A 45276-nucleotide genomic window follows, 5' to 3' on the forward strand; every position below is an offset into this window, starting at 1 on the left:
TCCTGCCCGCCCGCGAACCCGCACCGGTACACGCCGTTGTTGACCTCGGTGTAGACGCGGCGGTTCACCGAATCTATCTCCGCGCGAAGGTCTTCCGGATACAGCCGCGGTGCGCCGGGCCGGTGGTACTCCGCCCACTCGGTGGAGAAGTCGAGGGTCATCTGCGCGTAGTCGTTGGTGACGACCGCGCCGGTGCGCTCGTCCACGATGGCGGGCACGGTGATGCCGCGCGGATAGTCGGGGAACCGTTTGAAGTAGGCGTCCTGCAGGAAGTGGATACCCAGCACGGGATCCACCTCGCCCGGATCCAGATCGAAGGTCCAGCTGCGCTTGTCGTGGGTGGGCCCGCACAGTCCCAGCGATAGCACCGATTCCAGCCCGAGCAGCCGCCGCACGATCAGCGTGCGATTGGCCCATGGACAAGCCCGCGCCGCCACCAGCCGATAACGGCCGGGCTCGACCGGATACCCGTCCCTTCCGTCGGCGGTGATCCGCGTCTCGATGTAGTTCGTATCCCGCTTGAATTCGCCCGGTTCGACGTAGGTCCCCGGCTCGGATTTCGAGGTCACTGTGTCCATTTTGCCCCTCCGCTTCGCTCCGGGGCGGGTTCGCGGGCCCGCGGTCTCGATTCTTCCCTCCTACGCTCCTCCAAGGCGCAGGTCTATGGAGCCGTTCGCTCCCCCGCTCCGTCAGTCCAGAATCGAGACGGCCCGCGAACCATTGGCTGATCTAGTTGCCGGCGTCACCGATGTCGTGCTCACTCTTTTGTAAAAGTAAGCGGCCGCATACATTCAGGGTCATGACTGACTCGAAGCCCACCCGCCTGGAGCGCATCGTCACCGTCGGCGGCGCGGACGCGGCGATCCTCACCATCGACAATCCGCCGCTGAACCTCTTCGACAAGGCCCTGATGGACACGCTGGCCGCGGATCTCGAGGAGCTGTCGGCGAATCCGCCCCGCGCGCTGCTGATCCGCGCCGACGGCAAGCTGGTCTCTGGCGGCGTCGACGTGCACGTCTTCGACGGCCTGTCGGAGCAGGAGGGCGCGCAGCTGTGGCGGACCCTGTTCGCGCGCATCATCCACCCGCTCGAGGCGCTGCCCTGCCCGGTCATCTTCGCCGCGCACTCGCTGACCCTGACCGCGGCTTTCGAGATGTCGCTGGCCTGCGACATCATCCTGGCCGCGCCCAAGGCCAAGTTCGGTCTGGTGGAGACGGTGGTCGGCCTGACCCCGTCGATGGGGGGCCCGCAGCGGCTGGCCGAGCGCGCCGGTTCCGGCCGCGCCCGCGAGTTCGTCATGACCGGTGACACCTACGACGCCGCCACCATGGCCGAGTGGGGTGTGGTCAATGCGGTGCACGAGGATGTCGACACCGCGGCCCGGGCGCTGCTGGCCCGGCTGGCCGAGGGCCCGACCCGCGCGCACGCCGCCACCAAGGCGATCATCGAGGCCTGGCGCTCCGGCGGTGTGGCGCACGCGGATTCGGTGACTCCGGAGGTGTCCGGGCAACTTTTCGGCACCGCGGATCTGCGCGGTGCGGTGCGCAGCTTCCTGGAGGTCGGTCCAGGAAAGGCCACGTACGCAGGCCGGTAGGCATCGACCGGCCGTGCCGCGGCCGATCGACTGTGCGCGTCCGGGCGTGTCGGCTGCCGCCCGGGCGTGTCAAGCCCGCTACCTGCACTGGTGTGGGATTGGGGGTGACACGAGACCGCCCGGCGGGAATCCCGGTGCGACTGTTGCGAAGACACCGCAAATTCGATGCTTCCGCAGGCTCGGTTGGGGGAATGCGGGGTTGACCGGGCGGCGATCTGTTTCTGTGGGGTCAAAGCCTGACATCCGTTTGCCGACAATCCGCCCATCGTTGTGATCTGCATCATATAGTCACTCATGCCTGCAGGGCTTCGAGGTACCCGGAGGGACGACGATGTCGCAGTTACTCGTGGAATATCCGCAGACGCGAACCGGCTGGTGTGACAATCCGCTTGCCCGCGCCGCCGACGGCATCCTGCGCTACGGCAACCTCACGCCCGCGCTCACCGAACTCCTCGACATCCAGGTCCACACCTTCGCCGCCCGCGAGGCCGTGGTCGAGATCGGCGGACCCCGGCTCACCTACCGCGAACTCTGGTACTCGGCCTCCCGCATCGCCGGCGGCCTGCAGGAGCACGGCATCGGCTACGGCGACCGGGTCGCGGTCCGCATGCCGGTCGGCGCCCGCTGGGTGCAGGCGTTCCTGGGCGCGCTGCTCTCCGGGGCGGTGCCGGTACTGGTCCACGACGGGCTGCCGGATGCCGTGGCGGACCGCGTGATTCATGACGCCTGCGCCGACTTCGTGCTCGACGGCGGCGGCCGCGCGGCAGGCTTCCGCGACGCGCTGCCCGACGGTGCGGCCTTCATCGACGACGGCGCGTCCCTCGGCGAACTGGCACTTCTCAGCTACACCAGCCCCTGCTCCCAGGCGGGCCCGCGCGGGGTGGAACTGACCAACGAGAACCTGCTCTCCGCGGTCCGTTCCGTGGTCGGCGCGCTGGATCTGCCCACCGACGGCCTGCGCAATCTGGTGCTGCTGCCGCTCGCGCACGCCAGCGGCTGCGTCGACCAGTTGCTGCCCACCTTCGCCGTCGGCGGCACCGTGGTGCTCACGCCCGACCGGTCCGCGGTGCCGGAAGCCCTTGTCGCCGAACGCATCGACATGGTCGCGGCGACCCCGCGCATCTTCGCCGGCCTGCTGCCCGGACTGGCCGGGCTGCGGGTGGAGCGGGTGCGGCAGATCTGCAGTGCCGGGCATCGCGCCGAACTGGCCGCGGCCGATCCCACCACCTCCGAATCCGTCGCCAACTCCCTGCGCGCGGTCTTCCCGGAGGCCCGTCAGTGGTCGGTGTGGGGCGCGACCGAGACCTCCGGCATCGGGCTGGCCCGGGACGACACCGCCCCGGGCCGGGACGCGCTCGGATTCGCCTTCGGCGGAACCGAACTCGCGCTGTGGGGCCCGCTCGCGGCGGTCGGTCACGGCGAGCTGCTCTGCCGCGGGCCGAATGTCAGTCCCCGCTACTGGAACGACCCGAAGACCACCGAGTCCCGCTTCACCGGCTCCTGGTTCCACACCGGAAACCAGGTCAGCATCGACCGGAACGGCCTGGTCCGCCGGTCGGACGGGGACTGATCACGCTCCGCCGCGGAGGCAAGACGAGCAGCTCCGCCGCAGAGGCTAGACGAGCAGCTCCGCCGCGGAGGTCGGACAGCAGCTCCGCCGCAGAGGTCGGACAGCAGCTCCGCCGCAGAGGTCAGACGAGCAACCGGGCGCGCAGCGCGTCGCGCAGCTCCGGGGTGATGCCGATCTCGGTGAGATAGCCTTCGAGGCCGCCGTACATGGCGTGCATCGAGCTGGTTCCCGACTCCAGGTACTCGGGGCGGACGCCGAGCAGATCGTCGGAGAGTTCCTCGTCGGTGCCCGCGGTCATCAACGCGCGCAGGGTGGGGACAGCGTCATTGCTGAGCAGGTAGTCGGCGTAGATGTCCTCTTCGATGACATCGACCGCGCGCAGCAGCGTGGCCACGGCCCAGCCGGTGCGGTCCTTGCCCGCGGCGCAGTGCACCAGCGCGGTGCCGCTCAGCACGGAGTCGGCGAGTGACCTGATGGCGACGTGCGCCTCGGGCAGCGCGGGGAAGAGCCGGTAGACCTCGAGCATGTGCCCGGAGGCGCTGCTGTGGCGGCGCGCCTCGTGCGGCGGCGTCTCGCCCATGCGGGGGTCGAAGGGGGTGACCTTCAAACGCACGCCGTCCGGGACGACGTCGTGGCCGATGTGGTCGATCTCGGCGAACCCGCGCAGGTCGTGGACGTCGGTGACGCCCAGCTTGCCGAGGGTGGTCAGGCCGGTGTCGTCGAGTCGGCTGAGCTGGGCGGACCGCAGCAGCACTCCGTCCCGCACGGTGGAACCGCCCGCGGTGCGGGCGCCGCCGAGATCGCGGAAATTGAAGGTGCCGGAGATCAGGAATTGGTCGTGGCGCGCAGAAGTCACCCGCTCAGGCTATCGGTGGGCGGGCGACGCCAGGGTGTCGAACAGTTGAGCGCTGTGGGTTCGCGCACACCCGCTATGTTTCATCGCACACCCGCCGATAAAATACCGTCCAGTCCCAACAACGGCTTTACTGGGCGGTCGTTCAATTTGATCATTCCTATCCGGTCGCGGGCCTGTTCCAATTAGGTAACAAAACATTCTTGAGGTATGGAATGGGCTATCAAAGCTGGTTGCCGGGCCAGAAAAAGACGTAACATCGATACCCGTTGAACGGGTACGTCGGCGTACAAGCCGGAGATCACTGTCGATCTACAAACCCGTTGAGCGAGCCGCGCAGGCGAGGTGCGCGAGTTCTTTCGCCAAAGGGAGTCGTCGTTGAGCGCAAGTGGAGAAATCACCCAGGTCGGAGTTCGTTCGGCCATGATCGAGGCCATCGAGACCACGGCCGGGTCGCTCGATTTCAGGGGTAATCGTGCCCTGCGCATCCTGCTGCACGCGGGACTCAGCACGCTGTGGCCGATCTTGAAATCTTCCCCGGACCGGCAGATCCGTGCCTACGAGTCCACCCTGGCGGTGCTGCGGCGGCGTTGGGAGGGCCAGGCCACCTGTGTCCCGGACCCGGTCGCCTCGGCCATGTTCCGGGAGTTGGACGCCGACGTGACGTCCTTCCTGGACCATTGCGCCCGCCGCTCGGGCACCCAGTGGCTGGAGCCGGTGGATGCCATCGCCGCCTATCTGCTGGCCGTCATCCAGGGCATGGTGCTGCGCTGGCTGGCCGACTGTGATGACGAGATTTCGCTGGTGGTGCTGGACGATCTGGTCTCGTACCTGTCGACCAAGGCCGTCGACCTGCCCTGACGCACACGGCCTGCCCCGAAACTTAATGCTGGACGCATGACCAGGTTCGTGGTCGAATGATCTGGTGACCGATTCGTCGCCGATCAGCGGGCTGCACGCGGCCACCGCCGACCTCGAACCTCCGCTCGCCGCGGTCGATATGACCGCCCTACGCGCCAATGCCGCCGATCTGGTGAGCCGAGCCCGGGGCGTCCCGATCCGGGTGGCCAGTAAATCCGTGCGCTGCCGCGCGGTTCTCGAAGAAGTGCTGGGACCCAAGCTCACCGCCTCCGGCGGCTTCGCGGGCATCATGGGTTACTCACTGCGCGAAGCCATCTGGCTGGTCCGGGAGGGCGCGCGCGATGTACTGCTCGGCTATCCCACCGCCGACCGGCACGCCCTGGCGGAACTCGCCTCCGACCAGCTGCTGCTCGACTCCATCACCCTCATGGTCGACGACACCGCCCAGCTGGATCTGATTCGCGCGGCCGTCGGCAGCGAAAAGGTCGCTCCCCGTGTGTGTCTGGACGTGGACGCCTCGCTGCGCCTCGGCCCGCTGCACCTCGGTGTGCGCCGTTCGCCCATCCGCACCCCCGAGCAGGCCGCCCGGTTGGCCGCCGAAACCCGTTCCCGCGGTTTCCGGGTCGTCGGCGTGATGACCTACGAGGCTCAGATCGCGGGGCTGCCGGACACCAATCTCGCTGTGCGCCTGGTGAAGTGGGCGTCCGCGGCGGAGATCGGGAAGCGCCGCCGCGAGGTGCTGGAGGCGGTGCGGTCGACGGTCGGCCGGCTCGAGCTGGTCAACTCCGGCGGCACCGGGTCCATCGAGGTCAGCATTACCGACCCGGGCGTCACCGAGGTTACCGCGGGTTCGGGCCTGTACCTGCCGACCCTGTTCGACGGCTACCGCAATCTGGCGCGGCGGCCGTCCATGTACTTCGCCACGCCGGTGCTGCGCCGGCCGGCGCCGGGCATCGCCACCGTCTTCTCCGGTGGTTACATCGCTTCCGGGCCCACCGGGGCCTCGCGAGTGCCGAAACCGGTGTGGCCCTTGGGATTGAAGCTGATCGGGACAGAGGGCGCGGGCGAGGTGCAGACCCCGCTCACGGGCGCCGACGGTCTGGAGATCGGCGATCGGGTCTGGTTCCGGCACGCCAAGGCGGGCGAACTGTGCGAGCGCTTCAACGAGGTGCATCTGATCGACGGGGACGGCAGCCGCACCACGGTGCCCACCTATCGTGGTGAGGGGCACTGCTTCGGCTGAGCCGAGGAAGCGGGGCCCGGGCTAGACCCGGTCGAGCTGCAGCACCGCGGCCAGGTCGGACAGCTCGGCGGTGGTGGCCGGGAGGTATTCGGTCAGCAGTGGCGAGCGCACGATGATCGCCGACCACATGGCGCGCGAGATCGCGCTGGTCAGCCAGTGCCGCGACAGCAGCGCGCCGATCCCGTGCGGGGCGTCCTCGGGCGCGGAGGTGGTCATCGAGACCAGCACCACCGCGGCCTCGCGGCCCTGGAAGTGGTCGGGCGTGCCGACCAGGACGTCCTCGATGCGGGCCCGCGACAGCAGGGTCCGGATGCGCGCCACCTGGGCGTGGTAGGGGGCCACCACCAGGATGTCGTGCGGGTGCAGGCGGCGGGTGAGTGCGCCGGTGTGCCAGGGCAATCCGAGCAGCATGCGCACCTGACGCACGACTTCCCGTGCCTCCTCGGCGGATTCGGTGCTGTTGCCGTGGTGTTCCACCGTGACGGTGCGCACGCCGGGCGGGATGCCATCGAGCTCCCGCGCGAGGGTGACCGTTTCATTGGAGCGCAGCCGATTGTCGTAGCGCAGCCGCGATACCGGACCGCACATGCGCGGATGCATGCGCCAGGTGCGGTCCAGGAAGTAGCCGTAGGCGGCGGGCAGGGTGCGGTGCGCGCCGAGCAGCCGGCCCAGCACGGATTCGGCGATGGGCTCGGGATGCGCGCCGTGTCCCGTCGGCGGCGCGGGGTCGCCGACCAGCAGCAGATTGCGGGCGGACACGGCCACGGCCACCGCCTCGGCCAGCGGGAACTTCCCGGCGTCCACGATGACGAGCAGGTCCAGGCTGTCGCGCGCGATGCGCTCGGGATCGGTGAAGTCGCTCGAGAGTCCGCCCACCACACAGCCGTTCACGGCATTGTCGAGGAAGCGCGGATAGCGCGAGGCCTCGATGGGCAGCCATTCCGGCGCCACCGCCCGGCTGTCGGCCTTGGCGACCAGCTCCGGCAGCACGCCCACCTGTACCACGGCGTCGAGCACATGCTCGACCACCTGGTGCGAGCGCGCCACCACGCCGACCCGCCACCGGTAGCGGGTGACGAGCCGTTCCACGGCGCGCGCGGTGGTGTCGGTCTTGCCGGTGCCGGGCGGGCCCTGCACGGCCACATACGAATTGTCGAGATCCAGGACGGCGGCTGTGACGGCGGCGGCGTGATCGCCGAAGACCTCCGGCAGCGCCGTGCCCGCGCGCAGCCGCGGCGGGCGGCGGCACAGGATGTCGAAGACGGCGGTCTCGGGCACCTGGGGGAGGGTCACCAGCAGCTGATGTGCGGTGTCCTCCAAGGCTTCCGCGAGGTGGATGTCGTGGCCGGGCGGGCAGGGCGCGATGGCCGAGGGCAGCTCGTCGTAGGGTTCGCAGCTCTCGGGCAGCATCTCCACCACCCGCACCACGTCCTCGAAATTGGTGTCCAGCGCACAGCCGAGGACGGTGGCGTGCGCCGTCGCGCGCAGGCCCGGGGTGACCGTCATGCCGGGCACGGGGCGATCGTAGAGGGTGAGCACCGCTGTGCCCGGTGGCGGCGCATTGCCGGTGCCCAGCCGTCCGGTGAGGGTCAGGTAGCGCCGCATGGGCTGCTGCCCGGTGCCGTGCCAGTCGGTGTCCACCGAACCGGAGTCGGCGACGAGAACCCCTGCGGTGTCGGCCCATTCGGCCACCGGATGGTCGAGCCGGTCGTCGTGCGCCCAGCGCAGCGGCCGCCGCTCGCGCCGGTGATAGCCCAGCGCCGCCGCCGCGAGCCCGGCCGCCTCCTGCGCCGGGCCGCGCTGCTCGCCGTCGCTCTCCGCGAATTCCCGCAGGGCCGCCTCGATTTCGTCGGGCCCGGTCTCGGCGTAGTCGTAGGACCACCGCCGGCTGGGCCGCACCTCGTGCCCGGCGGCCAGGTCGAGCAGCCAATCCCGCAGTCGCAGTATGGCTTCCGCGCCGCCGCCGCTCTCCTCCTGATTGGGCGGCAGCTGGTGCAGGTCGTAGGAGCGCTCGCCGACCACCAGCGCCGCCCGCACCACCGGGTACAGGTCGACCAGGGCGGGTAGCAGCTCCGCCACCGCATCCTCACCCTCGGAATCGCGTTCGCCAATGGTGTGCAGCAGGCGGCGCAGACCGCCGCGATAGTGGTGGATCCGCAGATCCGGGCATTCGCGCTGGCGCTCGATCAGGAACTCCAGCAGCGCGTCCGCGTCGTCGCGCCGGCGGGTACGGCTCCCGTGACCGAGGGTGTCCGGGCCGTCGGCTCGAATGACGAAGGTGCGCTCCGGTTTCGGTACGGCGGGCGCGGGCACGAATCCCAGCGCGACCGTGCTCACCCCGGGCCCCTGCTCGAAGGTCGCGACCGCGGCGCTACCGCGCTGTTCGGCGAATTGCTCACCGTCGGCCGATTCCGCCGGTTCCTGGACGAATATCGCCGGCGCGGACGAAGTTTCGGCCGAGCGCACGGCCTGCGCGGCCGGGTAGTCCGCCGGCGCCTGGTCGGCCGGCTCGAGGGCGCTGATCTGCACGATCACATCGCCTGCGGTGCGGGTGATTCCGGACCCCGCGCGCGGGAGGCCGGCGGTATCGGGGGGATTGACCGGGGTGACGCTGACGAACAGGTCGCCACGGGTCGGCGCGGGCAGGGCGGCCAGCGCGGACGGATCGATGAGGGCGTGCACCGGACGGCCGGTGCGCTCGCGCAGGATCTGGACCTCGGCCTGGCGGCGCAGGGTGGTCAGGGTGGCGGACGGGATGCCGGTGACGGCGGCGTCGGCGACGGCCAGCCGGTCCACGGTGGTGATCCCCGCGTCGCGCAGGTGGGCGCGGGTGGCCGGGCGCATTCCCGCCACCAGCAGCAGGTCCCGGCGGGTCTCGAGTTCGGTCGTGCAGGTGGGGCAGTGGCCGCAGGCCAGGAAGCGCCGGTCACCCCACTGCACGGGGAGCAGCTCGCCGAGCTTGGTGTCGACGATGAGGTTCAGCCGCGCCCGTCGCGCCTGGTAGACGACGGCGATGTCTGCGAGCGTGTACGTGACCGGGATGCCGTCCTCCCATATCCGCGCCTGCGGCGCCGATCGGAAACCGTTGCGCCGCAGGGCCTCCGCGGCGGCGGCCAGTCCCAGCAATGTCGCGATCCCGCCGCGTCGGTCCGCCACCCCGGCCACGATGTAGTCGTGTCCCTCGGGGGCGTGATCGCGCACCAGGAATTCGCAGCGCGCCACGAAGTTCCCGTCGAACACCACGCCGCCCGCGACCGCCTCGGCGTCCGCCCGCAGTGCGGTCAGCGTCCGGTCGTGCGCGTCCCGCAGTCCGGCCAGCGCCCGCTCGCGCAGGTCCTCGGAGACGAGTGCGGTCGTGGCGAGGGCGTCGGCCGCGGGCCCGGATGGGCGGATGCGGGTGACGCCGGGCCCGTACCGGTCGCGTAGGTCGGCGAGGCGGTGTTCGACGGCCGGGTCGGGGGTGCACGTGAGCGTGCCGGGCGACGGGAACTCGACCGGCGTCACCAGTCCCAGTTCGGCGTCGAGCGCGCGCAACAGCGCGAACTCACAACGCGCCGCCGCCACCAGGTCTCCGGTGCTGCACACGACACGATCACCGAACAGCATCAATCGCGGCCCTCCTGTGCCTGTCCTCCGCCGACACCCGCACCCGGCCGGGGTCGTCATCACATGGCCGAGTCGGGCATAGCGTAATGACTGCGGGCGGTGTGATGTGCTGCCAGGTGCGGCCCGCGCACCGGTCCGGACCCGCCATGACCCGCCCACGTCAGCACGCGATTGCGGGCGATGTTGGGAGACAACGCGACTCGCGCGGGCCGCAGCCGCCGACAGCGGCTCGATGCCCGGTCGGACGCCAGAAATCGCCTCGCCATTCCGGCGTGTCGCCCCGGCGAACCGCCGGGCGGCGTGTCGCTGTCCGGCAAGTTCGCTCGTTACTCGCCAGTCGCTTGTTTCGAGCGGCCCCGCAACCCGTCCGCGTCTGTCAGAATCTGCCGATGCTCTACCTCGCGGGCGCTCGCGGCCGCCTCCACTACCGCCGATGGCAGCTCGATGATGCACAGGCGGTCCTGGCGTTTTTACCCGGAATCGGGCAGCACAGCGCGCACTACCACCGATTCGCCCGGGCGCTGGCCGCCCGCGGCATCGAACTCTGGGCGCTGGACACCTCCGGGCACGGTCTCAGCGAAGGAGATCCCGAAAGGCCGGGCACGATCCACGAGCTGGCGGCCGACGCCCGGCTGTTCCTGGATCAGGTGCACGCGCACGCTAATTCCACCCCGTTCCTGATGGGTCACTCCTTGGGCGCGGCCACCACGCTGGCCGTGCTGCGCGACGCGCAGCCGGGCGACTTCGCCGGACTGGTGCTCTGCGGGACGCCCAAGGCAGTGCTGGAGGGCAGTTCCCCGAAGTCCGCCCGCGGCGCCGAATCCGCGAATCGTGCTCGCGCCCAGGGCGGTTCCCGCTCGCGCGCCGCACTGGCGACCGAGCAGGAGTCGGACTGGCCGGGACCGCGGCTGCCCGCGGGCCTGCCGGTGCTGATCGTGCACGGCGCGGACGATCGCCGGGCTCAGGTGGAACCGGTGCGGGAGTGGTCGGCCCAGGTCGGCGCGCATTTCCACGCGTACCCCAATGCCGGCCACGACCTGCTGCACGAGCCCGCGCACGCCGAGGTCACCGCGGAGATCGTCGAATTCGTGCACGCCCGCTCGCTGGTCTGAAGGATTCGCGCTGGTCCGAAGGATTACGGTGAGGGCGTGCCCCTCTACGAATTCGAAGGCAAGCGCCCGACGGTCGATCCGACCGCGTTCGTCGCGCCCACCGCGACCCTGATCGGCGATGTGCGCGTCGAGGCTGGCGCCTCGGTCTGGTACGGCGCGGTGCTGCGTGCGGACCTGGCGCCCATCATCATTCGGGAACGCGCGAATGTGCAGGACAACGCCGTGATCCACGGGCCGCGGGATGTCACCGTGGAGATCGGCGCGGGTTCGACGATCGCGCACTCGGTGGTATTCCACGGCGCGACGCTGGGCGCGGAATCGATTGTGGGCAACGGCAGTACGGTCCTGGACATGGCCAAGATCGGCAGTGGCGTCATGATCGCCGCGCACTCGCTGGTCGGCCCGGGACAGGAGATTCCCGACGGCGTGCTGGCCGCCGGCTCACCCGCCCAGGTCAAGAAGTCGCTCGCCGGCGCCCCGGCCGAATTGTGGGTCAAGACCAATCCGAGCTTCTACGCCGACCTCGCGCAGCGACACCGCACGGGCATCACCGAGGTTCACTGATCCGCATCCCGGGAAGCGGTGGGGCGCAACAGCTTCACCACTTCCGCATCGGTGAGCTGATGGAAGTCCCGGTAGGCCCCGCCCACCCCGCCGAGGGCCCGCGGCACCAGCGGGCACACCACCTCGTCGGCGATCTCCCGGATCCGGTGCAGCGCTTCGACCGACGACACCGGCACCGCCACCACCACCCGGCGTGGCTCGCGCAGTCCTGCGATCTCGCAGGCGGCGGCGACGGTCGCGCCGGTCGCCATGCCGTCGTCCACGATCACCACGGTCCGGTCCTTCAGGTCGATCGGCGGCCCGGCCCGCAGTATCCGGCGGCGGCGCTCCAGCTCGGCCCGCTCGACGACCTCGATGTCCGCCAGTTGATCGCGCGTCACCCCGGTATGCCGCACCACGTCGTAATTCAGCACCCGGACGTCGTCCTCCCCGATGGCCCCCATGGCCAGTTCCGGCTGCCACGGCACCCCGAGCTTGCGCACCAGCAGCACATCGAGGTCGCCGCCGATGACGTCGCGCACCGCCACGGCCACCGGCACCCCGCCCCGGGGCAGGCCCAGCACCAGCGGATCCGCCGCGCGCAGGTGCCCCAGCACCCCACCCAGCGCGCGCCCTGCGGTCGCCCGGTCCGGATAGATCATCGCTCTGTCCATTTTGCCCCTCCGCTTCGCTCCGGGGCAGGGTTGGGCGTCCCTACTCTCCGCGGATCGTGTAGCGGCGGAGGGCCAGGCTCGGATTCGTGGTGCGGACCTCGGCGAGGTGGTGCAGGTCGATGTGGGCGGTGGCGATGCCCGGCTGGTCGCCGAGCTCGGCCAGCACCGCGCCGGTGGGGGAGACGATCATGGAGGCGCCGGACCCGCGCGGCGCTGCCTGGTCGGCGGCGGCGACGTACATGGTGTTCTCGATGGCCCGGGCGCGCAGCAGCGTGGTCCACTGATCGACCTTGCCGGGACCGGGAATCCACTGGGCGGGCAGCAACAGCACGTGCGCGCCCGCGGCGGCCAGCCGGCGAACGCCTTCGGGGAAGCGCAGATCGAAGCAGGTCTGCAGCCCGAACACCACGCCGCCCACGGTGAAGGTCTGGGACTGGTCCAGGGGGCCGGGGATGAGCAGATCGGATTCGCGCGACCCGAAAGCGTCGTACAGGTGGACCTTCCGGTAGACGGCCGCGAACTCGGCGTCGGGGGAGGCGGCGACGAGGGTGTTGTAGATGTGCCCGGAGGGCTGGTCCGGGCCGCCGGACTCGACCACGCCCGCTACCACGTGCACGCCGAATTCGGCTGCGATACCGCGCAATCCGGTGACGAACGGTCCGGTGAGCGGTTCCGCGGCGGCCAGCACCCGATCGTCGAGGCGCTTGGTGGCGAACATCGAATACTCCGGCGCTACCACCACCTTCGCTCCGAGTTCGCTGGCCGCCTCGACCTCTGCGCGCAGGGCGGTGAGATTGGCCACGGTGTCGGTGTACGGATCGAACTGCACCACCGCCACATCCACCGACCCGGCCGGTTCGGTCCCGGCGGGGCGCTCCGCCGCGGCGGCCGCTTCGTGCACGGCCGTCCCCACTGCTCCCGAGCTGCCCGCATCGGCGGTGGCCAGGGTTGCGGTGACGTAGTTGCGGACGGGAGTGGGTTCGGTATTTCCGAGTTCGGAAACGGAACGAGAGGGTGTCGGGACGGCGGGCGCGGGCGGGTTGTCCGGTTGCACGGCTCCCAGGGTATTCACCCGATGGTCAAGCCCGCAGCTAGCAGGCAGTAAAATCCCTGGCAATGAGTACCTCACCGGCCGACAGCGTTCCCACTGACGACGAGAGGGACGTTTCCGGCCCGTCCTTCGCTGATTTGGGTATCGATGACCGCATTCTGCGGGCCATCGCCGATGTCGGCTACGAATCGCCGTCGCCCATCCAGGCGGCGACGATTCCGCCATTGCTCGACGGCGCGGACGTGGTGGGCCTGGCCCAGACCGGTACCGGCAAGACCGCGGCCTTCGCCATCCCGATCCTCATGGGCATCGAGATGACCGGCAAGGCGCCGAAGGCGCTGGTGCTGGCCCCGACCCGGGAGCTGGCCATCCAGGTCGCCGAGGCGTTCGGCCGCTACGCGGTGCACATGCCCGGCCTGCATGTGCTGCCCATCTACGGCGGTCAGAACTACGCGGTGCAGCTGTCGGGTCTCAAGCGCGGTGCGCAGGTGGTCGTCGGTACGCCGGGCCGCGTCATCGACCACCTCGAGCGCGGCACCCTGGACCTGTCGCAGCTGCAGTACCTGGTGCTCGACGAGGCCGACGAGATGCTCAAGATGGGCTTCCAGGACGATGTCGAGCGCATCCTTGCCGACACGCCCGACGAGAAGCAGGTCGCGCTGTTCTCCGCGACCATGCCGTCGGCCATCCGCAAGATCTCCAAGCAGTACCTGAAGCACCCGGTCGAGATCACCGTCAAGGCGAAGACCTCGACGAACACCAACATCACCCAGCGCTGGGTGCTGGTGTCGTATCAGCGCAAGCTGGACGCGCTGACCCGCATCCTCGAGGTCGAATCCTTCGAGGCCATGATCATTTTCGTGCGCACCAAGCAGGCCACCGAGGAGCTGGCCGAAAAGCTGCGCGCGCGTGGGTATTCCGCGGCCGCCATCAACGGCGACATCGCGCAGGCGCAGCGTGAGCGCACCATCGGCCAGCTCAAGTCCGGTGTGCTGGACATCCTGGTCGCCACCGACGTGGCCGCGCGCGGCCTGGACGTGGAACGCATCTCGCACGTCGTCAACTACGACATCCCGCACGACACCGAGTCCTACGTGCACCGCATCGGCCGCACCGGCCGCGCGGGCCGCTCCGGTGAGGCGCTGCTGTTCGTGGCCCCGCGCGAGCGCCGGCTGCTCGACGCCATCGAGCGCGCCACCCGCCAGCAGGTCACCGAGATGCAGCTGCCGAGCGTCGAGGACGTGAACGCCCAGCGCGTGCAGAAGTTCGGCGACACCATCACCGAGAATCTGACCTCGGCCAATCTGCCGTTGTTCCGCAAGCTGATCGAGGACTACGAGCGTGAGCACAATATCCCGCTGGTGGACATTGCCGCAGCGCTGGCGGTGGGCGGTCACGACGGTGACAACTTCTTCATGGAGCCCGACCCGGAGCCGGTCGAGCGCCCGCGCCGGGACCGGGATCGGGAACGGGCGCCACGCTCCTTCGACGAGCGTGGTCCGCGCGAGCGCCGCGAGCCGTCTCGCCACCGCCAGACCGGTGCGGAGCTGGTGACCTACCGGATCTCGGTGGGCAAGCGGCACAAGGTCGCGCCGGGCGCGATCGTGGGCGCCATCGCCAATGAGGGCGGCCTGCGGCGCAGCGACTTCGGGCACATCAGCATCCGGCCCGACCACTCCCTCGTGGAGCTGCCCGCCGACCTGTCCACGGAGACCTTGAATGCGCTGAGCCGCACCCGGATCAGCGGTCAGCTCATCGACCTGCAGCTGGACCAGGGCCCGCCCGGAAGCCGCTCCATGAGCCGCGCCCCGCGCCGCGAGGGCAAGCGTCCGGACATCCGGCGCAAGCCGCGGTTCTGAGCCCGCCGCTCGAAACGACCAGCGCCCGCATCCGAAACGGATGCGGGCGTTGCGTTTTCGAGGGCGCGGCGGATCAGTTGGTGCCGGGCGTGCCCGAGCCGGGGGTGGCGTCGGGGGCCTGCGCGGGGGTGGTCGGCGCGGGGGTGGTCGGCGCGGCAGGGGCGGCCGGGGCGGCCGGGGCGGCCGGGGCCGCCGGGGCGGCCGGGGCGGCCGGGGCGGCCGGGGTCGAGGCGTCCGGGGTGGCAGGCTGGGCGGGCGGGGTGTCGGACACGGTGAACAGGCCGACGGTCGGCAGCACCACGCAGCGTGCGCCCGGGTAGTCGATGGTGCCCCACAGCGAGGCGACGACGGTGCCCGCGCCGGCGTCCACGGTCTTCGACAGCGAGGGCAGGTTGTACTCGGTCTGGTCGTCGAGGGCGGTGATGCCGCTGCGGCCGTTGTTCACGTTGAGCCAGGCCACGCTCAGGCCGGAGGCGGTCGGAAAACCGTTCTGCTGCACCATGACCTGGAAGCTGACATTGCCCGGCGGCAGCGTCACCGAGGCGTTGGCGCCGGTGATGCCGGTGACGGCCATCGCCGAGGTCAGGCTGAACGGCATGTTGAAGCCGCAGCCGAGGGTGGGCGCCAGATACGAGAACGGCGTGAACTGAACGTTTTCCAGCTTCGCGGCGGCGATCAGCTGGGCCGATTCGGCGATGTCGGCGACCGCGGCCCGGCCGGCGGCATTGTCGCCGACGGCCTGGGTGAGCTGGTCGATGCCGGTCTCGGCGGGCGTCTTCGGCTGGTCGGCGGTGGCCGCGCTGGTTGCGCCGACCGTCGCCGCGGCCGTGAGGGCGGCGACCGCCAGGGCGCGCCGGGACAGAGTCCAACCGTTCACTCGTGCTGCTCCTGCGTCGATATTCTCGCCGAGCCACAACAGCCCGACGTCCCGGAATTCGGGTATCGGATTTCTGGGCAACGTACCAGCTCAGCTCGAGAGCCGGGATGTCGAGTCGCCGCGAGCCGAGCACCCCGGGCCGTCCGGTCGGTGTGATCCGGGTGACAAACCGGCCATTACCGGGGGGTAAGTTTGATGACGACATCACAGCGACGCTCGGGAGAAGCAATGAAGCTGGCCCTATCATCCGATGAGGTGAAATTCCGGGACGACCTGCGCGAGGTCTATCGGACCAAGATCCCGGCGGAGATCCGTGACCGCGTGAAGTACGGTCTCGAGCTCTCTCGCGATGACATCGTCACCACCCACCGCATCCTCAACGAGAACGGCCTGGCCGTGCCCAAGTGGCCGGTGCAGTGGGGCGGCCGCGACTGGTCGCCCATGCAGCTGCACATCTGGGAAGACGAGATGCAGCTGGCCTCCGTGCCGGAGCCGCTCACCTTCAACGCCCAGATGATCGGCCCGGTCATCGCCCAGTTCGGCTCCGAGGAGCTCAAGCAGCGCTTCCTGCCGGCCACCGCCAATCTCGACATCTGGTGGTGCCAGGGCTTTTCCGAGCCCGACGCGGGCTCGGACCTGGCCGCGGTGCGCACCACCGCGGTGCGCGACGGCGACTCCTACATCGTCAACGGCCAGAAGATCTGGACCACCCTGGCCCAGTACGCCGACTGGATCTTCTGCCTGGTGCGCACCGACCCGACCGTCAAGAAGCAGGCCGGTATCTCGATGCTGCTCTTCGACGTCAAGACCCCCGGCGTGACCATCCGGCCGATCAAGCTCATCGACGGCCACCACGAGGTCAACGAGGTCTTCTTCGAGAACGTCCGGGTGCCCGCCGATCAATTGGTCGGCGAGGAGAACATGGGCTGGACCTACGCCAAGTTCCTGCTCGGCAACGAGCGCACCGGCATCACCGGTGTCGGCCGTACCAAGGTGAAGCTGGGAGTCGCGAAAGAGTATGCGGCGCAGATCCGTTCGGGCAGTGGCACGCTGCTCGAGGACCCCGTGTTCGCCGCGCGCGTGGCCGAGATCGAGAACGAGCTGCTGGCGCTGGAGCTCACGCTCATGCGCGTGGTCTCCAATTCCAATGACGGCAAACCGAATCCGGCCTCCTCGGTGCTGAAGCTGCGCGGTTCGGAGCTGCAGCAGGCCGCCACCGAGCTGCTGCTGGACGTCGCCGGGCCGGACGCGTTGCCGGTGAACGCCGGGGACGTCGCCTCGCCCGGCTGGGCGCAGCGCAGCGGTCCCGGCTATCTCAACTTCCGTAAGACCACCATCTACGGAGGCTCCAGCGAGGTGCAGCGCACCATCATCGCCTCCACCATTCTCGGATTGTGAGCCGCCGCCATGGATTTCGAACTCACCGATGAACAGGTCATGCTGCGTGACACCGTCAAGGATCTGCTGGGCCGCGCCTACGACCCGGAGACCCGCCTGAAGGTCACCGACACCGACCTCGGCTGGAACCGCGACGTCTGGCGGCAGCTCGCCGAATTGGGCGTCCTCGGACTGGCTTTCGACGAGAAGGACGGCGGCGCGGGCGCCGGGCCGGTCGAGACCATGGTGGTCATGGAGGAGATCGGCCGTCGCAATGCGCCCGAACCCTTCCTCGACGCCGTGCTCGTCCCCGGCGGGCTGGTGGCCCGCGCCGGCACCGCCGATCAGCGGCAACGCGTGCTGCCCGCGCTCGCCGGCGGCGAGACCCTGCTGGCCTTCGCGCACGAGGAGCCCGGCACTCGGTGGCCCGCAACCGAACTGGCCACCACTGCGGTCCGCGACGGTGACAGCTATCGGATCACCGGTGTCAAGAACCCCGTCCCGCACGGGGACTGCGCCGATCAGCTGGTGGTCAGCGCCGCCCTTCCCGGCGGCGGCATCGGCCTGTTCCTGATTGCGGCCGACGCCGAGGGCGTCACCCGGACCCCGTACCGCACCTTCGACGAGCGCCGCGGTGCGCAAGTCGAATTCGCCGCAGCCGCAGCCGAACTCCTCGGCGACGGCGGTGACGCGCAGCCCGTGGTGGACGCGGTGGAGGTGGCGGCGCAGGCGAGCCTGTGTGCCGAATCCCTCGGCGCGATGGAGGAGGCCCTGCGGCTGACCGCCGAATACCTGAAGACGCGCAAGCAGTTCGGTGTCACGCTGTCCAAGTTCCAGACCCTGACCCAGCGTGCCGCCAATATGTATGTGTCCCTGGAACTCGCGCGCAGCATGAGCCTGTACGCCACCGCCGCCGTCGCCGACGGCTCCGCCGACCGGGTGGCGGCGTCGCGCGCCCGTCTGCAGGTCGGCCGCTCCGCCCGCCACATCGGCCAGGAGTCCATCCAGATGCACGGCGGTATCGGCATCACGACCGAATACCCGGTCAGTCACTACGTGGCCCGCCTCACCGCCATTGCCCGCACCCTGGGCGGCGACCTGGAACACCTGCGCGTTCTCACCGACCGCGTGGGCGACTACACCCTCGTGGAGTTCTGACCCGCACCACCGAGCCCGCGCCCCGCTCCACCCGGAGCGGGGCGCGGGCCTGTTTCCGGGGGCTCGGACCGGCCCGTCCCGTTCGGCAGCGCGCCGCTCGCGGTAGCGGTGTTGTGGCAGTCCGCAGTCGCACGTGGATTGCGCAGCCGCACAGCGCAGATGGGAATTGCGCAGCAGCACAGCGGAGATGGGGGTTACGGGGCCGCACACCGGAGATGGGGGTTGCGTAGCAGCGCAGCGGAGATGGGATTGCCGAGCCGCACACCGGAGGTCGGGATTGCGGGCCGCATACGGGAGACGGGGATTGCGGGGCCCGCATATCGCAGATCGTTGACCGCGGGGCCGGGCCGAGCTTCCAGGGGCCGTTGGCCGACGCGGAATTCCGTGGTGCACAGTGGTTCTCGGCGTGCTCCTGCTCGTTCTCCTGCTCGCGGTGGTGGGGAGGGTGCGAAGCTGGAATTTCGGTGTCGGGGACGGGTAGGGCGGGCGTAGGGTTCGGGGTATGGGAGGAGAAGCGGTACGGCTGGACGGGAGCACCGTGGTGTTGCCCGGTGGGGTGGGGGTGCGGTTCATTCGCACGCTGAGACTGCCCGAGCAGGGGACGCATCCGTTGCCGCCGGGGCTGGGGGAGTTTCCGGTGCGGCGGGTGGCGGACTATGCGGATTCGGTGCCCGCGGAGTGGAGTAGGCGGGGCGGTGTCATGATGCCCATGTATCTGCGGGAGGCGATGTGGCTGTCGTTCTCCGCGAAAGAGCCCGCTGCACTGCAGATCGGCGTGGGCAAGGTGTGCGCGGTCTCCGGCAAGCCCTGGAGCGAGCGGCTGGCCCGGGATCCGCAGAACTATGTGGTGCTGCCCAAACAGCCCTGGCTGGACGGCATCAACTCCGGCACCGGCACCATCCGTCAATTCATCGCGGTGCCACTGGGATTGGGTGCGACCGTCGAGGGCCAGGTCACCGGCGAGGAGACCCACGGCGGCATCCAGCTCCAGAACTTCGCGTTGAACGAGGTCGAGCTCGCACGCTGGCGCAAGACGATGGAAGCCGATCGTGAACGGGTGCGGGCGATCTCGTATGGGGACGGCCCACCCCAGCCCCTGTCCATGCCGTCGGGCATGCCCGTTCCGGCCGGTGGCCCGCCGCCTGGGTTCGGAGCTCCGCCGCCCGCACCGGGCAGCGGCGAACGCAAGCTGTTCGCGCGCGCCGCACCGCGCAAGCGGGCCACCGCCGTGGGTCTCGGGGTCGGCGGCACCATGCGGCAGGAGATCTACAAAGACGAACGCGCCCTGACGGATTGGGCCACGGATCCCTCCGGCCGCATCTTCGTCCACCTGGTGACCCCGCCCGACTGGCAGCGGATCACCGGCGAGGCCGCACCGCCGTCCCCGGTCGACCGCAAGGCCTACACCTCCGCGGGCCTACCCTGGTTCGACTACTTCGATTCGGACGCAACCGATCTGGCCCCCGCCGACCCGCTCTCCACCGTGGCTCCGGTCGGTGACTGGCTGGGCGACGACCACGAACCGTGGCAGCCGCCGGCCTCGGGCCAGGTACACCAGCTCGGCGATCAGAAGGGCTCTCCGGTCGAAGACGGCGACTGGTGAGCTCGGTGGTGGACCGGCCGCGCTACCCGTCGGAGTTGTCCGAGGCCGGGTGATCCGTGGTCGGGAGGGCGGTCGGCGGGACCGTGGTGACCGGGAGTTCGGTTGTGGCGCGAGGGCTCTCGGTGGTGGCCGGGCGCGTGGTGGTGGGGTGCGACGGGGTGGAGGGGGTACTCGCATTCGGGTCCGCGGCGGGGTCGTCCGGGGCGCCGGTGATGGTGGAGATCGGCGCATGACGGGAGGGCTGGTCCGCGGCCACGCGCCAGGTGGGGGACGGCGGGATGACGACGGCGGGCGTGATGCTCGCGCTGCTGTTCGTCGAAGTCACCGGCGCCGCTTGCAGATCAGCGTTCAGCGGCGGCGGCGCGACGTAGATGTCGTTGTGCCCGATGCCGCAGGCGCCCAGGAGAATGAGCCCGGCTGACACCACGCCGACCGCCGCGGCGGCGCCCGCCACAGGCTTGGGCAGGTGACGCAGCGGGGTGAGGCCGCGCTCGTCCGCGCCGGCGTTGCTGCCGTCCATTGGTGGCACTCCTGATTCGTGTCGAGTGGGCTCACCCTAACGGAGGCCGCGGGGCGGGGCCAGGTGGGTGGTCGGTTCGATAACCGGACGGCGCAGGCGATTCCGTAGGCCTCGGAAATATCTCAAACAGCCATGATTCAGATATCGAATTAGTAAAGTCGGCGCGTTTTGCCTTCGTGTCGTATGGACTTTCCGTTGCAGAGCCGTAATGTGTGTCCAAAGTTACACGTGAGACGCTCGAAATTTGCCGAGGGGCGCGCCGAAGAATCGCGAGACCCGGCGGGCGTCATCGAGGAGTGGATGATGGGTGCATTTTCGGCATCTCCGCTGCGCGCATCGGTGCGTGCAGGAGAACCCGCGGCCCCTGGGCTGCGGATGTCGGCAATCCTGGCCCGCGTCGTCGCCTGGCTGATCTTCCTGGGCGGGCTCACCGGCGCGGTACTCGGCATTGCCGGGCTACGCGTCGAAATCACCGTCGCCGGACTGATTCTCGCCTGCACCGCGGGTTTGGTGTTGCTCAAACTTCGAGCCGACGCACACGCTGGCTAATTCGTCGCGAATTAGCTATTTGCGGCAATTACCCACTCGAATGCTTCGGCTTCGGATCGCGCGCCCTCGATCGTCCGGGATCGATTGGGCTCGCCGAGTTCCGTCAGCAACTCTTCGGAAATCCCTGCCAGATCCGACAATACGGACGGGGTAAACCATTCCGGACGGGTAGCGAACAGCAGATCCTCGCTCGAGGTGTTGCCGGAAGCGCCCGGCGCGAACGGGCAGCCGCCCAACCCACCCAGCGAACCGTCCACCACGGCCGCGCCCGCGGCCAGGGCCGCCAAGGAATTCGCGACGCCCATGCCCCAGGTGTCGTGACCGTGGAAGACGATGCGGCGCTGCGGCGTTCCCCAGTGCCCGGTCGCGGCCACCGCCCCGATGAGCGCGCCGACCTGACCCGGATGCGCCTGGCCGAGGGTATCGGCCACCACGATGTCCGCCGACCCCTCGGCGCGCGGATCGGTGGCGATGGCCAGGACCCGCGCGGGATCCACGGGCCCGTCGAACGGGCAGGTGAAAGCCGTTGCCAGGCAGAGCTGAATGCGCCCGCCCGCCTCCGACGCGAGCCGCACCGCCTCCGGCATGGCGGCCAGGCTGTCCTCGGTGGTGCGCCCGATATTGGCCTTGTTGTGGGCGTCCGACACCGAGAAGCAGTACTGGAAATTGCGCACGCCGGCCTCCGCGGCCCGTGCGACGTGCCGGGGTGTGGCGACCCAGACCCAGCAGCGTTCGAGTTCCGCGGGCGTGAGCCGGGCGACCAGGTCGAGGGTATTGGCCATGGGCGGCACCAGATCCGGCCGCGCCATGGATCCGATCTCCAGCTCGGGCACACCCAGCGAAAGCAGCTGCCGCGCGATCTGGACCTTGCGCTCGGTGGGCAGCACCTTCCCGGTCAGCTGCAGGCCGTCGCGCAGTGTGACATCACGCAGGGTCATGAGTTCGCCTCCAGGGCATCGATATCGGCGTCGGTCAGACCGAGCAGGCCGGTGAGTACCTCGCGGGTGTGCTCGCCGAGGTCCGGGCCGACATTGCGGATGGGCAGCGATCGGCCGCCGATCACCGGGACGATGCCCGGGAAGCCGACCTCCTTGGGCTCGGGCTCGCCCACGTCCACCCGGAAGGGCTGGATCATATTGCGCGCCCGGTACTGCTCGTCGGAGACGATGTCGGCGGCGGTGTAGATGGGCCCGCACGGAATGGCGGCCGCCTCCAGCACCCGCAGCGCCTCCTCGCGGGTGCGCACCCGCGTCCACTCGGCGATCGAGGCGTCCAGCCGCTCGCGGTGGCGCCAGCGTCCGGCATTGTCCTGCAGCTCCGGATCGGCGGCGAGGTCCGGACGGTCGATGACCTGCATGTACCGCTGGAAGATGGCGTCGCCATTGCCGCCGATGATGATGCTGGTGCCGTCGCTGCACGGATAGGCGTTGCTGGGCGCGATGCCCTCCATGCGCCCGCCGACGCGTTCGCGATTGATGCCGTAGGCCAGATAGTCGGGCACCAGGGATTCCATGACAGACAGGATGGATTCGTTGAGCGCCACGTCGATGACGCGCTGCTCCAAGGGAACCCGCTGTACCCGCTCACGCTGGAACAGCGCCATCACGGTGCCGAACGCGGCGTAGATCCCGGCAATGGAATCGCCGATGGACACGCCGACCCGCACCGGCGGCCGGTCCGGATCGCCCACGAGTTCGCGCAACCCGCCGACCGCCTCGGCCACCGCCGCGAAGCCCGGCCGCTGTGCGAGCGGACCGGTCTGGCCGTACGCGGAGATGCGGGTGATGACCAGATTCGGATTGGCCTCGTTGAGCACCTCGGGCCCGAGCCCCCACTTCTCGAGCATCCCGGGCCGGAAGTTCTCCAGCAACACATCGCACTGTTCGATCAGGTCCAGCACGATCTTGCGTCCGGCCTCGGTGCGCAGATCCAGTGTGATGGACTTCTTGTTCCGGTTGACCGTCCGATACAGCATCGAGGTGTCACCGCCGTAGAGCCGCCAATTTCGCAGCTCATCACCGGTTTTCGGCCGCTCCACCTTGATCACCTCGGCGCCGAAGTCCCCGAGGATCCGTCCGGCCGTCGGCGCCGCGACATAGTTCCCGAGCTCCAACACCCGCACGCCATCCAGCGGCCGAATATCTGTGTCCAATTTGCCCTCCGCTTCGCTCCGGGCGGGTTCGCGGCCCCGAGGTCTCGATTCTTCCCTCCTCCGCTCCTCCGCTTCGCTCCCCCGCTCCGTCAGTCCAGAATCGAGACGGCCGCGAACCATTATGGTGCAGCACGTGGCAACGGCCGACTGAGGGTTTCGGGCTCAGTCTGTCCAGGTCTGTGGAAACGACGAAGGCCGGTGCGACGGGTGAGAGAGGTTGGTGCCCGTCGCACCGGCCGGGCCGGCGATCACGACGCACGGGCATCGTGATCGGCGGCATCGAGTTGAGTCGTCCGCAGGGCGGCGGGGTGAGTGGCGGCACCCGCGCCTGCCCGAATTGCGGTGTTCCGCGCCGGGATTCAGGCGGCGCGGGGGGCGACCTTCTCGATGATCGAGTAATGCTCGGCATTGCCGGTGATGACTGTGCTGGTTTCCCCGTTCACGGCGACCGGGACGTCGCCGGCCAGGGTGATGCGGGTGAGGCGGCGGGGCTGGCCGTCGTAGTCGTCGATGGCGTAGTGCTGGGTGGCGCGGTTGTCCCAGATCGCCACGTCGCCGAGCTGCCAGTTCCAGCGGGTGGTGTTCTCCAACCGGGTGACGCGGTTCTGCAACAGCTGGAACAGGGCCTGCGATTCGGCGGCGGAGAAGCCGACGAAGTTCTTCACGAAATGCCCGAGCAGCAGCGCGCGTTCGCCGGTGACGGGGTGCACCCGCACCACCGGGTGCTCGGTCTCGTAGTGGGTGGACTCGAATTCCTCGCGGTAGGCCTTGATATTGGCCGTCACCTGCGCGTTCTCGCCGCGCGCGACCTCGGTGCGGTCGGCGGCGTAGTCGTAGGCGTTGGTGTGGCGGGCCCGCAGGTTCTCGACGAGCGCCTTGAGCGGCGCGGGCAGCGAGTCGTAGGCCGCCACCGTCGAGGCCCAGGTGGTGGAGCCGCCGTAGGACGGCAGGTGCACCGCGCGCAGGATGGACGCCTTCGGAATCCGGTCCACGAAGGTGACGTCGGTGTGCCAGCTGTTGGCGCGGCCGTACTCGGAGTCGATGGGCAGCGTCTTGACGCCCTTGGAGGTGACGGTCGGGTGCGGGGTGGTCGGCGCGCCCAACAGCTGCGCGAACTCGTACTGCCCGTCCTCGGTCAGGTGCTCCTGGCCGCGGAAGAAGATGACCTTGTGCTTGTGCAGCGCGTCCTGGATGGCCTGCACGGTCACCGAATCCAGATCGCCGCCCAGCCGCACGCCGTCGATGCGCGCGCCGATCTTGCTGCCCAGCTGCACGACAGTGAGGTTGGATGTTGCGTAATCGACGGACATGCAATGCCTTTCGCCCGATGGAGTCCGGCCCGGATTCGAGCCGTGACCAGCACACCATCGGGGCGTCCGGTGAAACAGGTTCAGGATCAGCCGGATCGAAAGGCTCGTGAGCGAACGCCCGGCGCTACCCGAGGTGTTCGCGTTGAACTATCCGAGGTGTTCGCGGAGGTAGGCCAGGTCGTCGGCGACGCCGTCGGCGGGGGTCTCCAGGATGACCGGCGCTCCGGCGGTGCGGCACACCTCGGCCAGCAACTGCGGGTCGATGGTCCCGTCGGCGAAGTTGGCGTGCCGGTCCGCGCCCGAATCGAAGGCGTCCCGCGAGGAGTTCAGGTGGACCAGGTCGATGCGCCCGGTGATCCCCTTGATCCGCTCCACGATCCCGACCAGTTCCTCACCGCCCGCCCAGGCGTGGCAGGTGTCGAGGCAGAACCCGGCCCCGAAGTCGCCGACCGCGTCCCACAGCCGCCCGATATCGTCGAAATACCGTGCCATGGCGTGGTTTCCGCCGGCCGTGTTCTCGATGAGGATGGGCACCGGGAATCCGCCCTTGTCCTGCTGCCGCTCGAACAGCTTGCGCCAGTTGACGAATCCCTCGGCCATCTCCTCGTCGGAGCGCACGTGGCCGCCGTGCACGACCAGCCCGAAGGCGCCCAGCTCGGCGGCGGCCTTGGCCTGCTGCGCCACCGCGTTGCGCGAGGGCATGCGCAGCCGGTTGTTCAGGCTGGCCACATTGATCTGATAGGAGGAGTGCACCACCAGGTCGATGTCGCTGGCCTTGATCTCCTCGGCCCGCGGGTGGGGTTGGGGCTTGTCCCAGCTCTGCGGATCCACCACGAACATCTGGATGACGTCGGCCCCGAGCTTCTCGCCGAAGCCGATCGGGTCGCTGTCCATTCGGACGTGAGCTCCAATGCGCATGCGGCCAGCGTATCTCCGCCCCCCGACACCGCGGACGGGGTCACCAGCAGCGATAAGCAAACGTTGAGTGTTGCGTTAGCGGCCTGCGCGTAGATAGTTCGATAGGCCGCGAATCGGCTACAGTTTCGGTGTTTTCGGATCGACCCGAACGATCACGCCGATCGTCTGTGGTACCTCGCGCGCTGGTGGGTCCCGGCACGTGGAATGGGAAGTGGGAGATCGTCATGCTGTCCAACGGTGACGTTTTTGCTGGGTATGTCATCGAACGGCAGCTCGGCCGGGGTGGCATGGGTTCGGTGTACCTGGCCAAGCATCCGCGGCTGCCGCGGATGACGGCGCTCAAGCTGCTGAATCGGGAGATGGTCTTCGACAAGGAGGTCCGGGCCCGCTTCGAGCGTGAGGCCGACCTGGTCGCGCAACTGGACCACCACAATATTGTCACCGTCTACGACCGCGGGCTCGAGGACGGCCAGCTGTGGATATCCATGCAGTACATCGACGGCATCGACGCCGCGAGCGTGAATCCGCAGACGCTGCCGCCCGAGCGGGCCGTGCAGATCGTCGCCGAGATGGCCGACGCCCTGGATTACGCGCACCGCAACGAGGTGCTGCACCGCGATGTGAAGCCCGCCAATATCCTGCTGGCCCGCTCCACCGGCGGTAAGGGCGAACGGGTGTACCTGACCGACTTCGGCATCGCGCGGCTGCGCGACGACAGCGGTCATCTGACCCAGACCGGGACGTTCACCGCGACCCTGGCCTACGCCTCGCCCGAGCAGCTGACCGGCTCCGCGCTGGACGGCCGCTCCGACCAGTATTCGCTGGCCTGCACGCTGTTCTGGCTGTTCACCGGGTCCGGCCCGTTCTCGGCCACCAATCCGGCGGCCGTCATCCAGGGGCATCTGCAGAATCCGCCGCCGCCGCTGGGCAGCGCGCGCGCCGGGCTGCCGCCGAGCCTGGACATGGTGATCGCCAAGGCCATGGCCAAGCGTCCCGAGGATCGCTTCCCGAGCTGCAGCGAATTCGCGGCCGCCGCCCGCCGCGCCCTGGCCAATCCGAGCGCGCCTGCCATGCCGCTGGTGCAGCGCACGTCGCCGCCGATGCCGGTCATGCCGCACACCGGCGGGCCGAACCCGGTGGCGCCGCCCCTGACCGGGGGCGGCATGCCGACCGGTATGCCCATGTATACGGGTGGTGCCATGCCGACGGGCATTCCGGTGACGGGAGGCTCGTACCCGGCCGGTGTGCCGATGACCGGTGCGCCCATGCCGGCCGCGGGCCCGCGGCCGCAGACCGCGCCGCCGTCCCCGGTGGTGTCGTATCCGGCTCCGACACAGGTCAATCCGGCCCCGCCCAAGCCTGTCACCGGCAACTACACCGGGCGCGGGACCAATCAGTACACCCAGCCGCCGTCCTATACCTATCCGAGCCCGGCCCAGCCACAGCGTCCGCCGGTCGCGCCGGTGGGGGCGCATCGGCCGCCGGCGCCGGCGAAGTCGAATACCGGGCTCATCATCGGCATCGTGCTGGCGGTGGTGGTGCTGCTCATCGTGGTGGTCGCGGTGATCGTGGCGGCGGGCAGCAAGGCCGGCGGTACCAAGGCCGGTGGCGCGCCGGGCAGTGTCGTGAACACCTCGGCGGGCGCGGCGCCCGGGGGCGCCCAGCAGATCGACTGGTCGGTCGCGGCCAAGCAGTTCCCGAAGCTGCTGCCCACCGTCAAGACCGGCGGCAAGGGTTACAACGGCGCGACCTGCTGGGTCGCCGACTCGCCGGTCTCCTCCGATGCCACGGACGGCACGCCGGACTTCGGCGACTGGAAGGTGCAGTGGCGCTGCTACGGCGGCAGCAACAACAACGACCCCTTCTACCGCATCTTCGCCTACGACTCGGCCGCCACCGTGCAGACCGTCCTGAGCGGCCTGACCCCGGACACCAAGTCGCAGGACGCGAACGGCGGCAAGACCTACACCAACTACCAGCTCACCGACGACAGCCACCCGCGCCTGGTGACCGCCTTCACCGGCGACAACAACCGCACCCAGTACCTCATGTACACCGATGGCCTCACCGGCAGCCTCGATCCGGTCCTGAAGTGGTGGAAGAACGCCCCGATCAACTGAGCTGCGGCATTCGAAACCCCGGCTCGATCAGGCTAGGGTCGGCGCAGTATCTGGTTCGCGGCCCGTCTCGTTCTGGACTGACGGAGCGGGGGAGCGAAGCGGAGGAGCGGAGGAGGGAAGAACGAGACCTCCAGGGCCGCGAACCCGCCCGGAGCGAAGCGGAGGGCAAATAGATACAGAAAGGGACGTTGTGCTGCGCGCTGGGGAAGTGTTCGCGGGTTACGAGATCGAACGCGAACTCGGCCGCGGCGGTATGGGGTCGGTGTACCTGGCCCGGCACCCCCGTCTACCTCGGTTGATCGCACTGAAGCTGTTGAGCCGGGACGTGTTCGGCGATATCGAGATCCGGCGGCGGTTCGAGCGTGAGGGCGATCTCGTCGCGCGGCTGGATCACCCCAATATCGTGCCGGTTTACGACCGCGGCATCGACGACGCGCAGCCGTGGATCGCCATGCGCTACATCGACGGTCCCGACGCGTCCCAACTGGAGGCCGCGAACCTGCCGCCGCGCCAGGCAATCCGGATCATCGCCGAGACCGCGCGGGCCCTGGATTTCGCGCATCGCCGCGGCGTGCTGCACCGGGATGTGAAGCCCGCCAACATCCTGCTCGAACGGCTGGACGGCGAGGAGCGAGTCTTCCTGGCGGACTTCGGCATTGCCCGCCTGCGCGACGACGCCACCAAGCTGACCCAGACCGGCTCATTCACCGCGACGCTGACCTACGCCTCCCCGGAGCAGCTCTCGGGTCAGCCGCTGGATCCGCGCTCGGATCAGTATTCGCTGGCCTGCACGCTGTTCCGGTTGCTGACCGGGGACGTGCCGTTCGCCGCCGAGCATCCGGTGGGCATCATCCACGGTCACCTCAACCAGGCGCCGCCGCCGGTCAGCACGCTGCGGGCCGGCCTGCCGCAGGCGCTGGACGCCGTGCTGGCCCGCGCGCTCGCCAAACACCCTGAGGGACGGTTCGATTCGTGCGGTGAGTTCGCCGCGGCCGCCCAGCAGGCGCTGGAGAATCCGGCCGGGGCCACCGTGGTGGCGCACTCGCCGTTCGTCCCGCAAGGCGGATCACCCGCGGCGCCAGGGCAATTCGGTCCCGCGCCGACGACCCTGTACGGCGTCGATGTGAATCCTGTTCCCGGACAGCAGCCGCCCGTGACGGCCCGCTACACCGCCCAGGCACCGACGCCTGTCCCGCCGCGCCTGGCGTCGCCGCGGAAGAAGCGTTCGAAGCTGCGGGGCTGTCTGCTGGGCGCGGCGGCTGTCGTGGTGCTGCCGCTGGCGGCGGTCGCGACCATCGTTTCCGTGTTCGATGAGAAAGCGACCTCGAACAGCCCGGCGACCACGTCCGAGGAGCACGTCCCGACCACCGAGGACGCGGCCTCACCGACCGAAACCACAGGACCCGCCACCCTCCCGGAGCATTCGGGCGCCGACGCCCAGGTGCTCAGCCAGCGCTTCCCGCAGATGCTGCCCCAGGCCGACCCCACCGCCGACGCCAACTCCGGTACCGGCTACCAGGGGACCGCCTGCTCGACCTATGAGCCCGCCTCGCCCCCGCCCGACTCCGGGTCCGGCGATCCGGATCTGGGCAAGTGGGAAATCGCGTGGAACTGCACCGGCATCGGCCACCCGACCTACCGGTTCGTCATGTACCGCTCGGCCACCGACGCCGAGGACGCGCTCAACGCGCTGACCGGCTACACGAAGACCGACATCAAGGTGCACGGCAACCTGTACACGAATTACCAGATCAGCGGCAGCGCCCTGCTGCGCCCGCGCCTGGTGACGGAGTTCCACTCGCAGGATGGAAAGTACGGCTACCTCATGTACAGCACCGGTTTCCTCGCCACCGACGACCAGTTGCTGGATTGGTGGCGGTCCGCCCCCATCAATTGAGGGCTGTTCGACGCGCGTGTTTGTGTGGAGTCTGTGAGGACATCGTCATCGGGGACATCCCGGATGGCGTCCACCTCAGAACCTAGACACACTGGACATCATGACTTCGAACGTCTCGGAATCCGCCACGCTCGAGCAGAGCACGGCCGCGGTCGCCGCCCGAGCGACCGATCTTGTGAAGATCTACGGATCGGGCGACACACAGGTTCGTGCGCTGGACGGGGTGACGGCCGAGTTCGCGAAGGGCGAGTTCACCGCCATCATGGGACCCTCGGGCTCGGGCAAGTCGACCCTCATGCACTGCCTGGCCGGTCTCGATGCCGCCACCGCGGGCGCGGTCCACATCGGTGACACCGATCTGACCAAGCTCTCGGACAAGCAGATGACCACGCTGCGCCGCGACCGCATAGGCTTCGTCTTCCAGGCGTTCAATCTGGTCCCCACGCTGACCGCGCTGGAGAACATCACGCTGCCGCTGGACATCGCGAACCGCAAGATCGACGAGGAGTGGCTGTCGACGGTGGTCAAGCGGCTGGGCCTGGGCGACCGGCTCACCCACCGGCCCGCCGAGCTGTCGGGCGGTCAGCAGCAGCGCGTGGCCTGTGCTCGCGCGCTGGCGGGCAAGCCGGACATCATCTTCGGTGACGAGCCGACCGGCAACCTGGACTCGCACTCCTCCGGTGAGGTGCTCAACATCCTGCGCGCGGCGGTCAACGAGTTCGGGCAGACGGTGGTGATCGTGACCCACGATCCGCGCGCGGCCTCCTACGCCGACCGGGTGGTCTTCCTCGCCGACGGCCAGATCGTGGACGAATTGCGGGAGCCCACGGCCGATTCCGTGCTCGACAAGATGAAGTCGCTGGAGACGAAGCGCGGGGAGGCGGAGCGCTGATGGCTGCCTCCCCGATGCGCAAGGTCGCCTTGCGCAATCTCGCCGCGCACAAGGTGCGCCTGGTGCTGACCCTACTGTCGGTGGTGCTCGGAACCGCCTTCATCTCAGGGTCTTTCATCTTCACCGACACGCTGCAGAGCACCTTCGACGGCATCTTCGCCTCCCAGGCCAAGGGCGTGGACGTGCGGGTGCAGCCCAAGGAGCAGCAGTCGCTCGGTGTGCCGAACGACGTGGTGGACAAGCTCTCCCACCTGGACGGCGTCAAAACCGTCGCGCCCAGTGTCAACGGCCCGGTGGTGCTGCTGAAGGACGGGCACGCCGTACAGACCGGTGGCGCACCGAGTTTCGGGCAGTCGTATCTGCCGCCGGGCCAGTCGGTGGCCGAGCCGGACAAGTTCATCGACGGCGTGCCGCCCGCCGAGCCGGGTCAGGTCGCCATCAACAAGGGCGGTGCGGAGCGGGGCGGGCTGAAGGTCGGCGACCACACCACGGTGCTGGTGCCGTCCAAGGGCAATATCGACGTCACCATCTCGGGCATCTACGACATCGAGGCCTCCAATACCGGCGGGTTCATCTCGCTGCAGTTCGAGGATGCGCAGGCCCGCCAGTTGTTCACCGACGGCCTGCACGTGGCGTACGTGGACATCGCGGCCCAGCCCGGGGTGAAGGCCGATGATCTGCGCGATCGGATCAAGGCGGCGCTGCCCGACTACAAGGTGCAGGACGCCCAGCAGGTGCGCGACGACTTCAAGGCGCAGCTCGGCAATGCGTTGAAGTTCATCAATTACTTCCTGCTGGCGTTCGGGTCCATCGCGCTGCTGGTGGGCACGTTCATCATCTACAACACCTTCTCCATGCTGGTGGCGCAGCGGCTGCGCGAGCTGGCGCTGCTGCGCGCGGTCGGCGCGAGCCGCGGGCAGATCTCGCGGTCGGTGGTGGGGGAGTCGCTGATCGTCGGATTGCTCGGCAGCGCACTGGGTCTGGCGGCGGGCGTCGGCCTGTCGTTCGGCCTGTCCGGGCTGCTGAATGCCTTCAAGCTGGGGCTGCCGACCGGCACCATGTCGCTGGAGCCGCGCACCGTGCTGGTGGCCCTCGGTGTCGGCACCGTGGTGACGGTGCTCAGCGCGTACGCGCCGGCGCGGCGGGCGGCCAAGGTGCCGCCGGTGGAGGCAATGCGCTCGGAGTCCAACTCGGCCGGCGAGTCGTTGCGGCTGCGCACCATTATCGGCGCGGTGCTGGCGGTGGCCGGTACGGTGCTGGTGGTGCTGGGTGCGCGCGGCACCGGCGGAAGTGCGGCCACCGTGGTCGGAATCGGCGCTGCCGCACTGATTTTCGCGGTGCTGTTCGCCTCACCGGCGCTGTCGCGGCCGGTGGTGATCGGATTGGGCGTGCTGGTCCGGCCGTTCGGTCCGGTCGGAAGGATGGCGCGCAACAACGCGATTCGCAATCCGCGCCGGACCGCCGCGACGGCTTTCGCGCTGACCCTGGGCCTGATGCTGGTGTCCGCCATCGGCATGCTCGGCTCCTCGGCCAAGGCCAGTGTGAGCGACCTGGTCGACAAGGGCGTGAAGGCCGACTACATCCTGGCCGGGCCGCCCGGTGGCATCATCGGCGTCCCGCTGGCCGCCACCGCCACCGTCGAGCAGGTGCCGCAGGTCAAGGACGTGGTGGCCTTCCACGGTGTTGCCCTGAGGGTCGACGGCAAGCAGGTGATCGGCACCGCGCCCGAGGGGCCGATGTCCAAGGTGCTCAACTACACCATCGAGCAGGGCACCGACCAGCTCGGCGACGACGACATCATGGTGTCGGAAACCTATGCCTCCGACCATGATTGGAAGCTCGGCGAGAGCGTCGAGATCTCCAGCATGGACTACAAGAAGTTCAAGGTCACCGTCGCGGGCATCTACAAGGACACCCAGCTGCTGCAGAACATGGTCACCCCCATGGCCCTGTACCAGAAGACGGTCCCGGTCAGCTACCAGTCCAGCTTCCTGGTCCTGGTCGCCGCCCAGCCCGGCGCCGACCTCCCCGCCATGCGGAAGAACCTGGAGAAGGCCACCGAGCAGTACGTCATCGTCCAGGTCCAGGACCGCAACGACTTCAAGGGGGCCGAGGGCAAACAGATCGACACCCTGCTGGCCATCCTCTACGGCCTGCTGGCCCTGGCGGTGGTCATCGCCATCCTCGGCATCGTCAACACGCTGGCCCTGTCGGTGGTGGAACGCCGCCGCGAAATCGGCATGCTCCGCGCGGTGGGCATGCAGCGGGCCCAGGTCCGCCGCAGCATCTACCTCGAATCCATGCTCATCGCCATCTTCGGCGCGGTGGTAGGCGTCATCCTGGGCCTCGCCCTCGGCGTGGGCTTCCTCAAAACCCTTGCCGACCTGGGCATTGCCACCATCGCCGTGCCCTGGACCCAAATCGTGCTCATGCTCCTCGCCTCCGGTGTGGTCGGCGTCCTCGCCGCCCTCTGGCCCGCCGTGCGAGCCGCCCGCACACCCCCTCTGGCCGCCATCGCCGACCTGTAAGACTCTGGACCGATCTGGGCCCCTCAGGATTTCGATCCTGAGGGGCCCAGATCGTCTCCGCTGCCGTGGGCCTCGGTGCCGCGGCTGAGGCGAGTTGTCATCGGCTGTTCATCCGGCGCGCCCGAAGAAGCCAGATTTGCTGCCCACTGTCAGCCGCCATGTTTACGCTGGCAGCCCCCATCCCGCCGCAAGTCCGAGACCGGCCCGCGCGGTTTCCTGGAACTCCGCCTTTCCGGCACCCTCACCACCAACCCCGTCGACACCTCGCCGGTCATCCGCGAAACCCTCACCGCCACAACAGAAGACGACATCTGGAAGCATTTCGACAACTACCCGTCGGCCACCCATCTCGTGATCTGGACCCTGAACGCCCCCACCCAACTCCTCGCCCCCGCCCGCGCCGCAGCCCGCAACTACCCCAACTTCGCAGTGGCACTACCCTGATCGCCGACCTTCCGACTATCGACGAATGGGCGGAATACTCCGCTCGCGGAGCGTCGAGGATGGATAAGACGCGGTCGCGTATCGGAAGGTCGGCGTTCGGACATCGTCCGCGCTACACCCAGATCTCATCGATGGGCGTGAGTCGCGCCGGGGCCGGGGTCGGCGGCCGGGTGCGCGAGAACCGGGGCGCGGGTGCAGGTTGCAGCATGCCGTCGACCTCGATGAGCGAGCCGCGAGCGCGCAAATGTTCGTCCTGTGCGGCCTCTGTCCAGGTGCGGATGGGGGTGACGCAGGCGTCCACGCCGTCGAACAGCTCGGCCCATTCCGCCTGGGTCCTGGTGGAGAACTTATCGGTGAAGATCTTGCGCAGCACGTCCTGTCCGGCCGGATCCATTTGGTGCGGCAGCGATTCGAAGTCCAGTTCGAGCACGCGCAGCAGTTCGGCGTAGAACTGCGGCTCGTACGCGCCGACCGCGACGAACTTGGCATCGGCCGTCCGATACGTGTCGTACCAGGCCATTCCGGTGTCGAGCATGTTGGTGCCGCGCTCGTCGGACCAGCGGCCGCCCTGATGCAGGGTCCAGATCGAGTGCGCCAGTGTCAGCACGCCGTCCACCATGGCCGCGTCCACGACCTGCCCCTGTCCCGAGCGTTCCCGCTCGTAGAGCGCGCTAACGATGCCGAGCACGAGGAAGACCGACCCGCCGCCGTAGTCACCGAGCAGGTTGATGGGCGGAAGTGGCCGTTCGCCCTTGCGCCCGATGCCGTTGAGCGCCCCGGTGAGCCCGATGTAGTTGATGTCGTGCCCGGCCCGATCGGCGCGCGGCCCGTCCTGACCCCATCCGGTCATGCGGCCGTAGATCAGCCGCGGATTGCGTTCCAGGGCCTCCTCGGGTCCGAGCCCGAGCCGTTCCATCACGCCGGGCCGGTAGCCCTCGATCACCACGTCGGCCCTGTCGATCAGGCCCTGAACCGCGGCAATGTCGCCGGGATCCTTGAAGTTCGCCTGCACGATGGTCCGCCCGCGCAGTTGTGCCCGCATGGGCCCGACCGCGGACCCGTCGCCGGGCCGCTGCACCCGCACCACGTCCGCGCCCAGATCGGCCAGCATCATGCCCGCGTGCGGTCCGGGCCCGATGCTCGCCAGCTCGACGATCCGCACACCCGCCAGCGGTCCCTTGCTCACATTCACCCGTAACCTCCTGAGATTCCTACGAATACTTCAAAAATAGAACACGTTCTACATGGGCGCGTTGGCTCCGAACGCACCCGCGACGGCCGGCCGCCACCCGCGGCAGCACCGGCGCCACACTCGAGGAGTACGGGGCGCCGCGCCGCGTGATCTACGCGGCGAAATACCTTCCGGATGCGGACTACCGCCGCAGGATCGCCCCCCCGGCTCGAAGACCAGACCGAACAAGCCTGGTCTGGCTACCAACGCCATGATCGCTTGGACCACAGCGTATTACGGTCTGAAGGTGAAGCCGATGCGCCGGGCCGGGCGACGCGTCGATGGCGATGCGCCGGCGCATATCAGCCCGGCGCACCGCGAGAACATCAGCTTCTTCGGCGGGATCGAGGTCGACATCGACGCCGAGTTCGCCCGGCTCGGACCGTGGGGCTGGTTGCGAATCGGAATCCCAGGTTTCTCGAAAGTTGGCAAGTCCATCGCGAACTCTGTTTCAGTGCAAGAGTTTTGGTGTGCACCGCCTGCCTGGAGTGACTTTTCGACCAGTTGGACCCAATTGGGTCAAGTCGGAAATGAGGGTTGTCATGCAAATCTCATCGCGAGCCCCTGTCCGGTACCGGCAGTCGACCTTGCGTTCACCGTTCCGGCCATGGCCGGCGGCGGCATCGATTATGCATCTGAGCTGCGACGATCGAGTAGATAAAGGCAGCGATCAATTGCTCGGGAGAATCTGGCGGGGTTATGGTTGTGTCGTCGCCTGTGCTATTCGCCGTGCTGCGGATGTATCGGCTCATATTTCCACCGCTGGTTCGGTAGCAGTCGACCGAGCAATCTTCCACGCACGTTGCGCGGGGATAGCACTGGTGCAATCGAGTTGAATGGATCATTAGAAGGATCAGCAGTGTTCGCAATGACCAGGCAAATGGTGGCTCGGGCCGTCCTCGCCGGTGCGATTGCGGTGGCTCCGGTAACCGCCGTGACCGTGCCGGCCCAGGCCGATGTGGTCACCAACTACACCCCCACCCCTGTCGATCAGCACTGGGACAACGGCTGGGACAGTAAGCACTTCTTCCCTCCGGGCTGGGGAATCCCTCCGGGATGGTTCCACCATCTGCTGCCGTTCGAGTTCTTCGAGTTCTTCGGTAGCGACTAGTAGAGCGTTCGGCACGACCGCCGGCGCCGACACTCGCACACGGACGCCGATGGCGGTGGCGGTGGCGGTGGCGGCAGTGTGCACCACCGCCAGTTCCGGCGTCGCGAAGTCGGTGTGGTTCGCCGTGACCTCGAGGCTCACATACGTGGGTGTCACGGGCTTTGAGGTGTTGCGCTAACGCCTGCACGCACGCCCGGGTTGCGGTGTCCGAAGGATGGGCGCGGGCAGGCGCATCGACCCTTCGAGCGAGGGAGCCGGCAGGGTGCGGAACCCCGCACAGAGTGCCCGCCGGTACCGTTCGGGCACCCGATCCAGCTCCCGGGTGCTGTCATACATGTGCCACGGATCCTCGTAGAGCACGGCCTGCACGAGCTGCTCGGTCGAGGCGAACTCCTCGACGGCGAGGGGACCGCCGGTGGAACGGACCGTGATCTCGGTCAGCATCCACGCCCCACCTCGCGTCCCGCCGGCCGTACCAGGGTCACCGTTGCCCATGACCTGACTCCGCTCGGACAGCTCGAAACGCCGATCACGTCAACTCGCTGGATTCGGCAGTTGCGGACGGTCCGCCGGCGTCAACGGCGAGATGATCTCGGGCCGTTGATCTTCAGGTCACGGCGTCTGGCCGGTTCGAACCGCGCGGGTCGCGGCATGAGAGCTCACTTGCTCCACGTGTAGCCAGGCGTCTGACCCTTGCTGGCCAGAGCGCTTGGGAGAGCGAAGCACCCAGTCGGGTGCCGCTAGGGGTCCAATTGGGCGGTGATCGCGGCGACCGGGTCGTGGAGTCGGGCGACCAGCTCCAGGACGGCGGGTGGGGCCGCCGTGAGGTCGCCGTCGATGCGGAGTTTGCCGGTGGCCGTGGCGATTTGGCGGTGGTGCTGGGCGGCGGCGATGGCCTCTGGATCACCGGCCCATACTCGTCGGGAGAGCTCATGGTGCGTCGCATAGTCTGCGACGATCCGAATATCGGCGTCCTCGACGGAGCCGCCGCGGACCTCGAGGTTGTTTCCGTGTATGTGGATGAACCAGCTCAGGGTTCCGGCGGGTGTGTTGGCCCGGCCGGGTGGTGGGCTCGTCAGGTCCTCACAGATGGAGTAGTCGAGTGAGCCGAGATCTTGGTCTTGCAGCAGATCCGCGATGATCGACTCGACGGCGTCGAGCCATTGCGGACTCACGTATTCGTACCTGCCTGTGGGTGCCATCTGATGGATGGTTCCACGGGTCGGTCGGCTGATCTTGCGGTGGATTGCGTAGGTGCGAGCCGTGGTCTGCGAAGTCAGTCTCGGTTGGGCCGTTCGGTTCACTGCCACAACGATTCTGCGCACTCTTTGACCAGCGCCGATGTTGTGGACTTCCGAAAGCCCTGGCAAGCCAGGGCTTTCGGAAGGGTGATGCTACTTCTGAGCCGAAAGGCTGCTGAGGAGACCGCCGATCACCGGAATCGAGTTCGCGCTACCTGTTCCGCCCGTGGACGGGGTGCAGGTTGTCCCGGCGGGAGCGGTCTGGACAACGTTGACCGTGGGCCCGTTCTCACCGAACCACGCCAGGCCCGTGTAGATGTTGTTGGGCCACGCGCTGACCATCACCTGGCCGGGCGCGGTTGGCGTCCAAGACGCGACGACGTCCTTGCCCGCGACGTACGGCACCGTCGTGAACGTGGTGAACGTCGAGCCCCCGGCCGCCGATGTTCGGAACGCGAATTCGGTGTCGTTGGGGACATTGCCGATCAACACCGCGGCGTCGGCGGCGGGCAGAGTCACGGTGTAGGTCGAGCCGACGCAATAGGCTTGCGACGACGTAATGGTCATATCTGCCGATGCGGTCGTAGCCGAGACGATGGTGGCCACCCCCATCGCCGCGGCTGCGGCGATACCGACGGTCGAACGAGCAAGGACCGACATGTTCATACTTCACTCCCCAGTTGTCGAAAATCCCCCTGTGTCAAGGGGACTGGCGCAGACTATCGCAAGTGACCGACACTCATTTCAGAGTGACGTAACACGGATCAGGACACGCGAAACGGGCCACGCATACCAGGCGTGAGCCCCTCGATACCTGAGATCGCTTCCTATGCCCGGTCATCGGCTAGCGGACGTTCTGCACCGCACCAGGTTTCGGCCGCCGGCGCCCCGCGCTGGCCGGTTCGGTCAGCGCGCCATGCGGCAGTTGAGTGCGTTTGGATGCGGGCAGTCTGGGCCCTGATTCTCGCTGACCAATCAACCAAGGTCGTTGGGCGGTAGTCACGATGGTGGCGTTGTCGGCCTCCCAGTCGCCTGACGCGCGCAGGCGGCCCGCAGTACCCCCAATGCGGTCGAACTCAGTACCCAATTCAGCAGGGGGATTGCGCGGACGTGCGGATCTAGTCGAGGATGCGGGTGAGCAGCACGGTGAGTTTGTCGCGCTCGGTGGCCGACAGGGCGGCCAAGATGTCGTGTTGAACCCCCGTGAGTGTCGTGTCCAGTTCTTCGAGCCGCCGTCGCCCGGCGGCGGTGAGAGTGATCAGGTTGCGGCGCCGGTCGGCAGGGTCCGAGGTGCGCTCGACGTAGCCTTGTTCTGCCAGCTCATTGAGCATTGTGTGCATGTCGCTCTGGTCGATCCCGCACCGTAGGCCGATCTTCACCTGGCTGTCTGGGCCAAACTCGTCCAGCGCGGCGAGGATCGCGAAGTGAAAGGCATGCCCACCGACAGCGGTCATCGTTGCTCCGATGAGTCGATGCGCCCGCGCGGAAACCCTGTTGATCAGCCAGCTGGGTTTCCGGCGCAAACGGGTTGGCGCTTCGTGCATCTCCATATCCGAAGTCTAAGCCAATCCCTTGGTCCATCCCATTAATCCGTGTACCATGGGTCCAACCAAGGTTGGTTGAACCAAGAGATCAGAGGTAGAACCGATGTCACTCACTTTGGACGAAGCTCGGGCCGTCAGCGACCGTATACGCGAACACGCCACCGAAATCGGCGCGACTGTCACCATTGCCATCGTCGACGCCGGCGGTCACCTACAGGTTCTCGATCGCATGGACGGTGCGAATCCGATGTCGGCCCGTATCGCCCCGGCGAAAGCATCCAGCGTTGCGCTGTTTCATCGCGACGGCAGTGACCTGATGAATCTGCAGCAGGCGTACCCCGCGGTGTTCGCGCAGATAGTCGAAGTAGCGGGAACGCCCATCGTGGCAGGCGGGGCCGCTCGGCTGATCCGACGCGACGGCGTCGTCGCCGGTGCGATCGCAATCGCCGGAGGGACGCTCGAACAGGACGACGAGTGCGCCAATATCGGGGTCGACTCCCTGTCGGTCTCCGCGTCAACATAGTTGACAACCACAACGTCGAGATGCCCGAGTCGGGCAGTGCGGGGTAGCGCTGATCAGCGCTCTGACCACCGCGTTTGACGTGCAGCGGTTGGATGTCAATCGGGTCGAATCCCGAAGCGGATCAGCCTTGCAAAGGAGTGGAGCAGCGCGTGTATCGCTGCTGGTAGAGACTCTGCTGAGCCCCCGTCCGGTGTCCGGGTGGGGGCTCGGTCGTTTCGCTGGCGCCGCCCGGCAAGGTTGATTCGGTCAGTGCCGCATCACGATGACCATGGGCATCCGCACCTGATGCGGAGGCCAACGGTCTGCCAGTCATCAGGATCGCCCCGATACCTGTGATTTGTTGTCGCCGCGAGTCGTTCATGGCTCCTTGGCAGGGGGTGGACAGCTGGGCAGCAACGGTGTAAGGCTGTTGATGAAGTGCCGATCATCCACCTGAGGGATCCAACACCCCTTGTTGGGGAGGCGGGATCAACCGCTTCGAGGCGAGCGACGATGGATAAGGACCTCGGCGCGAGCGCATTCGACCCCGGTGCCGCCCGCGCGACTGCAACGCAGACCGCGTTGACGACTCTGGTTGCCCAGTTCACCGAGCACTGGCACTCATCGAGCGAACCACCCGATCTGTCGATCCACCTGCCGGTCGAGCCCGCGCTGCGGCGGACCGCATTGATCGAACTGATCAAAGTGGATCTGCACGAACGGTGGTGGCGCAGCGACGACGCGCTGCGCCTTGCCGACTATCGCGAACAGTTCCCGGAACTGGGCACTGCCCCGCTGCCGCCGGATCTCATCTACGAGGAGATCAGTGCCCGCAGCTGTCGCAACGACATCGACCTCACCGAGTACGAGCACGACTATCCGACCCAAATGGCCCGCATCACCGAGACTTTCGATGTCGGCGGCCTGCGCAGCACGCTGCTGGCCGACCCCACGGCAGTCGATGCTCTCGACTCCATCGATACGGGCGCATCCCTCGACGATTTCGATCTGCTGCTGCCGCTGGGCAGAGGCGCGTTCGCGCGCGTATTCCTGGCTCGGCAGCGATCGCTGAGCCGACTGGTAGCTGTGAAGATCTCCCGCGACCGCGGCTCCGAACCGCAGACGCTGGCCCAGCTCGACCACGACCATATCGTCCGCGTCTTCGATCAGCGTCAGATCACTGAACAGCATCTGAAGCTGATGTACATGCAGTACGTGCCCGGCGGCACCCTGCTGGGCGTGTTGCGACTGCTGCAGCGCACCCCACGGGCCGGACGCAGCGGCAAGCTGCTGCTGGAGGCTATCGACGCCGCCACCACGACCACGGGCGTGCTCGCGCCGCAGCCCTCGCCCGTGCGCGAGGAACTGGAACAGCTCACCTGGCCGGAAACCGTGGCCTGGCTGGGCGCCCGGCTGGCCGCCGCACTCGACTACGCCAATCGCCACGGTGTGCTGCACCGCGACATCAAACCCGCAAATGTGCTGTTGACCGCCGACGGTCAGCCCAAACTGGCCGATTTCAACATCAGCTTCAGCCGGCATCTGCCCGGTGCGAACCCCGTCGCCTACTTCGGCGGCTCCCTGCGCTACATGTCCCCCGAACAGCTCGAGGCCTGCCACCCCAACGTGGCCACCACTGCCGCCGATCTGGACACCCGCAGCGACCTCTACGCACTGGCGGTGGTCCTGTGGGAACTGCTCACCGGACGGCGACCGTTCGACGACGGAGACGGGGCCGGCGAATCGGAGCAATCGCTGCAGGCGATGATCGATCGACGCCGCCGGCCCGTCGACGCGACTCTGGAGGCCGAGCTGCCCCCTGACTGCCCGGCCCTACTGCGTCACGCACTGCTCACCTGCCTCGCGCCCGACCCCGCCGACCGCTACCCCAGCGGTGCCGAACTGGCCCAGCGGCTCGAATTGAGCCAGGACCGGGCCGCCCGCGACCTGGTCGACCCGCCCGCACACAGCCTGCGGGCACGGCTGCGCATGCGGCCGATTCCGGTGGTGCTTCCGACAACCATGTTCGGCCAGGTTGCGGCCGGACTGTACCTGTCGGCGCACAACGTCCGGCTGATCCAACTCGAACTGGGCTCCGAGGCTGCCGGGCGGCTGACCCACCTGGGTTACGTGGTGATCGCGATCTCCTATCCGGTCGCCATCGCCGGACTGCTGTACTGGTGCCGCAACGTCTTCCTAGTGCCCGACGGCCTGCGCCGCGGCAAACACTTCGACGAGACCACCCTCGCCCGTGCGCGTGCCGACACCCTCGCCTGCGGCGACCGGATCGCGGCAGTCGCGTTCACCGGATGGACCCTGGCCATGGGCATCTTCCTGGTGAAACTGCTGTCACTAGGGCCGCTGCCGGCCGGGCTGCTGGCCAATCTGATCGCCTCGAGCCTCGTCGCAGCCACGGTAGCGGTCGTGTACACGTACTTTCCGGCCACCTTCTTCATGCTGCGCTGGTACTACCCGGGTTTGGTCGCCACCGGGCACCTCTCCCCCGACGACGCCACCCGGCTGCATCGGCTGATCCAACGCAGCCGCGTGTACCTCGGTGTGGCGGCATCGGTTCCGCTGATCGGCGTGCCGTTAGGGCTGATGTTCTTGACTCCGCAACAGCAGCACACGGTGATCGGCTCGATGGTAGCCCTCTGTGTCGGTGGGCTTGTCGCCTTCGCCGTCACCCTGCGCACCTTCTACGCCCTGCAATCGGATCTGGCGGCCCTCAATCGCATCGTGGATCCCCATTCTCACGCCTGACCGATGGATGGCCATACGACCGAGTGCTGGGGCGAACTTCGGCAGAGTTATCGGCACCTGACGCCCCTGCTCATCGAGCGCGGGTGCCGGCGTGGCGATCATCGATATCCGTGGGCACGGTGACAGCGATGCCAGCTTCGGCTCCGACGACGACGTCGATCTCGCCGACGACATCCCGGCGCTCATCGACGAACTGGGTGAACCAGCCTTCCTCGCCGGAAACTCCATGGGCGCCAGCGTCATCGCCGCGGCCGAGGCACCCGAGAAGGTGCGCGGGTTGGTGCTGTCGGGCCCGATGGTCCGGGATCACGGCGGCCCGCTCGAGCGATTGCTGATGCGGCTACTGTTCGTCAAGCCTTGGGGAGCAACAGTGTTCATGGCCTACTACCCGTGGCTACCCGGCAAGAAGCCGGATGGCTATGAAGAGCACAAGACCCGAGTGCGTGAGAATCTGACTCGTTCCGGCCACTGGACAGCGTTCGTGCGTACCGGCCGCACCTCGCATGCCCCGCCGAGCAACGACTGACCTCGGTGCATGCGCCGGCGGTCGTTGTCATGGGCTCCGCGGATGTGGACTGGAAGAACCCGGCCGCCGAAGCCGAATGGATCGGCCGTCAACCGCGCGCGGAGGTGGTGATGGTTCCCGATGTCGGCCACTTCCCGCAGGCACGGGCCCCGGAGACCACCGCGGCCGCCATCGGCCGACTGATCAGTCAGGTCACCCATGCCTAGGATCGGCTTGTCAACGGAGACAGTCGTTTCCGAGGCGATCCGGCTGGCCGACGAGGTGGGCTTACATCGAGTCACGCTCACCGAACTGGCCAAACGGTTCGCACCTTCCATCGCGCTATGAAGGACGCCAAGCCGGAAGACCGTGCGCCGATCATTCGTGCGCTCGGTCAGATGAACCAGGACAGCCGGTTTTCCCGGCAGCGGCGATCGGCAGCTATGGTTTCATGCATGTGCGACATAAACGCTGGTCTACGCGGTTGGGTGAACGTCGGTGCTCCCGGTTTTTGTCGCGGCACAGTGGATGGCTCGCGGTGATCACCGCTTCCTGGGCGGCGCGGTGTCTCGGGGCGGTTGCGTTGCTGCTGGCGCTGGCGCCGGAGGCACCCGCCATGGCGACGCCCGTCACGGCGACATCTGGTTCGGCGGAATTGGGACACATGGGCCGCTGGCTCACCGACGCCGAAGGGAGGGTGATCACCCTGCACGGCGTCAACCTCGTGTACAAGACCCCGCCGTATTACCCTGCGGCCGGTGGCTTCAGCGACAGCGACGCCCAATTCCTCGCAGACAACGGGTTCAACGTGGTGCGACTGGGATTCACGTGGAGTTCGGCCGAGCCGCGGCCCGGCGTCTACGACGACGACTACATCGCACAGATCGAACAAACCCAACAGGTTCTCGCTCGGCACAATATCTACGCACTCGTCGATTCCCATCAGGATGCGTTCAACGAGCTGGTCGGCGGGACCTGGAACGGATTCCCCGACTGGGCGGCATTCCCCGACGGACTGCCGATAGGGCCGAATCTGGGCCTGTTCATAGCCTATGCGTTGGGTCCGGCGGAGAACCGGACCTGGGCCAACTTCTGGAGTGATCACCCGGCATCGGACGGCATCGGTGTGCAGGAGCACTATGCGGCGATGTGGTCGCATGTCGCGCAAGCCTTTGCCGGCGAACCGTACGTGCTGGGCTATGACCTCATCAACGAGCCGTGGCCTGGTGCGACGCACCCGGATTGCCTGTTGGACGGTTGCCCCGGATTCTCGAGCGACGGCCTCGCGGCCTTGCAAGGCAAGGCGATGAGCGCTATCCGGCAGGCCGACACGCAGCACCTGCTGTTCTACGAACCGTTCGTCACCACCGATTTCGGCGCACCGGTGCGCATGCCGAACCCGACCGGCGATCCTCGCGCCGGTATGAGCTTTCACGACTACTGCCTCGGGCCGATCCAGACGTGCCCGGAGAACGGCTTCGACAGCACTCGCGCCGCCGATACCGTCGGGATAGTGACCGAGTTCGGGGCGACGGACGATCGGGCGATCTTGGACCGCGTCACCGGCCGCCTCGACGACAACATGGCCTCATGGATGCTCTGGTCCAAGACGCAGAATCAGCTGCCGGATCATCCCCAGCAACCCCCGACCGGCCCCAATCTGATCAGCCCCGGCATCGGCATCGTGCGTCCGTACCCGCAGGCCGTCGCAGGCACCCCGCAGGGATGGAAGTATGACCCCGACGCCGCAACGTTCAGCCTCCGATTCGACACCGTTCCCGTCGACCCGGGCCGACCATTGGCCGGCGACGCCCTCACCGAGGTGTTCCTGCCCAGCAGTGACTTTCCCAACGGCTATCAAGTCGAGGTCGACGGTGCCGATGTGGTGTCGGCCCCCGATGCCGCACTGCTCCAGCTCAGGGCCACACCCGGACAACATGCCGTGCACCTGACGGTGACCGGCCGCTGAAGCAGCCGAGGCTCAGTCGTTCCTCACGGCCGAACTGGGCGTCGACGATCCGGCCGCGACGATCCGTACGCTGCTGCCCTGGCTGCTGGGCGCCATCGTCCAGCAGCAACTACCACCCGTCCCGCCGAAAGCTATACAGCGACAACTGAACTCGATTCTTCGGTACGGTACCGAACCGGATGGTCGGCCCTGTCGGCAGCGCCGGTGTGGAACACCGTTTCCGCCACTGCGGTACCGTTTTCGAAGGTGATCGCAGCAGCAGCGACCCGGTAACGCGGATCTGCGGCCTCCCACGCCTCGGCAAGAGGATCGCCTGTGCTGAACGCGACCCTGGTGAACTGGTAGTTCGGCTCGATGATTGTTCCGTCGGACTGGTAGGTGGACAACATGATCCAGTCATTCAGGTCTCCGGCGTGGGCGTCGAACCGTGCGAGCACTGCCGCGGCATCGCGGTCAGTCGTGGCTGCTGCGTTGACCGAGGCGATGACCCGCTGGGTGCGCAGTTCGAGCACGACCGATATCCGGGAAGTGTTGATAGGCGGGTCCGGTTCGTATCTGGTGGCGGCGATTTGGGAGTCGAGCCGCGCGTCGGCGAGTGCAGCGTGCAGGGGGACGGAGTGGTCGCCGTTGGCGATCACGATCCCGTGGTTGTCAGCAATCACTGCCGGGTAGTGCCGCAACTCGTCGTGAGGGCCATCATCGGTGGCACGGGCCTGCAGCACGACGTTGCCGTTCCGTATGGGATCGAGCGCACGGGCTTTGGACGCCGGGCTGCGGCCGGTCAACATCATGAGCCCTTCAAGGTGACCCGGCCGGGCGGACCGGAACCCGATCACCCGCCCTGGGTATGGGTTACGGACCATGAACTCACAGACATCGACTGGCATCGCGCTCCCTATTGATCACCGGGCATCGGCCCCAGCATGCCTCATGCGAGCACGCACATCGGCAATAGCGGATGTTCCGCCGGCCTCGGATCGGCACGGCCAGTTGATCTTCCGATGCCCCGCGCTGGCCGGTTCGGTCAGCGTGGTGTGCCAATAGCGGATGTTCTCGGGCACGCGCCGATACCCGATTCAGGCGACGATGGCGATCAGCG

Annotated in this window: 39 protein-coding genes and 1 pseudogene (1 of these 40 cut by a window edge); 23 read left to right on the forward strand and 17 right to left on the reverse strand. The window is 68.1% G+C overall.

Annotated features, from left to right (window positions below):
• Positions 1-578, reverse strand: partial view of a glutathione S-transferase family protein gene (locus ACIRRA_RS23825; protein WP_402771845.1) — the 5' portion only. It extends 454 nt beyond the left edge of the window; the window shows 578 of its 1032 coding nt (coding positions 1-578); the start codon lies at positions 576-578; its stop codon lies beyond the left edge, outside the window.
• Between the two features lie 221 nt (positions 579-799).
• Between ACIRRA_RS23825 and ACIRRA_RS23830 the strand changes: the two genes are divergently transcribed.
• Positions 800-1594 (forward strand): enoyl-CoA hydratase/isomerase family protein, encoded by a 795-nt coding sequence (locus ACIRRA_RS23830; RefSeq protein WP_402771847.1) that lies wholly within the window; start codon positions 800-802, stop codon positions 1592-1594.
• Positions 1595-1925: 331 nt separating this feature from the next.
• The gene (locus ACIRRA_RS23835; RefSeq protein ID WP_402771850.1) at positions 1926-3164 is read left to right on the forward strand and encodes a class I adenylate-forming enzyme family protein; all 1239 of its coding nucleotides are present in this window, start codon (positions 1926-1928) and stop codon (positions 3162-3164) included.
• 121 nt (positions 3165-3285) lie between these two features.
• Here the strand turns inward: ACIRRA_RS23835 and ACIRRA_RS23840 are convergent, their stop codons facing one another.
• On the reverse strand, positions 3286-4020 hold the full coding sequence (locus ACIRRA_RS23840; RefSeq protein WP_402771853.1) for a tyrosine-protein phosphatase: 735 nt from the start codon (positions 4018-4020) through the stop codon (positions 3286-3288).
• A gap of 375 nt (positions 4021-4395) precedes the next feature.
• On the opposite strand from ACIRRA_RS23840, the gene ACIRRA_RS23845 reads away from it, so the two are divergent.
• Both ACIRRA_RS23845 and ACIRRA_RS23850 read left to right on the forward strand, forming a co-directional pair.
• Positions 4396-4878: a TetR family transcriptional regulator gene (locus tag ACIRRA_RS23845; RefSeq protein WP_402771856.1), complete on the forward strand. Its 483-nt coding sequence runs from the start codon at positions 4396-4398 to the stop codon at positions 4876-4878.
• Between the two features lie 64 nt (positions 4879-4942).
• Positions 4943-6121 (forward strand): amino acid deaminase/aldolase, encoded by a 1179-nt coding sequence (locus ACIRRA_RS23850; RefSeq protein WP_402771859.1) that lies wholly within the window; start codon positions 4943-4945, stop codon positions 6119-6121.
• A gap of 21 nt (positions 6122-6142) precedes the next feature.
• On the opposite strand, the gene ACIRRA_RS23855 is transcribed toward ACIRRA_RS23850, so the two are convergent.
• The gene (locus tag ACIRRA_RS23855) at positions 6143-9727 is read right to left on the reverse strand and encodes an AAA domain-containing protein (protein WP_402771862.1); all 3585 of its coding nucleotides are present in this window, start codon (positions 9725-9727) and stop codon (positions 6143-6145) included.
• Between the two features lie 389 nt (positions 9728-10116).
• Between ACIRRA_RS23855 and ACIRRA_RS23860 the strand changes: the two genes are divergently transcribed.
• Together ACIRRA_RS23860 and ACIRRA_RS23865 are read left to right on the forward strand one after the other, a co-directional pair.
• The gene (locus ACIRRA_RS23860) at positions 10117-10839 is read left to right on the forward strand and encodes an alpha/beta hydrolase (protein WP_402771865.1); all 723 of its coding nucleotides are present in this window, start codon (positions 10117-10119) and stop codon (positions 10837-10839) included.
• Between the two features lie 36 nt (positions 10840-10875).
• Positions 10876-11403 carry a gamma carbonic anhydrase family protein gene (locus ACIRRA_RS23865; protein WP_402771868.1) on the forward strand — a complete coding sequence of 176 codons (528 nt, stop codon included), beginning with the start codon at positions 10876-10878 and terminating at the stop codon, positions 11401-11403.
• On the opposite strand, the gene ACIRRA_RS23870 is transcribed toward ACIRRA_RS23865, so the two are convergent.
• Both ACIRRA_RS23870 and ACIRRA_RS23875 read right to left on the reverse strand, forming a co-directional pair.
• Positions 11397-12044: a phosphoribosyltransferase gene (locus ACIRRA_RS23870; protein WP_402771980.1), complete on the reverse strand. Its 648-nt coding sequence runs from the start codon at positions 12042-12044 to the stop codon at positions 11397-11399. The two genes, ACIRRA_RS23865 and ACIRRA_RS23870, sit on opposite strands and share 7 nt — an antisense overlap.
• 52 nt (positions 12045-12096) lie before the next feature.
• Positions 12097-12900: a carbon-nitrogen hydrolase family protein gene (locus tag ACIRRA_RS23875; RefSeq protein WP_402771983.1), complete on the reverse strand. Its 804-nt coding sequence runs from the start codon at positions 12898-12900 to the stop codon at positions 12097-12099.
• 272 nt (positions 12901-13172) lie between these two features.
• On the opposite strand from ACIRRA_RS23875, the gene ACIRRA_RS23880 reads away from it, so the two are divergent.
• Positions 13173-14966: a DEAD/DEAH box helicase gene (locus tag ACIRRA_RS23880; protein WP_402771871.1), complete on the forward strand. Its 1794-nt coding sequence runs from the start codon at positions 13173-13175 to the stop codon at positions 14964-14966.
• Between the two features lie 73 nt (positions 14967-15039).
• On the opposite strand, the gene ACIRRA_RS23885 is transcribed toward ACIRRA_RS23880, so the two are convergent.
• Positions 15040-15843, reverse strand: a complete 804-nt coding sequence (locus ACIRRA_RS23885; protein ID WP_402771874.1) for a hypothetical protein — start codon at positions 15841-15843, stop codon at positions 15040-15042.
• A gap of 228 nt (positions 15844-16071) precedes the next feature.
• Here ACIRRA_RS23885 and ACIRRA_RS23890 point away from each other — a divergent pair, with 228 nt between their 5' ends.
• The 3 genes from ACIRRA_RS23890 (at position 16072) to ACIRRA_RS23900 (ending at position 19981) form a co-directional block, all read left to right on the forward strand.
• Complete coding sequence (locus ACIRRA_RS23890; RefSeq protein ID WP_402771877.1) at positions 16072-17241, forward strand: acyl-CoA dehydrogenase family protein; 1170 nt, start codon at positions 16072-16074, stop codon at positions 17239-17241.
• Positions 17242-17250: 9 nt separating this feature from the next.
• Positions 17251-18378 (forward strand): acyl-CoA dehydrogenase family protein, encoded by a 1128-nt coding sequence (locus ACIRRA_RS23895; RefSeq protein WP_402771880.1) that lies wholly within the window; start codon positions 17251-17253, stop codon positions 18376-18378.
• A gap of 502 nt (positions 18379-18880) precedes the next feature.
• Positions 18881-19981 (forward strand): hypothetical protein, encoded by a 1101-nt coding sequence (locus ACIRRA_RS23900; protein WP_402771883.1) that lies wholly within the window; start codon positions 18881-18883, stop codon positions 19979-19981.
• Positions 19982-20003: 22 nt separating this feature from the next.
• On the opposite strand, the gene ACIRRA_RS23905 is transcribed toward ACIRRA_RS23900, so the two are convergent.
• Positions 20004-20501 carry a hypothetical protein gene (locus tag ACIRRA_RS23905; protein ID WP_402771886.1) on the reverse strand — a complete coding sequence of 166 codons (498 nt, stop codon included), beginning with the start codon at positions 20499-20501 and terminating at the stop codon, positions 20004-20006.
• Between the two features lie 303 nt (positions 20502-20804).
• On the opposite strand from ACIRRA_RS23905, the gene ACIRRA_RS23910 reads away from it, so the two are divergent.
• Complete coding sequence (locus tag ACIRRA_RS23910; RefSeq protein WP_402771889.1) at positions 20805-21050, forward strand: hypothetical protein; 246 nt, start codon at positions 20805-20807, stop codon at positions 21048-21050.
• Between the two features lie 11 nt (positions 21051-21061).
• Here ACIRRA_RS23910 and ACIRRA_RS23915 read toward each other — a convergent pair whose 3' ends face one another.
• From ACIRRA_RS23915 to ACIRRA_RS23930, 4 genes are all read right to left on the reverse strand, one after another.
• Positions 21062-21988, reverse strand: a complete 927-nt coding sequence (locus ACIRRA_RS23915) for a hydroxymethylglutaryl-CoA lyase (protein WP_402771892.1) — start codon at positions 21986-21988, stop codon at positions 21062-21064.
• A complete protein-coding gene (locus ACIRRA_RS23920) occupies positions 21985-23202 on the reverse strand; it encodes a CaiB/BaiF CoA transferase family protein (protein WP_402771895.1) in 1218 nt (405 codons plus the stop codon). Before ACIRRA_RS23920 ends, ACIRRA_RS23915 begins: the two co-directional genes overlap by 4 nt.
• A 359-nt stretch (positions 23203-23561) precedes the next feature.
• Entirely contained in the window at positions 23562-24512 is a 951-nt protein-coding gene (locus ACIRRA_RS23925; RefSeq protein WP_402771898.1) for a TauD/TfdA dioxygenase family protein, read from the reverse strand.
• Positions 24513-24659: 147 nt separating this feature from the next.
• Positions 24660-25430, reverse strand: coding sequence for a deoxyribonuclease IV (locus ACIRRA_RS23930; RefSeq protein ID WP_357001977.1), 771 nt, complete (start codon positions 25428-25430; stop codon positions 24660-24662).
• A 224-nt stretch (positions 25431-25654) separates the two neighbouring features.
• On the opposite strand from ACIRRA_RS23930, the gene ACIRRA_RS23935 reads away from it, so the two are divergent.
• The 5 genes from ACIRRA_RS23935 to ACIRRA_RS23955 all read left to right on the forward strand — a co-directional run bounded on the left by ACIRRA_RS23935 (position 25655) and on the right by ACIRRA_RS23955 (position 33311).
• Positions 25655-27550 carry a serine/threonine protein kinase gene (locus tag ACIRRA_RS23935; protein ID WP_402771901.1) on the forward strand — a complete coding sequence of 632 codons (1896 nt, stop codon included), beginning with the start codon at positions 25655-25657 and terminating at the stop codon, positions 27548-27550.
• A 208-nt stretch (positions 27551-27758) separates the two neighbouring features.
• Positions 27759-29447, forward strand: a complete 1689-nt coding sequence (locus ACIRRA_RS23940) for a protein kinase (protein ID WP_402771904.1) — start codon at positions 27759-27761, stop codon at positions 29445-29447.
• Positions 29448-29547: 100 nt separating this feature from the next.
• Positions 29548-30339: an ABC transporter ATP-binding protein gene (locus ACIRRA_RS23945; RefSeq protein WP_402771907.1), complete on the forward strand. Its 792-nt coding sequence runs from the start codon at positions 29548-29550 to the stop codon at positions 30337-30339.
• On the forward strand, positions 30339-32867 hold the full coding sequence (locus ACIRRA_RS23950) for an ABC transporter permease (RefSeq protein ID WP_402771910.1): 2529 nt from the start codon (positions 30339-30341) through the stop codon (positions 32865-32867). Before ACIRRA_RS23945 ends, ACIRRA_RS23950 begins: the two co-directional genes overlap by 1 nt.
• 75 nt (positions 32868-32942) lie before the next feature.
• Positions 32943-33311: a hypothetical protein gene (locus ACIRRA_RS23955; RefSeq protein ID WP_402771914.1), complete on the forward strand. Its 369-nt coding sequence runs from the start codon at positions 32943-32945 to the stop codon at positions 33309-33311.
• A gap of 112 nt (positions 33312-33423) precedes the next feature.
• Here the strand turns inward: ACIRRA_RS23955 and ACIRRA_RS23960 are convergent, their stop codons facing one another.
• Positions 33424-34503 carry a CaiB/BaiF CoA transferase family protein gene (locus ACIRRA_RS23960; RefSeq protein WP_402771917.1) on the reverse strand — a complete coding sequence of 360 codons (1080 nt, stop codon included), beginning with the start codon at positions 34501-34503 and terminating at the stop codon, positions 33424-33426.
• A 98-nt stretch (positions 34504-34601) separates the two neighbouring features.
• On the opposite strand from ACIRRA_RS23960, the pseudogene ACIRRA_RS23965 reads away from it, so the two are divergent.
• Positions 34602-34936, forward strand: a pseudogene (locus ACIRRA_RS23965) (Tn3 family transposase); the annotation flags it as partial.
• A 474-nt stretch (positions 34937-35410) separates the two neighbouring features.
• Complete coding sequence (locus ACIRRA_RS23970) at positions 35411-35653, forward strand: hypothetical protein (protein WP_402771920.1); 243 nt, start codon at positions 35411-35413, stop codon at positions 35651-35653.
• A 174-nt stretch (positions 35654-35827) separates the two neighbouring features.
• Here the strand turns inward: ACIRRA_RS23970 and ACIRRA_RS23975 are convergent, their stop codons facing one another.
• From ACIRRA_RS23975 to ACIRRA_RS23990, 4 genes are all read right to left on the reverse strand, one after another.
• Positions 35828-36097: a hypothetical protein gene (locus tag ACIRRA_RS23975; protein WP_402771923.1), complete on the reverse strand. Its 270-nt coding sequence runs from the start codon at positions 36095-36097 to the stop codon at positions 35828-35830.
• A gap of 296 nt (positions 36098-36393) precedes the next feature.
• Positions 36394-36855, reverse strand: coding sequence for a hypothetical protein (locus ACIRRA_RS23980; protein WP_402771926.1), 462 nt, complete (start codon positions 36853-36855; stop codon positions 36394-36396).
• 192 nt (positions 36856-37047) lie between these two features.
• Complete coding sequence (locus tag ACIRRA_RS23985; protein WP_402771929.1) at positions 37048-37560, reverse strand: hypothetical protein; 513 nt, start codon at positions 37558-37560, stop codon at positions 37048-37050.
• 452 nt (positions 37561-38012) lie between these two features.
• Positions 38013-38444, reverse strand: coding sequence for a MarR family winged helix-turn-helix transcriptional regulator (locus ACIRRA_RS23990; RefSeq protein ID WP_402771932.1), 432 nt, complete (start codon positions 38442-38444; stop codon positions 38013-38015).
• Between the two features lie 97 nt (positions 38445-38541).
• Here ACIRRA_RS23990 and ACIRRA_RS23995 point away from each other — a divergent pair, with 97 nt between their 5' ends.
• The 5 genes from ACIRRA_RS23995 (at position 38542) to ACIRRA_RS24015 (ending at position 44177) form a co-directional block, all read left to right on the forward strand.
• On the forward strand, positions 38542-38961 hold the full coding sequence (locus ACIRRA_RS23995; protein WP_402771934.1) for a heme-binding protein: 420 nt from the start codon (positions 38542-38544) through the stop codon (positions 38959-38961).
• Positions 38962-39453: 492 nt separating this feature from the next.
• Entirely contained in the window at positions 39454-41703 is a 2250-nt protein-coding gene (locus tag ACIRRA_RS24000; protein WP_402771937.1) for a serine/threonine-protein kinase, read from the forward strand.
• 91 nt (positions 41704-41794) lie between these two features.
• Positions 41795-42229 (forward strand): alpha/beta fold hydrolase, encoded by a 435-nt coding sequence (locus ACIRRA_RS24005; protein WP_402771940.1) that lies wholly within the window; start codon positions 41795-41797, stop codon positions 42227-42229.
• A gap of 29 nt (positions 42230-42258) precedes the next feature.
• Positions 42259-42435 (forward strand): alpha/beta fold hydrolase, encoded by a 177-nt coding sequence (locus ACIRRA_RS24010; protein WP_402771943.1) that lies wholly within the window; start codon positions 42259-42261, stop codon positions 42433-42435.
• 311 nt (positions 42436-42746) lie between these two features.
• Complete coding sequence (locus tag ACIRRA_RS24015; RefSeq protein WP_402771946.1) at positions 42747-44177, forward strand: cellulase family glycosylhydrolase; 1431 nt, start codon at positions 42747-42749, stop codon at positions 44175-44177.
• 131 nt (positions 44178-44308) lie between these two features.
• On the opposite strand, the gene ACIRRA_RS24020 is transcribed toward ACIRRA_RS24015, so the two are convergent.
• Positions 44309-45064 carry an IMP cyclohydrolase gene (locus ACIRRA_RS24020; protein ID WP_402771949.1) on the reverse strand — a complete coding sequence of 252 codons (756 nt, stop codon included), beginning with the start codon at positions 45062-45064 and terminating at the stop codon, positions 44309-44311.
• Between the last annotated feature and the right edge of the window lie 212 nt (positions 45065-45276).

Origin of the sequence: Nocardia sp. NPDC101769 (assembly GCF_044766925.1) — a bacterium.
In the GTDB taxonomy this organism is placed as follows: domain Bacteria; phylum Actinomycetota; class Actinomycetes; order Mycobacteriales; family Mycobacteriaceae; genus Nocardia.

Bases quoted from the DNA above. Each gene is read 5' to 3' on its own strand.
- ACIRRA_RS23830 (WP_402771847.1), top strand. From the start codon at position 800: ATGACTGACTCGAAGCCCACCCGCCTGGAGCGCATCGTCACCGTCGGC.
- ACIRRA_RS23835 (WP_402771850.1), top strand. From the start codon at position 1,926: ATGTCGCAGTTACTCGTGGAATATCCGCAGACGCGAACCGGCTGGTGT.
- ACIRRA_RS23855 (WP_402771862.1), bottom strand. From the start codon at position 9,727: ATGCTGTTCGGTGATCGTGTCGTGTGCAGCACCGGAGACCTGGTGGCG.
- ACIRRA_RS23860 (WP_402771865.1), top strand. From the start codon at position 10,117: ATGCTCTACCTCGCGGGCGCTCGCGGCCGCCTCCACTACCGCCGATGG.
- ACIRRA_RS23870 (WP_402771980.1), bottom strand. From the start codon at position 12,044: ATGATCTATCCGGACCGGGCGACCGCAGGGCGCGCGCTGGGTGGGGTG.
- ACIRRA_RS23880 (WP_402771871.1), top strand. From the start codon at position 13,173: ATGAGTACCTCACCGGCCGACAGCGTTCCCACTGACGACGAGAGGGAC.
- ACIRRA_RS23890 (WP_402771877.1), top strand. From the start codon at position 16,072: ATGAAGCTGGCCCTATCATCCGATGAGGTGAAATTCCGGGACGACCTG.
- ACIRRA_RS23895 (WP_402771880.1), top strand. From the start codon at position 17,251: ATGGATTTCGAACTCACCGATGAACAGGTCATGCTGCGTGACACCGTC.
- ACIRRA_RS23900 (WP_402771883.1), top strand. From the start codon at position 18,881: ATGGGAGGAGAAGCGGTACGGCTGGACGGGAGCACCGTGGTGTTGCCC.
- ACIRRA_RS23905 (WP_402771886.1), bottom strand. From the start codon at position 20,501: ATGGACGGCAGCAACGCCGGCGCGGACGAGCGCGGCCTCACCCCGCTG.
- ACIRRA_RS23910 (WP_402771889.1), top strand. From the start codon at position 20,805: ATGGGTGCATTTTCGGCATCTCCGCTGCGCGCATCGGTGCGTGCAGGA.
- ACIRRA_RS23915 (WP_402771892.1), bottom strand. From the start codon at position 21,988: ATGACCCTGCGTGATGTCACACTGCGCGACGGCCTGCAGCTGACCGGG.
- ACIRRA_RS23925 (WP_402771898.1), bottom strand. From the start codon at position 24,512: ATGTCCGTCGATTACGCAACATCCAACCTCACTGTCGTGCAGCTGGGC.
- ACIRRA_RS23930 (WP_357001977.1), bottom strand. From the start codon at position 25,430: ATGCGCATTGGAGCTCACGTCCGAATGGACAGCGACCCGATCGGCTTC.
- ACIRRA_RS23935 (WP_402771901.1), top strand. From the start codon at position 25,655: ATGCTGTCCAACGGTGACGTTTTTGCTGGGTATGTCATCGAACGGCAG.
- ACIRRA_RS23945 (WP_402771907.1), top strand. From the start codon at position 29,548: ATGACTTCGAACGTCTCGGAATCCGCCACGCTCGAGCAGAGCACGGCC.
- ACIRRA_RS23950 (WP_402771910.1), top strand. From the start codon at position 30,339: ATGGCTGCCTCCCCGATGCGCAAGGTCGCCTTGCGCAATCTCGCCGCG.
- ACIRRA_RS23970 (WP_402771920.1), top strand. From the start codon at position 35,411: ATGACCAGGCAAATGGTGGCTCGGGCCGTCCTCGCCGGTGCGATTGCG.
- ACIRRA_RS23975 (WP_402771923.1), bottom strand. From the start codon at position 36,097: ATGCTGACCGAGATCACGGTCCGTTCCACCGGCGGTCCCCTCGCCGTC.
- ACIRRA_RS23980 (WP_402771926.1), bottom strand. From the start codon at position 36,855: ATGGCACCCACAGGCAGGTACGAATACGTGAGTCCGCAATGGCTCGAC.
- ACIRRA_RS23985 (WP_402771929.1), bottom strand. From the start codon at position 37,560: ATGAACATGTCGGTCCTTGCTCGTTCGACCGTCGGTATCGCCGCAGCC.
- ACIRRA_RS23990 (WP_402771932.1), bottom strand. From the start codon at position 38,444: ATGGAGATGCACGAAGCGCCAACCCGTTTGCGCCGGAAACCCAGCTGG.
- ACIRRA_RS23995 (WP_402771934.1), top strand. From the start codon at position 38,542: ATGTCACTCACTTTGGACGAAGCTCGGGCCGTCAGCGACCGTATACGC.
- ACIRRA_RS24000 (WP_402771937.1), top strand. From the start codon at position 39,454: ATGGATAAGGACCTCGGCGCGAGCGCATTCGACCCCGGTGCCGCCCGC.
- ACIRRA_RS24010 (WP_402771943.1), top strand. From the start codon at position 42,259: ATGGGCTCCGCGGATGTGGACTGGAAGAACCCGGCCGCCGAAGCCGAA.
- ACIRRA_RS24020 (WP_402771949.1), bottom strand. From the start codon at position 45,064: ATGCCAGTCGATGTCTGTGAGTTCATGGTCCGTAACCCATACCCAGGG.